The sequence below is a fragment of the Rhizobium sp. O111 genome (assembly GCF_055616315.1).
Genome location: NZ_JBSHXL010000001.1, coordinates 2682501 through 2739903, shown reverse-complemented (window position 1 = coordinate 2739903; position 57403 = coordinate 2682501). Strand labels below are relative to the sequence as shown.

Here is a 57403-nt window from a genome sequence, read left to right as displayed (position 1 = left end):
CCGGGTATCGCCGAAGCGCTGCTCGCAACCGCGATCGGTCTTGTCGCCGCTATCCCGGCGGTTATCGCCTACAACAAGTTCTCCGCCGATGCGGGCAAGCTCTCGGCACGCATGGAAGGCTTCGCGGATGAATTCTCCGCCATTCTTTCGCGCCAAATCGACGAGAAGCTGCAGCCGCGTCAGGCCGCGCAGTAATCCGACGGAAACGGAGAGAACGACATGGGTATGGGTGCTCCAAGCGGTGGCGGAGGCGGTGGAAACCGTCGGCGTCGTCGTGGTGGCCACAGAGGTGGCGCCATTTCCGAAATCAACGTGACGCCGCTGGTCGACGTCATGCTCGTGCTTTTGATCATCTTCATGGTCGCCGCTCCGATGATGACGGTCGGAGTGCCGATCGACCTGCCGGAAACGCAGGCCAAGGCGCTGAATTCCGAAACGCAGCCGATCACGATCTCCGTCAAGAACGACGGTACCGCGTTCCTGCAGGAAACGCCGATCCCGGTCGAGGAAATCGCCGCCAAGCTCGAGGCGATCGCCACCACCGGCTACAATGAGCGCATCTTCGTTCGTGGCGACTCGGCCGCGCCTTACGGCGTGATCGCCGATGTCATGGCACGCATCCAGGGTGCGGGCTTCAAGAACATCGGTCTCGTCACCCAAGAGAAGAAGGGCCCGTAGTAGAGCTATGAAGGCCAGTATTGTCTCATCTGCTGTACTGCACTGTGCTCTGCTCGCCTGGGCGCTGATTTCGATCGGCTCCCCGTCGGAGTTCAAGGTCGAGGATTTCGAGGCCATGCCCGTCAACCTCGTGCCTGTCGAGGACCTGACGCAGTTGCAGCAGGGAGACAAGACGGCCAAGCCGAGCGACAAGCCGGCGCCGAAGCCGACCTCCAAGCCGACCAATGTGGCCAACGCCGAGAACATGGGCGAGAACAAGGTCGACCTGAAGACGCCGCCGATCCCGAACGCCAAGCCAAACAACAACGAGTCGGCCGCAGCACCGAAGGCCTCCGAAAAGCCGCTTCCGGAAAATGATCCCGTGCCCAACGAGGTGAAGGACATCATGAAGGAAGATACGGCGGTGGAGCCGAGCCAGGTCGCGTCGATCACGCCGCCGAAGCCGGAAATCGCGCCGACGCCTCCGAAGGCTGAAGAGAAGCCGCAGGACATGCCCGAGCCGCCGAAGCCGGATGCGGAAGCATTGCCGGACAAGGTGCCGACACCCGTAATCAAGCCGCAGCCGAAGCCGCCGGAACAGAAGCCGGCTGAAAAGCCCGCGGAAAAGAAGACGGAAGACAAGGCGCAGACCGACGAGAAGCCGTCTGACAAGAAGAAGTCCGACAAGAAGCAGGAAAAGGCCAAGGCCTCTTCCGCGCAGAAGAGCGACTTCAACGCCGATGACATCGCCGCACTCTTGAACAAGCAGGATCCGTCGAACGGCGGCGCCAAGAGCTCGACCGAAGTTGCCTCGCTCGGCGCCAAGAAGGCGACCGGCGGCTCCAAGCTGTCGATGAGCGAAATGGATGCGCTGCGCAGCGCGATCGCCGGCAACTGGTCGGTCATTCCCGGCATGGAAGGCGCCAGCGAAGTCCGCATCAGGGTCCACATGAAGCTCGACCCTGACGGCAACATCATTGGCGCGCCCGAAGTTGAAGCCATCGGCGGCACCAACGAATCGACCCGTATGGCGCTCGCCAGCGGTGCCAAGCGCGCCGTCATGAAGTCGTCGCCGTTCACCAATCTGCCGAAAGACAAATACGACGCCTGGGGCGAAGTCATCGTCAATTTCGACCCCAGCGATCTAGCCCTTTAAAATGCTGAAAGGCTTGTCCTCTATGTCCAAGTGTTCCCTTTTCCGCGCCCTGATGGTCGCCGTCGGCATGATGACCACCGCGGTCATCGCCACGCCGGCGCATGCGCTTGTCGAAATCAACATCAACAAGGGCAATGTCGAGCCCCTGCCGATCGCGATTACCGACTTCCTGCAGGGCGACATGGGCGCCCAGGTCTCGCAGGTTATCGCCGCGGATCTGCAGCGCTCGGGCCTGTTCAAGCCGATCGCCAAGAATGCCTTCATCGAGAAGATCTCCAACCCGGATGCCGCTCCGCGCTTCGAGGACTGGAAGGTCATCAACGCGCAGGCGCTGGTCACCGGCCGCGTCACGCAGGAGGCCGACGGCCGTCTTCGCGCCGAGTTCCGCCTCTGGGACACGTTCGCCGGCAGCCAGATGACCGGCCAGCAGTTTTACACGCAGCCTGAGAACTGGCGCCGCGTGGCCCACATTATCGCCGACGCGATCTACAAGCAGATCACCGGTGAAGAAGGCTACTTCGATACCCGCGTCGTCTTCGTGTCGGAATCCGGCAGCAAACAGGAGCGCAAGCGCCAGCTCGCCATCATGGACCAGGACGGCTTCAACGTGCGCATGCTCACCAATGGCAGCGACCTCGTTCTGACCCCGCGCTTCTCGCCGAACCGGCAGGAAGTCACCTACATGTCCTTCGCCAACCAGCAGCCGCGCGTCTACCTGCTACAGCTGGAAACCGGACAGCGCGAAGTGGTCGGCAACTTCCCAGGCATGACCTTCTCCCCGCGCTTCTCGCCTGATGGCCAGAAGGTGGTGATGAGCCTGCAGCAGGAAGGCAACGCCAACATCTACACGATGGATCTGCGTTCGCGCACCACGACGCGCCTGACGTCCACGGCCGCGATCGATACCTCGCCGTCCTATTCGCCCGACGGCAGCCAGATCGTGTTCGAAAGCGACCGCGGCGGCCGCCAGCAGCTCTACAAGATGAGCGCCGATGGTTCCGGCCAGACGCGTATCTCCTTCGGCGATGGTTCCTACTCCACGCCGGTCTGGTCTCCTCGCGGCGATCTGATCGCCTTTACCAAGCAGTCGGGCGGCAAGTTCTCGATCGGCGTGATGAAGCCTGATGGTTCGGGCGAGCGCATCCTGACCACGGGCTTCCACAATGAAGGCCCGACCTGGGCGCCGAACGGCCGCGTCATCATGTTCTTCCGCCAGGCGGCGGGTGCAGGTGGCCCGCAGCTCTATTCGATCGATCTGAGCGGTTACAACGAGCAGATGATCAAGACCCCCGCATACGCTTCCGACCCGGCCTGGTCGCCGCTTCTGGAGTAGGGAAGTCCGCATGCCTGCCTTCTTGTCGCCTCAAAAATCTACGAATGGGGCGACAGAGGGCCAAATCAACCATTCGTTAACCATAGTTCTTGAAAGCCGATTAACCGAGAACGGTTACAGTCCGGCAACCTTAATCAAGTCGCAAGGAGACCGGCCATGAGCCGAATTCATACCCCGGCAATGAGCCGCATGCAGAACTTCGCCCGCAACCCGGTCATGATCGCGCTCGTCGCCGGTCTGGCACTTGCCGGCTGCGCCAACAAGAAGAACATGGCCAACAGCGCCGGTGATCTCGGCCTCGGTGCCGGCGCCGCAACGCCGGGTTCGGCCCAGGACTTCACCGTCAACGTTGGCGACCGCATCTTCTTCGACACCGACTCGACCTCGGTTCGCGCCGACGCTGCCCAGACGCTCGATCGTCAGGCTCAGTGGCTCGGCCGTTATCCGAAGTACGCAATCACGATCGAAGGCCATGCCGACGAACGCGGCACGCGCGAATACAACCTCGCTCTCGGCGCTCGCCGTGCGGCTGCCACCAAGGACTACCTCGCTTCGCGCGGCGTTCCGGCTCAGCGCATGAAGACGATCTCCTACGGCAAGGAACGCCCGGTCGCCGTTTGCGACGACATCTCCTGCTGGTCGCAGAACCGCCGCGCCGTTACCGTTCTCGGCGGCGCTGGCATGTAATTGCTGATCCGGCGATAAAATGCCGGGTTTTATTACAAATTGGAAAGGCGGCTCCATCGCGGGCCGCCTTTTCTTTTTGAACACACTTTGGCCGAACTCCGTTGCTTTTTGAAAGCAATTGGAAAAATCTCCTGTTCGTGCCATCGAGGCGCGAAGAATCACTGGGACAGGACGAACCAAATGAAGAAATTTGTCGTGGCGGGCATGCTCTGCCTCGCAACGGTGGCCGGGGTTGGCCAGTCGGCGAACGCGTCGTCGCTATTCGGATTGCATTTCGGAAACAAGACGGCCAGCCAGGCACCGGCGCAGGCGCCCGTCGTGAATGTTCAGGCCGGCGGCGCGGAAGTGCGCATCCAGCAGCTCGAAGATCAGCTTCGCCAGCTGAATGGCCGCATCGAGGAAATGAGCTTCCAGCTGCTGCAGATGCAGGAAACCATCCGCAAGGCACAGGAAGACAATGAATTCCGCTTCCAGGAACTGGAAAAGAGCGGCGGCGGTGGCGGCAGCGCCGGTGGTGCATCCAAGCCGATGAAGAAGAGCGAAGCCGATATCCCGGCTTCCAACCAGACGGCGCAAGGTCAGGGAATGGGCCAGGGCCAGGGGATGGCACAGGGCGGTGGCGACGATGTCGCCCGCGCCATCCAGACCTCGAGGGCACCCGAAACGTCGCCCTCGACCGATGTCCCTGAGAACACCGGTCTCGGCCAGCCGCCGCAGCAGCTCGGCTCCATGCAGTTCGACCAGAACGGCAATCCGATCGGTGGCTCGGTCAATCCGGGCGCCGAAGTCGGCTCCAGCCCGCTGCCGCCGGTCGGTGCAGCCGGCTCGCAGACGGCGTCGCTCGGCAGCGAGGCCGATCAGTACAAGGCTGCTTACGGCCATGTGCTTTCCGGCGACTACTCCACGGCCGAGAAGGAATTCAACGCCTATATCGGCCAGTATCCGAACAGCGCGCGCGCGGCCGACGCCAATTTCTGGCTGGGCGAAGCGCTCTATTCGCAGGGCAAGTTCAACGAATCGGCCAAGACCTTCCTGAACGCGCACCAGAAGTACGGCACGTCGGAAAAGGCGCCGGAAATGCTTCTGAAGCTCGGCATGTCGCTCGCCGCGCTCGACAATACGGAAACCGCCTGCGCAACGCTGCGCGAAGTGCCGAAGCGTTATCCCAAGGCTTCCCGCGCCGTCATATCCAAGGTCGCGAGTGAGCAGAAGCGTCTCTCCTGCTAAGGCTTTCCGGTCTTGCGCCCGGACGGCATCCTATCCCCGGAGACGGCGACACGACGCTTTCTCTCCTCGCTTGACCAGCCCTCGCGCATTCTCGTCGCGATTTCGGGCGGCAGCGATTCCACCGGCCTGCTGATCGCGCTCTTCGATGCGCTGAAGGCCGAACCAAATCTCAGAATTTCACTCTGCGCCGCGACCGTCGACCACGCGCTGCGTCCGCAATCGGCTGATGAGGCGCGCGATGTCGCTGCTCTTTGCCGATCGCTTGATATTCCCCATGTCACCAAGGTCTGGCAGGGCGCCAAGCCGAAGGCCGGCATCATGGCGGCGGCGCGCGACGCCCGCTACGGGCTGCTCGCCGAGGCGGCGGTCGAACTCGGCGCTGACATTATTGTGACCGGCCACACGCTCGACGATCAGCGCGAGACATTTGCCATGCGCGGCCAACGCTCGGCCGCCACCATGACCGGGATCGCCGACGTCGTGCTGTTTGACCGCCGCATCTGGATCGCCCGACCGCTGCTGTCTTCGCTGCGGGCGGATATTCGCTCGATGCTTGAGCGCCGTGGTATCGGCTGGAGCGATGATCCGAGCAACGAGGACGTGAAATACGAGCGGGTGCGGACGCGCCAGGCGCTGGCGGGCGAGGGGATCTCGGTCCCCGAGATCGAGGCGATGACGGCTTCGCGGATGGCGCTCGACGCGGCTGCGGCCGGGTGGGTCGATGCGCATGTCGATGTGCATGAGGGAATGCTGGCCCGGGTTGGTGTTGCTGGTCTTGGTGTCGATCTGGCGGTGCCTGCGCATGGGCTTGCGCGGCTGGCGGCTGTTATCGGCGGGCAGGCGTTTGCGCTTGGGGCGGAGCAGATTGGCGCGGTGCTGGACTTTCTTGCAACGGGCCGGCCTGGTCGGATGACGGCGGGGCGGGTGGTGTTCGATCTGAGGCGCGACGGGCTGTATCTGGCGCGGGAGACGCGGGGGCTGGTGCCGCTTGCAATTGGCGCCGGCGAGCGTGGTGTTTGGGACGGGCGGTATGTGGTGGCGAATGGTTCCGGCGTTGAGGTGACGGTGATGGCTGCGAATGCCTCACACTCCCTCATTCCTGTGCTTGTCACAAGAATCCAGCAACGGCGCGTCGGCGCCGTAAGAGACTCTTTTGTGCCCAAGGACTTGGGCACGCTGGATTCCTGTGACAAGCACAGGAATGAGGGTGGAGAGGGGCGAGGCGCCGAGGCAGCGGGAGAGCAGGGGAGCGCCGGGTTACCCGACGAAGCTGGCTATAAGAAACGCGCTACTTTGCCGCTGGAAAACCTCCCCAAAAGCACGCTCGCCCGAGCCCGTGCGGCGCAACCGCGCATCCTCGCCGCCGGCCCGTCGCCCGATCTCGCCGAGCACATCGATCTCGTGCCATATTTCGCACCCTTCGACCGTTTTTTGACACGATTGGACGTCAAGTTCGCGACCAGCCTCGCGGCAGCCTTTGGAACACGCCCCTATCCAAAACCGCCTTTAGGTCTTATTGACGGAAAAACCATCTAACTGATGGGTTTGCCTTGGCAACCGCCTGACGCAATCCTATGTTAGAGACCGAATAAAGCGGTCGCCATGAGGCGGTCGTTCCAGTGCTGGGGAGTTCGATGAACCCTAACTTACGTAATTTCGCCTTGTGGGCAATCATAGCGCTTTTGCTGATTGCCCTCTTCAGTATGTTCCAGACGTCGCCGGCGCAGACCAGCTCCCGCGATATCCCTTATTCGCAGTTCCTGCGTGAAGTGGATGCGGGCCGCGTCAAGGAAGTCGTCGTCACGGGTAACCGCGTCTCCGGCAGCTATGTTGAAAATGGCACCACTTTCCAAACCTATACGCCTGTAGTCGACGACAATCTGCTCGATCGTCTGCAGACGAAGAATGTTCTCGTTTCGGCACGTCCCGAAACCGACGGTTCTTCCGGTTTCCTGAGCTATCTCGGCACCTTGCTGCCGATGCTTCTCATCCTCGGCGTCTGGCTGTTCTTCATGCGGCAGATGCAGGGTGGTTCGCGCGGCGCGATGGGCTTCGGCAAGTCGAAGGCAAAGCTGCTCACCGAAGCGCATGGCCGCGTCACGTTCGATGACGTCGCCGGCGTCGACGAAGCCAAGCAGGACCTCGAGGAAATCGTAGAATTCCTGCGCGATCCGCAGAAGTTCCAGCGTCTCGGCGGCAAGATTCCGCGCGGCGTGCTGCTGGTCGGCCCTCCCGGTACCGGTAAGACGCTGCTCGCACGCTCCGTCGCAGGCGAAGCAAACGTTCCGTTCTTCACGATCTCGGGTTCCGACTTCGTCGAAATGTTCGTCGGTGTCGGCGCAAGCCGCGTCCGCGACATGTTTGAGCAGGCCAAGAAGAACGCGCCTTGCATCATCTTCATCGACGAAATCGACGCCGTCGGCCGCCATCGTGGCGCCGGTCTCGGCGGCGGTAACGACGAACGCGAGCAGACGCTGAACCAGCTGCTGGTCGAGATGGACGGCTTCGAAGCAAACGAAGGCATCATCCTGATCGCGGCGACCAACCGTCCCGACGTTCTCGATCCGGCGCTGCTGCGTCCGGGCCGCTTCGACCGCCAGGTCGTCGTTCCGAACCCCGATATCGTCGGCCGCGAGCGTATCCTCAAGGTTCACGCCCGCAACGTGCCGCTGGCGCCGAATGTCGATCTCAAGGTTCTGGCTCGCGGTACGCCCGGCTTCTCCGGTGCCGATCTGATGAACCTCGTCAACGAAGCTGCCCTGATGGCTGCGCGTCGCAACAAGCGCGTCGTCACCATGCAGGAATTCGAAGACGCCAAGGACAAGATCATGATGGGCGCCGAACGCCGCTCGTCCGCCATGACCGAAGCCGAAAAGAAGCTGACCGCCTACCACGAAGCCGGCCACGCCATCACGGCGCTCAAGGTTCCGGTGGCCGATCCGCTGCACAAGGCGACGATCATTCCGCGCGGCCGTGCACTCGGCATGGTCATGCAGCTTCCCGAGGGCGACCGCTACTCGATGAGCTACAAGTGGATGGTCTCGCGCCTCGTCATCATGATGGGCGGCCGCGTTGCGGAAGAGCTCACCTTCGGCAAGGAGAACATCACATCGGGCGCATCGTCCGACATCGAGCAGGCCACCAAGCTTGCCCGTGCGATGGTCACCCAGTGGGGCTTCTCCGACAAGCTCGGCCAGGTTTCCTATGGTGAAAACCAGCAGGAAGTCTTCCTCGGCCACTCGGTTTCGCAGTCGAAGAACGTGTCCGAAGCGACGGCGATGACGATCGATTCGGAAGTTCGCAAGCTGATCGACGAAGCCTACGCCGAAGCGCGCCGCATCCTGACCGATGACCACGACGCGTTCGTGGCCATCGCCGAAGGGCTGCTCGAATACGAGACGCTGACCGGCGAAGAGATCAAGGCGTTGATTCGCGGTGAAAAGCCGTCGCGTGATCTCGGTGACGATACGCCTCCAAGCCGTGGCTCGGCCGTGCCGAAGACCGGCACGCGTCCTGCCAAGGGCGATGAGGCCGAAGGCGGCATGGAGCCGCAACCACACTGATTTTCTTTGGAAATCATGAGAGGGCCGGACACCCGAGATGGTGTCCGGCCTTTTTCGTTGGTAACGGGATATAATCGATTTTCTCGTTAATTGACGTGATGGTTGCCGCGTTTTGTGGCATTCCGCTGACATAAGGTGGCCTCAATGAAGGCCTCTCTGGCGAGGGAACACGCGCAGGCGTGCAATTTGCAGACACGACGATGCGCAGCGTAACGCGCGCTCAAGGCACAGGGGTGCATATGAAAAGACGCTATTTCGGCACTGATGGTATTCGCGGTCAGTCCAATGTGTTTCCGATGACGCCGGATCTCGCGATGCGGGTCGGTATCGCGGCAGGCACGATCTTCCGTCGCGGCAACCACCGCCACCGGGTCGTTATCGGCAAGGACACGCGCCTTTCCGGCTACATGCTCGAAAACGCCATGGTCGCGGGTTTCACCGCCGCCGGCCTCGACGCCTTCGTTCTCGGCCCGATTCCGACGCCTGCCGTTGCCATGCTGACGCGCTCGCTGCGCGCCGATATCGGCGTGATGATCTCCGCCTCGCACAACCCATATGAAGACAACGGCATCAAGCTCTTCGGCCCCGATGGCTACAAGCTGTCGGATGATCTGGAGATGCAGATCGAGGATCTGCTCGAGAAGGACATGAGCGCGCAGCTTGCCAAGTCCGACGATATCGGCCGCGCCAAGCGCGTCGATGGCGTCCATGACCGCTATATCGAGCATGCCAAGCGCACGCTGCCGCGCGACGTGACGCTGCAGGGGCTCAGGATCGCCATCGATTGCGCCAACGGCGCAGCCTACAAGGTGGCACCGGCCGTGCTCTGGGAACTGGGCGCCGACGTCGTTGTCATCGGCAACGAGCCGAATGGCACCAACATCAATCTCAACTGCGGCTCCACCAGCCCCGTGGCCTTGCAGAAGAAGGTAGACGAAGTGCGCGCCGATATCGGCATCGCGCTCGATGGCGACGCCGACCGTGTGATCATCGTCGATGAGAACGGCGCGATCGTCGACGGCGACCAGCTGATGGCCGTCATCGCCGAAAGCTATGCCGAGAGCCAGCAGCTGCGCGGCGATGGCATCGTCGCCACCGTCATGTCCAATCTCGGGCTGGAGCGCTTCCTGCAGGGCAAGGGTCTCGGTCTCGTGCGCACCGCTGTCGGCGACCGCTATGTGGTCGAGCACATGCGCAACAACAATTACAATGTCGGCGGCGAGCAGTCCGGCCATATCGTGCTGTCGGATTACGGCACGACCGGCGATGGTCTCGTGGCCGCGCTGCAGATCCTGGTCGCGGTCAAGCGCACCGGCAAGACGGTCAGCGAAATCTGCCGCCGTTTCGAGCCCGTGCCGCAGCTTCTGCGCAACGTGCGCTATTCCGGCGGCAAGCCGCTGGAGGATCTGCATGTGCAGCAGGCGATCGCCGATGCCGAAGCCGAGCTTGCCAAGAGCGGCCGTCTGGTCATCCGTCCGTCCGGCACCGAGCCTTTAATCCGCGTCATGGCCGAGGGCGACGATCGCAGCCAGATCGAGCGCATCGTCAACGACTTGATCGGCACGATCTCAAGCGTGCGCACGGCCGCCTGATTTTCGTCAGGCACCGTCCACAAGCTGCCAATGCCCAGCCTTTGGCTGGGCATTCTCATTTGTACATCGCGATTTTGTCAGATCACCTCTCGACGCATGAGGTCGAGAAGCGCTGGTGTCGTGATGGCACCGTCTTCGAAGAAGTCGAGCAGCCTCGATGCGGCTGCGCAGCCTTGCAGACTGTCGGCCCCGAATTTTTGCTCCCTGCACCAAAGCGACAAGGCATCAAAAACGGGCGATAGATCTTCTTCGAACGAAATAGCTCTATTGAGCTTCGACATGGGCGCACCTCCATAAAGGGGCGGAAGCGCTTAGTAACTCCCAAGCGGTCATTGCCTTAAAAGTGCTGACCGACAATGCACCCTACGCCCTATCTGCCAGAACCGCTATTAACTTTGTTAAGTCGGGCGCTTTTTATTAGCGTGGCAGCGACGCGATGAAGGGCGTGCGCCCGATCGTTTTGGATGCTCACCCCGGCAATAAAATCAGAACCAGATCAGCGGCTTGCTGACGCTTTTGAGTAAAAGGCGATGTTTGACAATTACAGTTAAGCAGCGCTTAACGTTTCCACTTCATTATCCTTACCGAAACGTATTCAACTGGCGGAGCTCGATCCTGCCAGGCGTCGAACCTTGGAGTGGGATCCATGAAGAGAAGCTTGTCTGGCGTCTTCGCCGCATTGCTCATTACCTCGAATGCTTATGCCGCGGACCTCATGCCCGCCGAACCGATCGCCGCTCCCGAGGTCACCGTGACCGAAGCGACCGGCTGGTATCTGCGCGGCGATGTCGGCTACGGCTTCAACGACCTGCGTGGCGCGAAATACTTCCAGGGCAGCAATGCCAGCGAAGTCGATTTCGACCGCTCCGATCTCGACGATGCCTGGACCATCGGCGGCGGTGTCGGTTACCAGATCAACAACTATCTCCGCACCGACGTGACGCTGGATTATCTCGGCAAGTCCGACTTCCATGGCTCGACCAGCGGCGGTGGCTCTGCCTTCGGCGCCTGCCAGGTTACCTGCTCCTCGACCGATCTTTCCTCGCTGACCGCATGGTCGCTGATGGCCAACGCCTATGTCGATCTCGGCACCTACGGCTACGTTACGCCTTACGTCGGCGCAGGCATCGGCGGCACCTACGTCAAGTGGAAGGACCTGAACAACACGTCTTGCGACACGAGCGGCAGCGGCAATGGTTGCGATGACACGGTCATTCACGGCGGCAAGGGCGGCTGGCGCTTCAGCTACGGCCTGATGGCCGGTGCATCGATCGACGTCACCTGCAACGTCAAGGCCGACGTCGGCTACCGCTTCCTGCACGTCAACGGCGGCGACATGTTCGGCTACAACGAAAACGGCGGCCCGGGCCGCGACAAGGGCTTCAACGTTCACGAAGCACGCGTCGGCGCCCGCTACCTGTTCGGCGGTTGCCAGACGGCGTCCTACGAGCCTGCTCCGGAAATTCCGCTGCAGCAGCCGGTCTACAAGTAAGGCCCTGTATTCAAACGAGACATTGTCTCCACATCTTGGAAAGCCGTCCCTTGGGGCGGCTTTTCTCGTTTCTCGTCGCGTCGCTCCTGCGTCAAAAAATCCTCAGGGCGCGACATTTGTAAGTTGACGATATCTGGCCACATCTGTATCTACGGCGGCGGGACACCTCTCCCCAACGAGAGGCTAATTACCTGGAAGGGTATACACATGGCCACTGCCACCGCGAAGCCGGACGTCCGTCCGAACAACACCCATTTTTCTTCTGGCCCTTGCTCGAAGCGCCCTGGTTGGTCGCTCGAAGCCCTTTCTGACGCGCCGCTCGGCCGTTCGCATCGCGCGAAGATCGGAAAGACGAAGCTCAAGCAAGCCATTGATCTCACACGCGAAGTTCTCGAAGTGCCTGCGGATTACCGCATCGGCATCGTGCCTGCTTCCGATACCGGCGCCGTCGAAATGGCGCTCTGGTCGCTGCTCGGCGAGCGCGGCGTCGACATGGTCGCCTGGGAAAGCTTTGGCGCCGGTTGGGTCACCGATGTCGTCAAGCAGCTGAAGCTGAAAGACGTTCGCAAGATCGAAGCCGGTTACGGCGAACTGCCCGATCTCTCGACCATCGATTTCGACCGCGACGTCGTCTTCACCTGGAACGGCACCACCTCGGGCGTTCGCGTCCCGAACGGCGATTTCATTCCCGCCGACCGCAAGGGTCTGACGATCTGCGACGCGACCTCTGCCGCCTTCGCGCAGAACCTCGATTTCGCCAAGCTCGATGTCGTCACCTTCTCCTGGCAGAAGGTTCTCGGCGGTGAGGGCGCTCATGGCGTCATCATCCTGTCGCCGCGCGCCGTCGAGCGTCTGACGACCTACGCACCGGCCTGGCCGCTGCCGAAGATTTTCCGCATGACCTCGGGCGGCAAGCTGATCGAGGGCATCTTCACCGGCGAAACCATCAACACGCCGTCGATGCTCTGCGTCGAGGACTATATCGATGCGCTGCTCTGGTCGAAGGATGTCGGCGGCCTGAAGAGCCTGATGGCTCGCGCCGACGCCAATGCCAAGGTCATCGCCGACTTCGTCGCTGCCAATGACTGGATCGCCAACCTTTCGGTCAAGGCCGAGACGGCTTCCAACACGTCCGTTTGCCTGAAGATCACCGACAAGGACGTTCTGGCGCTCGACGCCGACGGTCAGGCGAACTTCGCCAAGGGCATCGTCAGCCTGCTCGACAAGGAAGGTGTCGCCTACGACATCGGCCATTACCGCGACGCGCCGTCCGGCCTGCGCATCTGGGCCGGCGCCACGATCGAAACTGCAGACATGCAGAAGCTGATGCCGTGGCTTTCCTGGGCGTTTTCGACCCAGAAGGCAACGCTTTCCCAGGCTGCTGCCTGAGTTGATCGCATCCGGCTCCGCTGAAAAAGCGGAGCCTCGCAATCCCGATTACATTCCATCGTTGAACCTTTTGAAGGAAGCCCCCAATGGCACCTCGCGTTCTCGTATCCGACGAACTGTCGGAAACCGCCGTCCAGATCTTCCGTGATCGCGGCGTCGAAGTCGATTTCCAGCCGCAACTCGGCAAGGACAAGGACAAGCTCGCCGAAATCATCGGCAATTACGACGGTCTCGCCATCCGCTCCGCCACCAAGGCGACGGAAAAGCTGATCGCCGCTGCGACCAACCTCAAGGTCATCGGCCGCGCCGGCATCGGTGTCGACAACGTCGATATCCCGGCCGCCTCGCGCCGCGGTATCATCGTCATGAACACCCCGTTCGGCAACTCGATCACGACGGCTGAACACGCCATCGCTCTGATGTTCGCCGTTGCCCGCCAGCTGCCGCAGGCCGACGCCTCCACGCAGGCCGGCAAGTGGGAAAAGTCGAAGTTCATGGGTGTCGAAATCACCGGCAAGACGCTCGGCGTCATCGGCGCCGGCAATATCGGCGGCATCGTCTGCAAGAAGGCCATTGGCCTCGGCATGCATGTTCTCGCCTACGACCCCTTCCTCTCTGTCGAGCGCGCTCAGGAGATGGGCGTCACCAAGGTCGAGCTCGACGAGCTTCTCGCCAAGGCCGACTTCATCACGCTGCACGTGCCGATGACCGACAAGACCCGCGGCATTCTCGGCAAGGAAAACCTCGCGAAGACCAAGCCCGGCGTCCGCATCATCAACTGCGCCCGTGGCGGCCTGGTCGATGAAGCAGCGCTTGCCGAAGCCATCAAGTCCGGCCACGTCGCCGGCGCCGGCTTCGACGTCTTCGAAGTCGAGCCCGCCAAGGAAAGCCCGCTGTTCGGCCTGCCCAACGTCGTCTGCACGCCGCATCTCGGCGCATCGACCACGGAAGCGCAGGAAAACGTTGCCCTTCAGGTTGCCGAGCAGATGTCGGACTACCTCGTCAAGGGTGCCGTTTCCAACGCCATCAACATGCCCTCGATCACCGCTGAAGAAGCACCGATCCTGAAGCCGTTCATCAAGCTCGCCGACGTTCTCGGCGCCTTCGTCGGCCAGGTCTCGGAAGACCCGATCAAGGAAATCGAGATCCTGTTCGACGGCGCGACCGCGACGATGAACACCAAGGCTCTGACGTCTGCGTTGCTCGCCGGCCTCATCCGCAACCAGGTCGCCGACGTCAACATGGTTTCGGCACCGATCATGATCAAGGAAAAGGGCATCGTTCTTTCCGAGGTCAAGCGCGACAAGACCGGCGTTTACGACGGCTACATCAAGCTCACGGTCAAGACCGACAAGCAGACCCGCTCGGTCGCCGGCACTGTCTTCTCCGACGGCAAGCCGCGCTTCATCCAGATCAAGGGCATCAACCTCGACGGCGATGTCGGCGCGAACATGGTCTACATCTCCAACACCGACGTTCCCGGCATGATCGGCTTCATCGGTACGACGCTGGGTGCCGCCGGCGTCAACATCGCCAACTTCCAGCTCGGCCGTGGCGAGCAGGGCGGTGACGCGATCGCGCTGCTTTATGTCGATGGCCCTGTCAGCGACGACGTCCTTGGAAAATTGACCGCCAACCCAGCAATCCGACAGGCCAAGCCGCTCGTATTTGCTGTTGATTGAGGCTTTCCTCCCAGGGAAGATGTGAAGAGACCCGGCGCAGGCGACTGTGCCGGGTTTTCTGTTTTCAGGCTTTCGCGGCGGCGTTGATCGCAGGCCGGCGGGCGCTATCTACCTGATTGCGTGCCGCTCCGGCCGATCATTAGGGAGATTTTCATGACACGATTTGCCGCCGCCATCGCCATTGCGCTCACCTCGCTGCTGGCGCTGTCGTCCTGCGCCAACACCGCCAACGGCCTCGCCAAGGACGGCCGCCAGATGGGCAATGCCGTCGATGACAGCACGCACCGGGTGCTGAAGGCCGGCCAGAACTAAGCATCGGTCACGTATGCAAAAAAGCCCGCCTGGATTGGCGGGCTTTTCGTTATCTTCGATCGATCCGGCTTTTACTGCGGGTTCGCGGGAGCCGGTGCTGCGGGAGCAGGGGTCGCCGGTGCTGGCGTTGCCGGGGCCGGCGTCGCGGGCGCTGCGGCCGGTGGCGTTGCAGCCGGCGGAGTGGCCTGCGAGGCGGGCGGCGTTGCGGGTGCCGCGGGTTCGGTCACGGGTGCCGTTGCGCTCGGCGCGGTTGCCGTGGGAGCCGAAGCGCCCCTTGGCCAATAGGTTGCCGCCAGGGCGACGATGACGACCAGAAGTGCGATTGCAACCCACATGGTTTTCGACGAACTCTTCGCCGGTGGGGTGTTCGCGGCATTCGGACGATTGAAATCATTGGTCATGGTGCTTCTCCTCCTCGATCACAAACGCGCGAGGAAGAGATAGGTTCCAGAATGTGGCAGGCGCTGCCTTCCGGTTGCGGCGCACGAACCGCGAAAGCCGGCGCGGGAGGCTGCGCCGGGCTTTGTGATGTTGATCGCGGGCGTTCCGCGACACGCGCCGTCAAAACTGCTGGTAGAGAAGCGTGACGGCGTTGACGCGGCTTTCCTCGCTGCCGGCCTCGACGCCGAAGAGCGACAGGAACGGCGATGCCGCGCCGGTCGAACCGTTCGCGAACATCGACCGGAGCCGCTGGGATTCGCTCGTCTGCTGCGCCTGCTCGCGTACAAGATCAGTCAGGTCGATATCGTCGCGCTTGCTGACGGCGCTCGCCGATGTCGTCGATGCCTTCGAGGCAGAGGCGCCTGCGGCGTGCGTCGGAGCGGTCGGCAATGGTGTTGCAATGGGGGCCGTGCCGCTTGTCGCGCCGGTACTGGAAGCCGGCTGGCTTTCCGATGCCGGTTGTTCGGCTGGCTCGCTGGCCTCGCCTGACGTCACCGGATCGCTTGCCTGATGTGTTGGGGTTGCCTGTTGCGTATCATCGGCAGCCGGTGCCTGAGGTTCGGTTTGCGGCTCAGCGCTGTAGGTCTGATCGTCGGTTTCCTCCGGCGGATAGCTGGTGGGCTCTTCGCTTGCCGGGGAAGGGGAGGCCGATTGCTCGGGCGGTGCCGTTGTCTCCGATGCGCCTTGCGATGGGCTTGTGGTGGAGCTGGATCCACTTGATGGTTGATTGGGATAAAATATGCCGTCTAGGAACATATGCGAGCCTTGCAAATTGAATGACTCGCGCCGGATAGAGGCAACCTCTTGCGAAAATCTCTCAAACAGCCGTCGCTTTTTAAGAAATGTTTAATGATCTAATTTTGCATCTAGTTGAATAGATTGGAGAATACACGCCCTGGGGATCGTGGCGCGCTTCACCCCTCAAAATTCACGGGAAAATGCGCGCCACGCGTGCTGTTAACATAGTCTTAAGCCTTTGACGAAATCGGCCGTAGCAATCGCAATGCGTTGATCGTCACCAGCACCGTGGCGCCGGTGTCCGCGAGAATGGCGGGCCAGAGGCCGGTGATGCCGGCGATGGTCGTAACCAGGAAGACCGCCTTCAGGCCGAGCGCGATCGAGATGTTCTCGCCGATATTGCGCATGGTGCGCTTCGACAGCGCGATCATGGCGGCGACGTCGGAAACGCGGCCGTGCAGGATCGCGGCATCGGCCGTCTCCAGCGCGACATCCGTGCCGCCGCCCATGGCGATGCCGACATCGGCCGCAGCCAGCGCCGGCGCGTCGTTGATGCCGTCGCCGACCTTTGCGACCTTCAGGCCGCTCTTCTGCAACTCGCCGACAATGCGCTGCTTGTCCTCGGGCATCAGCTCGGCGCGAACCTCGATGCCGAGTTCCTTGCCGATGGCGTTGGCGGTGCGGGCGTTGTCGCCTGTCAGCATGACGATCCGGACACCGGCGTCGGTCAGCGCCTTCAAGCCCGATTTGGCGTCGTCACGCGGCTCGTCGCGCATGGCGATGGCGCCGGCCAGCTGGTTGCCGACGACAAGCACGGAGACGGTCTTGCCTTCGTCGTTCAGCCTGGTGATGCGCGCTTGCTCATCGTCCGAGAGTGCTGCTCGTTCGGCAGCCGCCTTGGGGGAGCCGAGGAAGACCTGAAGGCCGGCGACGGTCGCGGTCACGCCCTTGCCGCCCAGCGCCTTGGCGTCGGTTGCCTGCGGAATGGCGATGGCGTCGCGCGCGGCCCTGCCGAGGATGGCGAGCGCCAGCGGGTGACTGGAGCCGGTCTCGAGTGCGGCGGCATAGGTCAGCACCTCGGCTTCTGGCTTGCCGAAGCTCAATATGTCGGTGACGACAGGTTTGCCCTGCGTCAGCGTACCGGTCTTGTCGAGCGCCACGGCGTTGATCTTGCCCAGCGTCTCGAGAACCGCGCCGCCCTTGAGCAGCAGGCCGCGTCGCGCGCCTGAGGACAGCGAGGCGGCGATGGCGGCGGGCGTGGAGATGACAAGCGCGCAGGGGCAGCCGATCAAGAGGATCGCGAGGCCCTTGTAGATCCACTCGTCCCACGCGCCGCCTATAACCAGCGGCGGCAGGATGGCGACGAGGGCGGCAACGACGACGACACCCGGTGTGTAATAGCGTGAGAAGCGGTCGATGAAGCGCTCGGTCGGCGCCTTCTTCTCCTGCGCTTCCTCGACGAGGCGCACGACGCGGGCGATGGTGTTGTCGGCGGCAGCGGCCGTCACCTTGACGCGCAGGGCCGCGTCGCCATTGACCGTTCCCGCGAAGACGACGTCGCCTTCGCCCTTGCGCACCGGCGTGCTTTCGCCTGTCACCGGGGCCTCGTCGATCGCGCTCTCGCCGGACAAGATGATGCCGTCGGCGGAGATGCGGTCGCCGGGGCGCACGAGGATGGTCGAGCCGACGGCAAGCGTTTCGGCCGGCACCTCGCGGGTTGCGCCGCCCTCTTCTAGAAGGGCGCTTTTCGGCACCAGCGTCGTCAGCGACTGGATGCTGGCGCGCGCCTTGCCTGATGCCACACCTTCCAGCAGTTCACCGACCAGGAACAGGAAGACCACGGTTGCGGCTTCCTCGCCGGCATGGATGATGACGGCGCCGACGGCGGCGATGGTCATCAGCATCTCGATCGAGAAGGGCGTGCCCGACAGCGCGGCCATGATCGCGCGGCGGGCGATCGGGATGAGACCAACCAGCATCGCGGCGATAAAGGCATAGGGCGCGATCGAGGGGACGAGATGGCCGACGATATAGGCGATGACGAGGGCAGCGCCCGAGAGGATCGTCAGGCGGCCCTTGCGGCTCTGCCACCATGGGCCTGACATGGGCGTGTGGTCATGACCATGCAGGCCTTCGATTTCGGCGGGGACGCTTTGGCTGTCGTGAGCATGATCGTGTGCGTGGTCATGGTGGCCGTGATCATGATCATGATCATGATCGTGGTCGTCATGCGCATGGTCCCGCGTATGGCTGTGTCCGTGATCATGGCCGCAGTCCGGTCCGTGCACATGCTCGGCGCCGTGGCCGCTCGGGCGGGGTGCCTCGGTGGTCGCGAAGGGGCGCAGGCCGTAGCCGAGGCCGGTCACCTTCTTTTCGATCGCGGCAAGGTCGCTGCTGCCGTCGTGGCGCACGGTCATGGTGCCTGATGTTACCGACACCGAGACGTCCTCGACGCCGGAGACGCGGCGTACGGCGGTGTCGATCTTGGCCGCGCAGCTGGCGCAATCCATGCCGTCGACCCTGTAGCGCTTCTCGATCCTGTCGCTCATCATCGGCTTCCTTTTGGGCTTCCTTGTCATTGACGAGCATCCTTCCTACATCCTCTAGCGACTAGAGGTGCAAGGGGGAAATGATGAAAAAGATCACCATCGGCGAGGCATCGCGCCAAAGCGGCGTAAAGGTGCCGACGATCCGTTATTACGAGGGCATCGGGCTATTGAGCGCGCCAAGTCGCAGCGAGGGCAACCAGCGCTCCTACGAGCCCGCCGATATCAGCCGTCTCGTGTTCATCCGCCATGCCCGCGAACTTGGCTTCGAGGTCGATGCGATCCGCACGCTTCTCATCCTGCAGGACGATCCGAACCAATCCTGCGCCTCGGCCGATGCGATCGCCAAGGCGCGGCTTATTGATGTCGAGCAGCGCATCCGCAGCCTGATGGCGCTGAAGGTGGAACTGGAGGCCATGGTCGCCGGATGCGGCCACGGGCGGGTTGATCAGTGCCGGGTGATCGAGGTTCTGGCCGATCACGGGCAGTGCGCGCATAGTCATCATTGAGTTGGGCGATCTTTGTGCACACCTTTCCAGTGTGTGAAGAAAAGCCGCGAAACATCATAACAAGCGGTTAGCGCTGCACATGGCGAAGGCGGTTCGCCTAAAGTTTGTGCGAACTATGATTCTGATTTTATTTAGCTTTTTTCACTATAACTGGCAGGATCAGCCATCAAAATCATGTGATTGTGATATTGCCTATGACAGGTATTCAGAGAGCATTCGTTTCGACCGATACTCCCAATGATGATTTCCAGTCTCTCTTCGCAACCCATCCGTCGCCGATGTGGGTCTACGACCCCGATACGTTGCGTTTCCTGATCGTCAACAACGCCGCCGTCGATCTCTATGGTTATTCGCGGGAAGCCTATTCAGGCATGACCGTGCTCGACATTCGCCCCGTCCAGGAGCGCCAGCGAATGATCACCGCCGTGCACGCGCGCTCCGATATGGAACGGGCCGAGCGCTGGACGCATCTGAAGGCCGATGGCACCATGCTCGAGGTGATGACCTACGGGCGCGGCGTGCGTTTCAACGGCCGCGATGCGATCCTTGCCATCGTGCAGGACCGCACGGAGGTCAATGCCGCGCATCGCGAGGTGAGCGACACGCGCTCTCTGCTTGATAGCATCGTCGACAACCTGCCGGTCGGCGTGTTCGTCAAGGATATGGAAGCGGATGGTCTCTATATCCTCTTCAACGAAGCCTGCGGCGACATCATCGGCCGTCATTCTCTCGACGTGGTCGGCCGCAGCGACCATATCTTCTTCAACGACGAGCAGGCAGCGGCGTTTCGCGAGCAGGATGCCCGCGCCTTCGCGGCGCCCGCGGCGATCAGCTTCGAAGAGACGATGCAACGCAGCGACGGCCAGCAGCGGATTTTGAGAACCGTCAAGCGCGCCTTGCCGTCGCCCGATGGCAGCGCTCCGCGCTACCTGCTCGGCATCTCGCAGGATGTGACCGAGGAGCGCTCCGTCGAGGCGCGGCTGGCCTATATGGCCATGCACGACGTTCTGACCGGCCTGCCGAACCGCGCCTTCTTCGCCGAGCACATCAAGCGTGTCTCTTCGTGCGCTACCGCCGACAAGCCGGTGGCGCTGCTTTATCTCGACGTCGATCACTTCAAGCATATCAATGACAGCAAGGGCCATGCGGCGGGCGACGCGCTGCTCTGTCAGGTGGCCGCGCGGCTGACCGGTCTTGCCGACCACGGCGATCTGGTGGCGCGTCTTGGTGGCGACGAGTTCGCGCTGGTGGTGGGCTTCCGGGAGGCCGGCTGCATCGAGCGGTTCGCCGAGCAGCTGCTCGCATCGCTCTCTTCGCCCTTCGATCTAGATGGCGTCAACGAGCACGTGACCTGCAGCATCGGCATCGCGCTGGCGCCGGATCATGCCGAGGACGACGACGTGCTGATGCGGCATGCCGACCTTGCGCTCTACGCGGCCAAGGAGAGCGGCCGCTCGACCTATCGCTTCTACGAGCCCTCGATGCGGCTCGAGGCCGAGCGCCGGCACTTGCTGACGGTGGAGCTGCGCGAGGCGCTGCAGAAGAACCAGTTCGAGCTCTATTACCAGCCGATCGTGCAGCTGGAAAATGACGGTCTCGGCGGCTTCGAGGCCCTGATCCGCTGGAACCATCCGGAGCGCGGGCTGGTGCCGCCGATGGAGTTCATTCCCGTTGCGGAAGAGACCGGGCTGATTGTTGCGATCGGCGAGTGGGTGCTGCGCGAGGCCTGCGGGACCGCTGCACGCTGGCCCTCGAACCTGAAGGTGGCCGTCAATCTCTCGGTCAGCCAGTTCCGCCACAACAGCCTGCTTGCGAGCGTCGTCTCCGCGCTCGACGAGAGCGGCTTGCGGCCGGAGCGGCTGGAGATCGAGATCACGGAATCGGTCTTCCTCGCCGATGTCGGCCAGAGCCTGCCGCTCCTGAAGGCGCTGAAGGAACTCGGCATCCGCATCGCAATCGACGATTTCGGCACAGGCTATTCCTCCTTCAGCTACCTGCGCGCCTTTGCCTTCGACAAGATCAAGCTCGACCGCAGCTTCATCGCCGGCATCGACACCGATCCCGGCAATCTGGCGATTGTGCGCGCCGTTGTCGGCATCGGCTCCGGCTTCAACGCGACGACGCTGGCCGAGGGGATCGAGACCGACGCGCAGCTGCTGCGGTTGCGCCAGGAGGGGTTTCACGAGGTTCAGGGGTATCTGCTGGGCAAGCCGATGCCGCTTGCGGAAGCGGAGCGGTTGATTGCGGGCGGGGGCGTGGTGGCTTCGACGGCGGCTTGATGGGGGTGGGTGCGGTGCTTGTTTGGAGAGGGTGTGCCGTGGGATACCCCCCTCTGTCCTGCCGGACATCTCCCCCACAAGGGGAGAGATCGACCCGTGGTGATGCGGTCGCCAGGCAATTGAGGTTAGAGCGAGCGGCTGCCCCCAGCCAATCTCCCCACCTGTGGGGGAGATGCCCGGCAGGGCAGAGGGGGGTATCACACGGCATAACGGCCGTGAGACCAAGTGCCACACGCCAAAACGCCCACCCCACCCCAAAATCACCGCCCCTTGCACGCGCCCCCAATCCTTTCTATATCCACCGCTAGACAAGAACCGGCGGTCGATCCCGTTGGTCGCGATGCAAATCCGCCAAAATTCTGTAGGATAGGGCGGATAAAGATACCCTTTTGAACTGGCAGCACCCCCGTGAACACACTGGATTTTGACAAGAGGCCGGAAGATACGCGCGTTGTCGTGGCCATGTCTGGCGGCGTCGACAGCTCGGTCGTGGCCGGCATTTTGAAGCGGCAGGGCTATGATGTGCTCGGCATCACGCTGCAGCTCTACGATCACGGCGCGGCCGTGCACCGCGCCGGCTCGTGCTGCGCCGGCCAGGATATCGACGATGCGCGCCGGGTCTGCGAAACGCTCGGCATCCCGCATTATGTGCTGGATTACGAAAAGCGCTTCCGCGACACCGTCATCAATCCGTTCATGGAAAGCTATGTCGCCGGCGAGACGCCGATCCCCTGTGTGTCGTGCAACCAGACGGTCAAGTTCGCCGATCTGCTTGAGACCGCGCGCGAGCTCGGCGCCGATGCGCTGGCGACCGGTCATTATATCCGCTCCGGCGCCAACCCGGCCCCCGGCAATCCCGGCCGCCGCGCGCTCTATCGCCCGGCTGACGCCGATCGCGACCAGAGCTACTTCCTGTTCGCCACGACGCAGGAGCAGATCGACTATCTGCGCTTCCCGCTCGGCGGGCTGCCGAAGGCGGAAACCCGCAAGCTCGCCGAAGAGATGGGCCTTGTCGTCGCCAAGAAGGCCGACAGCCAGGACATCTGTTTCGTGCCGCAGGGCAAGTACACCGACATCATCAACAAGCTGAAGCCGAATGCGGCGCTGGCGGGCGAGATCGTTCATCTTGACGGCCGGGTGCTCGGCCAGCATGAGGGCATCCTGCACTACACGATCGGCCAGCGGCGCGGTATCGGCGTTGCCACCGGCGAACCGCTCTATGTCGTCTATCTCGACGCCCGCTCGCGGCGCGTCATCGTAGGCCCCAAGGAAGCGCTGGAGACGCACCGCGTCTATCTGCGCGACGTGAACTGGCTTGGAGACGAGGAGCTTGCGCAGGCGGCTGCGGGCGAGGGCTTTGCCTGCTTCGCCAAGGTGCGCTCGACGCGCATGCCGACGCCGGCCGTGCTGCATGCCGATAACACCGGCATCTATGTGGATCTCGCGGTGGGCGAGGCGGGTGTCGCGCCCGGTCAGGCCTGCGCGCTTTATTCGGCGCCGGGCGACAATGCACGCGTCTATGGCGGTGGTTTCATCGAGCGCTCGGAGCGCGAGCCGGCGGCGGAAGCATCGCTGAAGGCGCTTCTGGCGGGTGCCGTGGCGGCGTGACAAAAGCCCGGTGATTTTCTCGATCATGTGCTTGACATGACCGTGAAGGCCGCCTTATAAGCCGCTCATTCAACGAGCCGGGCGCATCGCAAACGGCATCGTTAGGTGGTTTGGCTGGGTAGCTCAGTTGGTGAGAGCGCAGGATTCATAACCCTGAGGTCGGCGGTTCAATTCCGCCCCCCGCTACCATTCTTCCGGCAATAACAACGTCTTAAGACAATGTGCCGGCCACCAGGAATACACCAGCCCAAAACAAAGCGGACATTTCCGCGGCGACCAGAAAGCCAAAAACGCTATCGTTCATGTTTTCCTCCTTCGGCAACCTCCATTGCCTAGGGGAAACGATAGGTCGGATCGCATTGTTCCGCCACCAAAAAAACACGTCTTCGCCTTTTCTCCTTCGTAAGCCGGCTATTGCGTGGCCACCATGCAACTTTCCGCACGGATTGGCAGGCCCATCACTCAAGACGAAGAAGAGCGAGCCGCGCCGAAGCGCGGCCCACCGTTTGGGTTTGCTTAGAAGGTGCGCTGGAAGCGCAGGAAGCCCTGGACCTGCTCGGGCGCGTTGTCAGGGTCGTAATACTGGACGCTGAGCTTGGTGAGCAGGTTCTTGGCGATCTTGTAGTCGACGGTCACGCCGGCGCGCCAGGCGTCACCGCCGGTGAATTCGCCGTTGGAATCCAGCGAGATCTTGCTGAAATACTGGTAGCCGGGGATGATCGTGAGCTTGTCGGTGGCCTTGTAGACGTATTGCGCGCCGAGCGCCCACTCGGATTCCTCGTAATAGTAGTTGGCGCCGCTGGCCCACAGGCCATAAAGGCCGAGCTGGCCCGGGCCGATGTCGGCAAAGAGGATGCCGCGCAGCGCCACTTCCTCGGTGTCGGTGTCGTAACCGGCAAGCAGGTAGCCGCTGACGGCGCCGGCCTTGCCGAAGAGCTGGCCGGTGACGCCGACATTGTTCGGGCCTTCGCCCGGCTTGGTGCGATAGCGTTCTTCCAGTTCGTCGACCGACACGCCGGCGCTGAAGTTCGGCGTCTCGTACATGTAGCGAACCGAGTTGTGGATCGTCTGGTTGCTCGAGATCACGTCGGTTTCACCGGTGCCGATGCTGCGGTCGTTATCCCACCAGGAATACTGCATGCCGACGCGGAAGCCGGCGAGGTCGATATAGCCTTCCTGCAGAAGGGCGGTCTGGTTGGTGGCGTTTTCGGCGTTGGTGCGCAGCGTGATGACGCCGGTCAGCGTGCCGTATTCGGTCTCGCTCTTGGAGCTCAGCGTGATCTGGCCACGGGTCCAGGAGTTCCAGTCGGACGTACCGGAGACGTTGCGGCCGAAGCGTTCTTCGACGCGGACATAGCCGCCGACCGAAAGACAGGTTTCGGTGCCGGGGATGTAGAAGTAGCCGGTGCCGTAAGCGTCGCAGACGCGGACGTATTCGACAGCTTCAGGTTCGGCCGCGACGATGGCGTCGGCGGCCTGCGCTGTCGACATGATGCTCATGGCGGCGGCCGTGCCTAGGAGGATGGTGCGGATAGTCATAGGGGGCGTTCCTATCGTGGTTGATAGGAATTTGCCTACTGGATGGCCAATGACAGTCCGATGACAACATTGCGGCGGTGAGGCCGCTCATGCTGCATTGCAAAACGTGTATCTCATTCGCCACATATTGAATTGTACCAGCGAGGCGAGAGATTCCAGCGTCGGTTGTGAAGGCCGAAATGCACGGCCTTCAATGGTCGCCTTCAATGGTCGATCGCGCCGATAAAACCCTTTCAGCCCTTGATGAACTGGCTGGCGCGAGGCCCTGCCAGGGTCACCTGCCAATTGGCCTTGCTGTTGAAGTTCTGGCTGGCGAGGAAGGTGTAGCCCGTTCGCTGCCATGGCTTGACGTTGTAGGCGAGATTGTCGAGCACGTAATCGCCGGACTTCAGACGGGCGATCAGCACGAGATGGTTTTCGCCGCTGCGATCGAGGACCACCGAAAGCGCCAGCTTGCTGGTCGGAAAGCCGATGTCCAGCAGGGTCTTCATTTTCAGGAGCGCGTAGTCCTCGCAGTCGCCCTTGTTGTTGACGGGCAGCGTCCAATTGTCCGAACGACGGCCCTTCGCGATGCGGTCCTCGGTGGGCTTCACCTTCGAGTTTACGAAGCGGTTGACCTCCTGAAGCGCTCGCAGTGCTTCCTTGTCGCCAATGTCGACGCCGCCCTTTCCATGGCATACCCATCCATATTTGGCACAGGCTGCACCGAAGCCTACAGGTGGAGAGATAGAACGGCTGGCGGGAATTTCAGATCCTGCAAAACTCTGACTAGAAATTAAAGGAATACTCATAACAAAACTTAGAATGGCCGCAATTCTCCGCATATAAAGCTCCTTGTGTTACTCGGTGGTTCCGCGATTATCTACTATTAGATGATGCTTTTATACTAAATAATGCAATTGCAGCCGAAATGAGTACGCTCCTCATTTTTATTTGTCCTTTCTAATTTATAGCTCACTCATATAAAAATTCCCTGTTAACGCCACGTTAACGATGGGAGTGAGCGAAATGAACAGAACACTATTGAAGCTCTCTGTCAGTGTAGGATTTCTGCTGGCAGGAACGAGCCTAGGGAGCGCCCAGGCGCTCAATCTCGATTGCAGAAGCGTGCAGCCGGGATCGATTGAGGAGCGACTGTGCTTCCCGGTGCAGTCGATTTTTGACGTAAACCCCTTCACGGATTCCAACCATGACCGTGGCCGGAACGGGAACAACGGGTCTTCCAGCAACGGTGGTGGCGGCGGTGGTAGCAGTAGCGCAAGCGCCGACCCGATCACCGTAATCAGTGATCCTGGCGGCGAGGATGACGGCAACGGTCGTGGCCGTCATCGTGGCCGCCATCATGGCGGCAACAACAATGGCGGTGGTTGGAACGACCCCGGCAATGGTAATGGCCATGGACATGGCCACGGCAATGGCGGTGGCGGCGGTGGTAGCGGCGGCAATGCCGGCAACGGCGGCAATGGCGGCGACAACTACGGCGGCAACGGCGGCAATGGCGGCAATGGCGGCGGCGGCGGAAACGGCGGCAACTACCATGGCGGCAAGGGCGGCAACGGCGGCAATGCCGGAAACGGCGGCAACGGCGGCAACAACCGAGGCGGCGACGGCGGCAACGGTGGTAACGGCGGCGGCGGCGGCAACGCCGGCAGCTGGTGGGGCGGTGACGGCGGTAACGGCGGTAAAGCCGGTAACGGCGGTCGCGGCGGCAACAACCGAGGCGGCGATGGCGGCAATGGCGGCAACGGCGGCGGCGGCGGCACTGGCGGCAGCTGGTGGGGCGGCGACGGCGGTAACGGTGGTGCTGCCGGCAACGGCGGCAACGGCGGCAACAACCGCGGTGGCAAAGGCGGCAAGGGCGGCAACGGCGGCAAAGGCGGCAATGGCGGCGACAACCACGGTGGCAACGGTGGTAACGGCGGCAAGGCCGGCAATGGCGGCAATGGCGGCAGCAACAACGGTGGCTTCGGCGGAAGCGGTGGCAACGGTGGTTCTGGCGGCAATGGCGGCAGCAACGGCGGCGGCAGCGGTGGTAACGGCGGTGCTGCAGGCAACGGCGGCAACGGCGGCAGCAACAACGGCGGTAACGGCGGTGCTGCTGGCAACGGTGGCAACGGCGGCAATGGCGGCAGCGGTAGTGGCGCTGGCGGCGGCGGCGGCGGTGGCTCCGGCGGCAACGGCGGTGCTGGCGGCAACAACGGCGGCGGTAACGGCGGTGCTGGCGGTAGCGGCGGCAACGGCGGCAACGGCTCCAGCAATGGCAGCAGCGGCGGCGGCGGCGGTAACGGCGGCAGCGGCGGCGGCGGCGGTAGCGGTCCCGGCGGCGGCAACGGCGGTGCTGGCGGCAACGGCGGCAACGGCGGCAGCGGCGGCGGCGGTTCCGGTGGCTCTGGCGGCCAGGGTGGCGCCGGCGGCAGCAGCGGCAACTAAGCGCTGCTCGCACATGCCTCGATGGGGAAATGGCGGGCTACAAGAGCCGCGCCATTTCACCGTCGCAAACATCAAGCCCGGGCGAGGTGCCCGGGCTTTTGGGGTTTAGGCATTCTGGCTTCGGCGCTCGGCAAAAAGCGCGGTTAGCGGCAACGTTTGGGCCGAAGGCTCTCAGGTGCCGGAGAACTGGGCCGCGCGCGGTCCGGCTAGCGTCACCTGCCATGCGCTCTTGTTGTTGAAGTTCTGGCTGGCGAGGAAGGTGTATCCGGTGCTCGACCAGGGCTTTACGCTGCCTGCGAGATTGTCGAGCACATAATCGCCCGACTTCAGGCGGGCAAGGAGCACGACGTGGTTGCCGCCATTGCGGTCGATGACCACTGAGATGGCGAGCTTGTTTGCGGGAAAGCCGGCATCGAGCAGGGATTTCATCTTCAGAAGCGCGTAATCTTCGCAATCGCCCTTGTTGTTGATCGGCAGCGACCAGTATTCGGCCTTACCCGTCGTGGCATAGTCCGTTGCCGGCCGGACGCTCGAATTGGCATCGCGGTTGATCTTCTTCAGAAGCGGCATCGCCTTTTCGTCGCTGATCTCGCCGCTGCTGGTGTTGTGGCAGAGCCAGGCATAGCGGGTGCAGGCCGAGGGGAAGCCGATGGGCGCGCCGATCGAGCGGGATGCGCGCAGCGTGGAGCCGGCCGTGCTGGTATTGGGGAAGGCCATCAGCATTGTCGCCAACACTGAAATCATGAATGATATCCGCATGATCACACCTTTCGGCTCGCCGCGTGGGTGCGCGGCGGCAGTCTATGCTGCTGAATTTGATTGAGATTTTATGCGTTAGAGGTTGAAGACGTACTAACGGTTCGGCCTGTCACGCGGCCGTCTATTAGCGTGTTCTTACCTTCTGATGGTGAGTCGGACAAGGAAATCGCGGGCGCTGTCAGGCAAATCCCACAGATCTTTGCGTTCGACGCCGGCCCGCTTATCCGACCGTCATCCGCCGCAGCCTGTCGCTCTTCCAATAGAACTGGTGGGCGAGCGCGCCGAGCACGTGCAGGCCGATCAAGGCCCACAGGATGACCTTCAATATTTCGGCATGAATGGAGCCCGCCGCGCTTGCTCCGAAGTAATAGGCGGCTATTCCGCTCAGCGGCATGGCGAGCAGCAGAAGATAGAGCAGGCCATGTGCGATGCTCGCTGCCGTGCGCAGCAGCGGTGGTTCCTCCGCCGAAGCTGCCGGCACGCCCTGCGTTGCCCGCAGAAGGAGGCGAAGCGCAACGGCAACAAGGATCGCGATGCCGGCCCAGGCGTGGATGTTGGCGCTGGCGATCTGGTCTGCCGTCGCAGTGCCGCTCACGCGCATGCTGCGGTTCCAGGCATTCATGCCGTCGGGGAGCAGGAGATTGAAGAAGACGAGCAGCGCGGTCAGCCAATGCAGGATGCGTTGCGCAAGCGAATAGGATCGCGGGGAGGAAGATGTCGCGGTGTGCGTTTCAAGCGGCATGCGGATCGCTTTCGGTTGTCAGCCCAGCCGCCGCATAGCGGTCGCAACTGACGCAAGCCTGAAACGCGCCCGGCGCGCCGCATGCTCCCGATACGAAAAAGCCCGGCGCAGGACCGGGCTCTTTCGACAGGCGGCTTGCCGCCTTTATGCATGCGAGGTCAGAACTTGAAGCCGACGCCGACGGTCACGACGTTCTGGTTGAAGTCGGTATCGACGCCCAGAAGATCCTTGCTGCCGTAATCGTTGTAGCGATATTCGAGGCGGCCGAAGATGTTGTCGGTGAAGGCGTAGTCGACACCGGCGCCGACTGTCCAGCCGGAGAAGGTGGCGCTGTCGCTGCCGAGAGGTGTGTCGACATGGCCGCGGGCACCGGTCCAGCCGGCCGCGCCGTAGAGCAGGGCGTGGTCAAGCGCGTAACCGACACGGGCGCGAACCGATCCCGTCGTGTCGAACTTGTAGCTGTTGACGCCGACGTCTTCGGAGTTCCAGTTGTAGGAAACGTCGCCTTCGACACCCAGCACGATGCTGTTGTCCAGCTGCCAGTTATAGCCGGCGAAACCGGTGATCAGGCCGCCATTCATGTTGGACGAGCCGATGCCGGAGAAATCACCATTGCCCCAGGCGCCGCCGCCCTGAAGACCAGTGTAGAAGCCCGTCCAGGTGAAGACAGGTGCTGCCTGCTCGACGGGTGCGGGTGGTGGTTCGGAGACAAGGTCGGCCGCCGAGGCTGACCCGGCAAGCATGAGTATCGCTGCTGACGCAGTAAGGATGCGAACATTCATGATAAGATCCCTCTCCTATGAATAAGGGTACACTCTTCACTTCAATCGGGAACCGCGGTGCCCAACCGTGGATCGCTGCGTTTCGCACGCCAACGGCATGCCGCAGACAATGGCGCCTATGCGACCCGACGTACCAACGTCGCCACATCTCGAATGGTTCCATCACAAATGGCTAATTTTGCGGCGAACGGCCGGAAGCGTGCCTATTCGGCCGCCAAAGTCGCGTTTCTTTGGCTCAGGAATGCGCTTATATCGGCGGCGGGCATCGGCCGGCCGAAGAAGTAGCCCTGGCCGATATCGCAGCCGAGCTCAAGCAGGTGGTTCAGCTGACGCGGCTCCTCGATGCCTTCGGCGGTGGTCTTGATATTCAGGCTGACGCCGAGCGCCAGCATTGCGCGCACGATCTTTTCCTGGCGCTCGTCGTCGCGATAGGTGGCGATGAAGCTCTTGTCGATCTTGATCTTGTCGAAGCGGTAGCTGGCGAGCTGCGACAGGCTGGAATAGCCGGTGCCGAAATCGTCGAGCGCGATCTGCACGCCGGCATCGTGGAGCTCATCGAGGACGGCCGCGGCGCTCGCCGGGTCCTGGATCAGGGCGTTTTCGGTGATCTCGATCTCGAGACGGTGGGCAGGAAGATCGTTGACCGTTAGCGCCTTGAAGATGCGCGCCGTCAACAGGCGGTCTTCCATCTGCACCGGCGACACGTTGAAGGAGAGCGTGATGTGATCGTCCCAGGCAAGCGCATCGTTGCAGGCCTGGCTCAGCAGATCCTCGAAGAGCACGGTGATCAGCCCGGTTTCCTCGGCGATGCCGATGAAGACTGCGGGCGGAACGCTGTTGCCTTCGTCGTCGGTCCAGCGGGCCAGCGCCTCGAAGCCGCAGACCTCGTCGGTCTTCAGATCGATCAGCGGCTGGTAGAACGGGCGGATCGCCTTGTTCTTGATCGCGACCCGCAGCTTTGCTTCGAGCGAGGCGCGCAGCGCCACCTTGTCGCGCATCGAGGCTTCGAAGGCGAGATAGTTGTTCGGCCCGCGCGACTTGGCCTCGTACATGGCGAGGTCGGCGCGGTGGGCGGTGTCTTCCAGCCTTTCGCCCTGCTGCCAGCGGTCATAGCCGACGCTGGCGCCGACTTCGACGGCAAAGCCGTTGATGTGGATCGGGCGCGTGACGGCCTGGATCAAAAGCCGCGACAGGCGCTCCTCATGCTGCGACGACAGTCCGGTCGCGACGATGATGAATTCGTCGCCGCCGAAGCGATAGACGGAATCGGCGCTGCCGATGGCGCAGATCCGCTTCGATACCTCGACCAGCAGCGCATCGCCGCCATTGTGGCCGATCAGGTCGTTGACCTTCTTGAAGCCGTCGAGATCGACGCAGAAAATGCTGACGTTGCGCTCCCATTCCTCGCTGTATGCATCGATCTGCGCGCGCCGATGCAGGAGAACGGCGCGCTCGAAGGCGTAGCGGTTGGGAAGCTTGGTCAGGTGGTCGTGCGTCGCGGTCCAGTCGGCCTTGGCTTCCGCCTTGGCGCGCAGGTCCATCTCCTTACGGAGATCGGTGATGCGCAGGACGGAATAGACGAAGCTCATCGTGCCGGCGACGGCGAGTGCGAGCACCAACTTGTCGGCGCCGTAGCTATCGAATTGCTGGACGAACAAGGCGAGCAGATCGCCGAATTGCAACACCGCGCCGACGACCCACAAGGCCGCGCCAAGCGCCATGAGGGACAGCCACTGCCGTCCGGCTCTGCTCCGGAAAAATACCGGCATGCTCCCCACTCCATCTCCACCTTGGCGGGATATAGCACGGAAGTCTAAAGTATCCGTTGAAACTAGGGGGTGACTTCTAGTTATCTCCGCCTACTCATAGGCGTATCTAGATTTGTTAAAATATAAAAAGGAAACGGGCGAACATCGTCGTTCGCCCGCTATTCGCATGCTAGAGGTGCATCAGCATGGATACGGTAACGGCCAGGCACAGAAAGATCGCGCCGCCCGTAAACCGCATGAGACGCGTGCGTTTCAGCCGCGCCCCGTTCCAGTCGTAAGACATGGTCAGGCCTCCTTTTACGAAGGATTATCACCTGGAAATGCCAGGCGATTTAGCTTTTGCGCAATTGGCTTGCGCAAGGCTTATCTAAATTTCTGGATGTGAAACTATAGAAATTACACGCGGTCGAAGCGCAGCGACCAGCGTGTGCCGTTGCTGGTCATCCTGACCGCTGAGAGCGGCTCGACATCGATATGCCAGAAGGACGACAACGGCGCCCCAAGCGCGATCAAGACCGCCAGGCGGATAGTGGGGGCATGGCTGATGGCGATGGCGTGGCCGCCGAGCGCGGACTGTGCCTGCATCCAGGGCGCGACGCGGTCGTGAAGGGCGCGGATGCTTTCGCCGCCGTGCGGGGCGGCGTCGGTGTCGGTCAGCCAGGCGGAGAGGGCGTCCGGTTCGCTCTGCTGCAGCGCCATGATCGACTGGCCGGCCCATCGGCCGTAATCGCAATCGGCCAGGGTGGGCACGACCTCGGCGCCAAGCCCGAGGGCATCGGCCGTCTGGCGGGCGCGCAGTGCCGGGCTGGTCATGATGCGGTCGGCGCGCGGGATGGCCGGCGCCAGCGCCCGGGCGTCAATCATCGCCTTGTCCTCCAGCGCCTCGTCGAGCGGGAAGCGGGCCTGCCTGATGGCGGCGGTGGCGCCGTGGCAGATGAAGGTGAGACGCGTCATCACGCTGGCTTTTTCCTTGTCACGCGAGAGATGCCCTTCTGTAGCAGTGCCCTTGTGTGACAGCGCGTTGACAGGTCGAGGGCGGCAGCTATAACGTTGATCTCGTAGGTTTGGAAGCCGGTGAAATTCCGGTGCGGTCGCGCCACTGTGATCAGGATGAGGATACCTCAAACTGGAAGTCAGACCCTACCCACGAACATTCTCGACTGAACGCGTTTTTCCAGGAGGAATTCATGTCTCATACCACGCTTGCGCCCACCTCGGTGGCTGCTCCCATTCCCGTCGGCGATATCCTGCCATGGGCCATTTTCGGCGGCCTGCTGATGCTGATCGCCATCTATTTCGTCGGCACCGAAGAAGGCGCGATGGCGCTGTTCAACGGCATGTATGTGCACGAGTTCGTGCATGACGGCCGACACCTGCTCGGCTTTCCCTGCCACTAAATCGTGGCGCGATCCTTCGGATTCGCTTTTCACGATTTAAGTCTTTGTTTTATCGAATGTCGTTGCCGCAAAACCGCTACGCGCTTTTGCGCGGCATGCTCTTGGGGAGTTTGAGACATGGTTGGAAAACTTTTGCTTCGCGGCATGCTGGCGGGCCTGATCGCTGGCGTCCTGGTGTTTGCCTTTGCGCATACGTTCGGCGAGCCGCTCGTCGATCAGGCGATCGGTTTCGAAGAGGCGGCCGCGCAGGCAGCCGGTGAAGCGGCCGAGCCGGAGCTGGTGAGCCGCGCCACACAGGCGGGCATCGGCCTGTTCACGGGCGTGATGGCCTATGCGATTGCCGTCGGCGGCATTTTCGCGCTGATCTTCGCCTTCGTGCAGGGCCGCGTCAGCAGCCTCAGCGCGCGGGGGACGTCGGCCGTCATCGCGGCCGCCGCCTTCGTTGCTGTCGTCATCGTGCCGAACATCAAGTATCCCGCCAATCCGCCCGCGGTCGGCAATCCGGATACGATCGGGGTCAGAACCGAGATGTTCTTCCTGATGATCGTGGTATCGATCGCCGCGCTGATTGCCGCGATCTCGCTGGCTCGGCGGCTGGCGCCGCGCTTCGGCGCTTGGAACGGCGCGATCATGGCCGGATTTGCCTATGTGCTCTTCATCGGCGTCGTGCAGTATCTGCTGCCTGTCATCAACGAGGTGCCGGAAAATTATTCGGCGATGGTACTCTGGCGGTTCCGCACCACCTCGATCGGCATGCATGCGATCCTGTGGACCGTGATCGGTCTCGCGTTCGGGGCGCTTGCCGAGCGCAAGCTGGCGGTTGCCTCGGCTGTTCGCCGGCCGACCGCGCCGGTTCTTCACTGACGAAAAGGAAAGCCCCGGTCCGGCCGGGGCTTTTGTCCGACATGATCGCCCGATCCGTCCGTCTTTTATTGTGCCTCATCCTGCCGCTGCTTGCCGCCGGCGGGGAAGCTGCCGCGCATCAGCGCAGCACCGACGGGCCGCACACCGGCCTTGCCATTCCCGAGATTTCGCATGGAGAGATGATCGTGATGGCCGAGCATCGGGCCGCCATCATCGACCTTGCGTCGCGCGCCACCGATACCGACGAGCCGTTCCGTCGCGTGCTGAACTACGCCGCGATCCAGTATGCCTATTGCTTCTGGGGCAAGATGCCCGGCGGCGTGACGGATGAGGCGAGCCCTTTCAACGAATGCTCGCACGCCTATCTGGCGGCCACCAAGGCGGTGCTGCTCAAGCTGCGCGACATGCCGCGCGAGACCAGGGCTGCTGACGCGATCGTCTCCGAGATCGACGTCGCCATGACCATGCGCGGGCTGTCGCTGATCACCTGCGCCTTCAGCGGCGAGGCCTTCAACACGGCCGATGTGATCCGTCCGCATTGGGCCGACATTCCCACCCATCTCGCCAGCATGGCATCGCTGACCGGCCTTGCGGCTCTCTGCTTCCTGATGGTGATTGCGTGCCGACGACTGCTTGGTGCCAAGGCGCCGGACCAGATCTAGTTCCGGTCGGTCTCGCGGTGCAGGTGCATGGCCACCAGCATGGCGGTGAGGTGCACCGTGTTCTTGGCGCCGTATCGCTCCTTCATCCGCTCCAGCCTGTGCTCGACCGTGCGATGCGAGATGCCGAGTTCGGTGGCGATCTGCTTGGCGGTCGCGCCCTCGGTCAAAAGCTGGACCACGGCCTCGTCGGTGCCGTCGAGCTTTGCCTGCCGCTCCGGTGCGTTGAACATGAAGCGGCCGTTGGTGACGGTCAGCAGCCAGGCCGGCTTGGCCTCGGTCGTCCGTTGCGGCAGAACCATGCGTTCATAGGCGATGTTGACGCCGAGCAGCTCGGTCTTGACCATTTCCATCGACGGTTTCTGCGAGGCGATCACTTCGCGATAGCGCGGAATGACTGCGGTCTCCATATAGCTCCGGTCCTTGAAATCGCCAATGCGCTGGTTTGCGAAGAGCTTGTTGATATTGAGGATGCGCGACGCAAAGCCGGAGGAGCGGACCACCTGCAACCGCCAGTCCAACGGATCCTCGCCATCGAGCACGACAACCGTCAGTCGCATCTTGATCGTCAAAAGGTCGACCGCATCACGATAGACAGCCTCGGGCGGCCCCGGCTGATGCGGAGATGTGCTCAGCCAGGCGTCGAGAAGCTTCTGCGTGACGGTGTGAAACGTGGTGTCCTTGGTCATCAACTCAGGCGTGAAATGTGCGACAGGTTAATCGAACAACCCAGGATGGGTTCATGCGGTGCACCATTCTGCGGTCAACTTACACCAAAGGATTCGTTTGAACAGAATATTCAATGTAGAGGCGAGTAAATCTTCGCGTCGAACGCGAAGGAATGCGCGTTAAACGCGTCTGGCCTCGGCAGGCCTGCGTGGGGTCGTGAACGCCGGCGATCAATCGTCGGCGTAGCGCTGTTCGCGCCAGGGATCGCCATACATGCTGTAGCCGTTGCGCTCCCAGAAACCGGCTGCATCCGCGGGCATGAGATCGATGCGGCGCAGCCACTTGGCGCTCTTCCACAGATAGAGATGCGGCACGATCAGCCGCATCGGCCCGCCATGCTCGCGGGTCAGCGGCAGGTCTTCCCAGGCAGTGGCGAGAATGGCGTCTTCGGCGGCGAAATCGGCAAGCGGCAGGTTGGTCGTGTAGCCGTCATAGCTGGTCAGCATGACGTGGCTCGCCTGCTGTTTCGGCATGGCGAGGTCGAGCAGATCGCGCGTTGCGACACCCCTCCACTTGTTGTCGTAGCGCGACCATGTCGTGACGCAGTGGATATCCGACACGCGCGTGCTCTGCTCCAGCGCCTGAAAGGCGGTCCAGCTGAGATCAAGCGGGGTCTCGACCAGCCCGCCGACTTCCAGTCGCCATGTGTCGGTGGACACGGCAGGCTGTTCGCCGAGATCGAGCACCGGCCAGTTCTTGACGAGATGCTGGCCGGGCGGCAGCCGGTCGGTCTCCGGCCTGCTCGTGCGGCCGGTCAGGAATTTGCCTTCGTCGGCCCAGCGGCGTTTCGAATTGGTGAGCTTGCTATCGGCGGGGATCTGGTCGTCGCTCATTATGCGGCCTTTCGCGTTGCGGGGATTACGTCACCCAAGCCCGGTTGCTGTCAAGCGCCGGTATTGCGCCGCAAATTCTCCGCCCGTTCACAAGTCCGAGAGATGGCCGACAACGGCGCCGCAAGACGCAATGCTGCAGTCGCGAAAGGTTGAATTCGCCGCCCGTTTGCCTGATAAACAAGGTCTATCACGGGCGCTGCTCCGGCGCCCGATCGCGTTTACAGGATCCTCAATCGCATGCCCATTTCCGCCGAGATCGAAGCCGATCTGCCGTTCCTCACCGCGCTGCGCCGCGATCTGCACGCGCATCCGGAACTCGGATTCGAGGAAGTGCGGACCAGCGACATCGTCGCCAAGCTCTTGGACGAGGCGGGCATCAAGGTTCATCGCGGGCTCGGCGGCACCGGCGTCGTCGGCACGCTGCAGCTGGGCAACGGCACACGGACGATCGGGCTTCGCGCCGACATGGATGCGCTTGCGATGCCCGAGATCGCCGATCGGCCCTACAAGTCGACAGTGCCAGGCAAGATGCATGCCTGCGGCCATGACGGGCATACGACGATGCTGTTAGGCGCTGCCCGGCATCTCGCGGCCACGCGCGGCTTTTCCGGCACCGTGCATTTCATCTTCCAGCCGGCCGAAGAGGGACGCGGCGGGGCGAAGCGGATGGTGGAAGAAGGGTTGTTCGAGCTCTTCCCCTGCGATTCCGTCTACGGGCTGCATAACATGCCGGGCCTTGCCGTCGATGAGATGGCTGTCGTCGCCGGTCCGCAGCTTGCCTCCTCCGACAGCTGGCGCGTCACCTTCCGGGGCACCGGTACACACGGCGCCAAGCCGCATCTCGGCCGCGATCCGATCACCGCCGCCGGCACATTCCTCTCATCGCTGCAGACCATCGTCGGCCGCGTCGTCGATCCGCTGCAGCCGGCCGTCGTCAGCGCCTGCTCGCTTCAGGCGGGCGACCCCAAGGCGCTCAACGTCATCCCCGATATCGTCGAGATCGGCGGCACAGCGCGCGCCTATTCCCCTGAGGTCCGCGACCAGCTGGAACACGAGATCGGCCGGTTGGCGGAGGGCACCGCATCGATGTTCGGGATTGCCGCCGACTACGGCTTCGAACGGCGCATTCCGCCCGTCGTCAACGATGCGGATGCGACGGAACGGGCATTGGCTGCGGCTTCCGACGTGTTCGGCGAAAAGGTCGTGACCCACTTCCCGCCCTCGACGGCCGGCGACGACTTTGCCTTCTTCGGGCAGCTGGCGCCGGGGTGCTACGTCTGGCTCGGCAACGGCCCGGCGGTGGATGGCGCGCTGCACCACAATACGGCTTACGATTTCAACGATGCGGCGATCGGGCCGGGCGTGGCGTTCTGGACGCGGCTGGTGGAGCGTGAGTTGGCTCCGGGGTGAGGGCGTTGTTTCTGGCGGGCGGGCAAGATTTGATGCCGCGCACGACAAATATCGCTTGGTAATCAGCGGCTTGGCCTAAATCGTCATTCTCATTCATCCCCGCCACCCGGTGCCGCTCCACAATGGCCATGTCATCGGACAGGGAGCCGGGTTCGCGAACCGGTAACGCCACGTTTGGTATCCGGCGTTCGGTGATGGTCGCCACCGGTGGATCAAGGGCTGTCAGGGCCTGATATCCATCCGGCAAGGAAAGGCCGAGAGACGCTCCTGTCGGCCCGGACGAACCGGAAACCTCGAAGTGACCGGGCAGGTGGAACGCCTGATACTCATACCACTTTATACGATGCCGCCTGCCCATTCCCGTTTTTCAGCCGACCGTCGCCGGGCTTTGCTCGGGCGCGGGGTTTTGTGGTGTGCGGGTAGTGCCAAGTGTCCACTCACGTCGAGTAAATGGGACCGTGCTTAGATCCTCGGGACGAGCCCGAGGATGACGATGGAGTGAGTGGCGGCCGCCAGTAACCTATTGAAGTAATGAGGCAATCGACAATCTCGGCGTCATCCTCGGGCTCGTCCCGAGGATCTAAGCACGTCGCCGCGATTGCAACGGTCATGGCCAAAAATTACGCGTCACACCAACCCCTACAAAACCTCAATCACCGGCGTCTCGATCACCCGCCCCGTCAGCACATCGGCAATCCCGCGATCCGTCTGGTGCGGGCCGAGGTTGCAGGCGAGGGTGGCGCCGAAGCAGGCTTTGAAGACGAGGTAGGGTGGGCGCCAGTCGACGACGTCTTCCATGGCGCGGCGGATGGCGCGGAAGGTTTCCGCCGTTTCTTCCAGCGGTGCCTCGCTGACGAGGCCGGAGAGCGGGAGCGGCAGGAGCACCTTGATCTCGCCGTCCTGCACGACAGCCATGCCGCCGCCGGCCGCGATCACGGCGTTGGCGGCGATGGTCATGTCGGTGACATTGCCGCCGAAGACGGTGAGGTTGTGGCTGTCATGCGAAACCGTGGTGCAGAAGGCGCCGCGCCATGTGCCCCAGCCGGTGAGGAAGCCGATGCGCGGGCGGGCGTCGACCTTGCCGTGGCGGTGGACGACGGAGATCATCGCGCTGCCCTCGGGCGGGACGACGTAGCCGTCCTCCACTGTGGTTTCGGCTTCGGCCCACTGGGTGAAGCGCGGGCGGTCGATGGTGGCGACGCGGACGCGGCTGCCCTTGGAAGGGATGCGGAAGTCGTTTTCGCTCAGCGCCGGGAGCTTGACGGAGTGCTGCAGCGGCGCGCTGTCGACGGCCGGCAGGTCGATCGACATCTGGCCGTCGCGCGAGACGAGGCGGCCATTGGCGAAGACGGCTGTTGTTTCGAACTCGGTGAAATCCTTGAACAGCACGATATCGGCGCGGCGGCCGGCGGCGATGAGACCGAGGTCGGGGCGGCGCAGGCGCTGGGCGGCGTTGAAGGTCGCGGCGCGCAGCGCCCATTCCGGCTTCATGCCGTAGCTGACCAGACGGCGCACGACGTCGTCGAGGCCGCCGCAGTAATGGAGCTCGTCGGGGAAGACGTCGTCGGTGCAGAGCGTCACGGTGGACGGCAGGTGGCCGATGCCGTTCAACGCCGCCACGAATTCGCGCAGCAGGTGATCGTGCGAGCCGCGCAGCTCGATCGTCAGGCCGGCCGCGAGCTTCAGCAAGAGATCGTCGGCCGAGGTCAGCTCGTGATCGGAGGTGACGCCCGCCGCCATGAAGGCGTTGAGGTCGCTGCCCTCCAGCCCGCGCGCGTGGCCGCAGACCAGCTTTCCGGATGCAAGGCCGGCATTGACGATCCCGGTCATGCGGGGATCGCCGTCGATGACCCCGCGCATGTTCATGACTTCGGCGACGCCGCCGATCTCGGGCCGACGCAGCAGTTCGGATATGACGGAGGCGTCGAAATCGGCACCCGCGACCTCGAGGCCCGGAGCCGAGGGGACGCAGGAGGGGGCAAGCAGGATGGTGCGGAGATGAAGGCCGCGCGTTGCCTCGATCGACCAGCGCACGCCATCGATGCCGTGGACATTGCCGAATTCGTGCGGGTCCCAGACCACAGTCGTGACGCCGCGCGGCAAAACGGCTGCGGCATAGGCCGATGGGGTGACCATCGAGCTTTCGATGTGCATATGGGTGTCGATCAGGCCGGGGGCGATGATGCTGCCGCGGGCGTCGATCGTCTCTTCGGCGTCCTTGCGGCTTTGCGGCGCGTGGACGCTTGCGATCAGCGGGCCGACGAGGCCGATATCGGCGTCGCGGATCAGGCCGGTGACGACGTCGAGCAGCTGGCCGCCCGTGATCAGCACATCGAAGGGCGCATCGCCGCGCGCGGCGGCGACAGCGCGGGCGCGGAGTTTGGGATCGCTGAGGTCCATGGGTTCCAACTGGCTCATCGGCCGGCCTCCTGCTGGAGCGAGCCGAGGATGATGGCGCGGGCGGCCTCGCTGTCGATCTCGACGGCGTAGTCGGCATTCGGCTTGGCGTGGGTGGCGCGGGTTTCGACCACGGTGCGGCCGCGCGTGAGTTTGCCCTGCAGTTCGACGTCGATGCGCGCCGCCCGGAAGGTGACGATCTCGGGGTGAGCGAAAGCGACTGCAGCGCAGGGGTCGTAGATCGCCATGCCGGCACGGCCACGGCTGGTGCCGATGCCGATATAGCCGTCGAGGAAATCGGCGAGCATCTCGGCATTGGCGCCGCCGGCATTGCGGATCGGGCCGACGTCATCGGGGACAGCGATGACCTTGCGGCAGAGGTCGAGATCGACCATGCGCAGCGGCAGGCCGGAGGCGATGACGATCGCCAGCGCTTCGGGATCGGCTAGCGCGTTGAACTCGGCGGATGCCGTGTGGTTGCCAGACGTGACGCCACCGCCCATCCAGGTGAGCTCGGTGATGCGGGCGGCGAGATCGGGGCGGGCGAGCGCAAGTGCTGCGATGTTCGTCAGCGGGCCGAGCGCCAGGATGCGGTGCGGGCCGTCCTGCTTGAGCCAGTCGCATAAGGCGGTGAAGGCGTCGCTGTCGGGAAGAGCAGCGGCGGCGGGCAGCGTCTTGCCTGATGTCGGGATGCCCGTTTCGCCGAGGATGGCCTGGGCGGTCTCGATCTCTCCAAGCACGGCTGAGGCGCGGCCGGAGTGGATCGGGAAGGTCCAGCCGAAGGCCTTCGAGGCGCCGGCTGCGTTCAAGCGCACCTGCGGCAGCGGCGTGTTGCCGAAGACCAGCGAGATGCCTGCAATGTCGAGCTTGGCATGCGCCACGACCAGAATGGCGGCGATGTCGTCGAAGCCCATGTCGGTGTCGATCCAGACGCCCATGATATTACCTGTAGCGAGAGAGTGGGGCTGCGGCGCCAAGCGGCAGATCGAAGGCAAGCGTGGAGCCGATCGTGTGGCTCGGCTCGCCGGCATCGACCTCGGCCTTGATGGGGCCGAGCGGCGTGTCGAGCAGATATTCTCTGACGTTGCCGGCAAACGAGGTGCCGCGCACGGTGCCTTGGAAAGGACCTGAACCAAGGATCACCATGCGCGGACGCCAGGCCAGGCCTTTGGCGGCCTGTGGCACTGGAGCGGAAAGCTCGACGAGTGAGTTGGATGTCGCGAGCTTGCCGTTTTCCAGCGCAAAGACGTTTTCGAAGCCGACGAAATCGGCGACGAAGGCCGAGACGGGCTTGTTGTAGATTTCTTCCGGCGTGCCGATCTGCTCGATGCCTCCATCAAGCATCACCACGATCCGGTCGGCAAGCGCCAGCGCCTCGATCTGGTCGTGGGTGACGAAGATCATGGTAACGCCGGTTTCCTTCTGGACGCGCTGCAGCTCGGCGCGCATTTCCAGGCGCAGGCGGGCGTCGAGATTGGAGAGCGGCTCGTCGAGGAGCAACACCTTGGGCTCCATCACCATGGAGCGGGCAAGCGCCACGCGCTGCTGCTGGCCGCCGGAAAGTTCGCCCGGCTTGCGGGCTGCGAAACTGGCGAGGCCGACGGACTTGATGCCTGCGGTTACTCTTGCGTCGAGATCCTGGCCGCTGATGCCCTTGAGGCGCAGGCCGAAGGCGACGTTTTCATAGACGGTCAGATGCGGGAACAGCGCGTAGGACTGGAAGACCAGACCGACATTGCGCTTGTTGGCGGAGACGCGGGTGATATCGGCGCCATCCAGCGTGATGCGGCCGGAGGCGGGGTTGAGCAGGCCGGCGATGGAGCGCATCGTCGTGGTCTTGCCGCAGCCGGAGGGGCCCAGCAAAGCGACGAGCTCGCCCTTCTTGATCGAGAGATCGAGATCCTTCACCGCGACCGTATCGCCGTAGGCAAGCGTCAGCTTGTCGAGTTGCAGATAGGTATCAGACATAGCGAGAGAACCCCAGGAAGCGTTCGGCAAGGAAGACGATGCCGATGGACAGAAAGGCGAGCAGCGCCGAGAGAGCGGCGATCGACGGGTCGTAGGTGGTTTCCATGTAGCCCAGCATGTCGATCGGCAGCGTGCGGACACCGGGACCTGACAGGAAGAGCGAGACGGGCACCTGGTTGAAGCTGGTGACGAAGCCGAGGATGAAGGCGGCGAGAATGCCGCCGCGGATGTTCGGCATCACCACGCGGAAGAAGGCGCCTGATCGCGACGAGCCGAGCAGGACGGCCGCTTCCTCGATATCGGAGCGCAGGTTGTTGAGGCTGGCGGATACGACGCGCACGGCATACGGCAGCACGAGTGCGGTGTGCGCGAAGAACAGCGCCAGCGTGATGTTGAAGCCGAAGGGCACGACCAGATAGCGCAGCAGCGCCAGGCCGACGATGATCCCCGGGACGATGATCGGCAGCGAGACGATGGTGCGGATGGTTTCCGCGCCCGGCAGCTTGTAGCGCGACAGCGCGTAGGCGGCGGGGATGCCGAGGACAAGGGCCGCCAGCGTGCCGCCGACGGCGAGCAGCATCGACATGGCGAAGCTGTCGCGGAAGCTGTCGATGGTGAAGACCTTGAAGACCCAGCGCAGCGACAGGCCCTGCGGTGGGAAGGCCAGCGTGTCGCCTGCCGACAGCGAGGCGGCGATGATGATGAAGAAGGGGCCGATCAGGAAGATCAGGAGCAGGCCGAGCACCAGCGGCGAGAGGATGCGTGATGTCATCGCTTGTTCCTCGCTGTAGCCAGACGCTTGAGCAGGATGTTGGCGGCGAAGCTCATGACGATCAGCATGAAGGCGATGACGCTGGCGGCGACGAAGTCGTTGGCGACCGAAACCTGCTGGTAGAGCAGGGTTTCCAGCATCAGCACCTTGGAGCCGCCGAGCACTGCGGGGGTGATGTAGGCGGTGAGCGAGCCGGTGAAGACGAGCGTGCCGCCGACGACGAGGCCTTCGCGGGTGAGAGGGAGGATCACCTTCCAGAAGACCTGGAACCAGTTGGCGCCAAGCACGCGGGCGGCCGGAATGGCGTCCTTCGGCATGTTTTCGAGCGCGCTGATCAGGGAGAGGATCATCAGCGGCAGGAAGAGCTGCAGCAGGCCGATGAAGACGGCGGTCTCGGTGAAGAGCAGGCGCAGCGGGCTGTCGCTGAGGCCGAGGCCCTGGATCGCCTGGTTGACGATCCCCGTGCGGCCGAGGATGACGATCCAGGCATAGGTGCGGGCAACCGGCGAGATCATCAGCGGTAGCGTCACGAGGCCGATCATCCGGCCCTTGCCCTTCGGCGGCAGGTTGACGATGGCAAAGGCCGCCGCATAGCCGATGACGGCCGAGACGGCGGTCACTTCGAGGCCGAGCTTGAAGGTGCGCAGGAAGACCGTGCGGTTCAGCGATTGCGAGAAGAAGCCGGTATAGGCGCTGAGCGTCCAGCTGCCGTCGATGTGGAAGCCTTCGGAGAGAAGGATGACGACGGGCAGCAGGAAGACCAGCGCGGCGAACAGGGCCGCGGGCAAGGCAAGCGCCAGGGCTTCCGTGCGGTTTTGAAACATGAGGCGTCTTTCAGAGCAATCGCATAAGGCGGCTCCAGCCGGAGCCGGAGCCGTTTCGGTGTCTCTCGGCCGTTACTGGCCGACCGTGTCGTTCCAATCCTTCAGCCAGCCGGCGCGGTTATCGAGGGCGGCGGCCGAGGGGATGAGCTTCAGGTTCTTCACCGTATCCTCGCCGTAGGTCAGGTTGTTGGCGGCTTCGTCGGAGACCTTGACTTCCTTGTTGGTCGGGCTGTCGACCAGCTTTTCGGCGAGCTTGGTCTGGATCTCGGTGGAGAGCCAGAAATCCATGAACTGCAGCGCAAGATCCTGGTTCTTCGAGCCCTTGGTCATGACCATGACGTTCATGCCGCCGGTCTGGCCTTCCTTGGGCGTTGCCCAGGAGACGGGGACATCGAGCTTGGTGAAGCCCGCCCAGGAGAAGCGGCCGATCGGGGCGGCCCAGATTTCTTCCTGCTGCATCAGCTGCACCAGCTGCGAGGACTTCTCGTAGAAGGTGACGATGTCGTCCTTCTTTTCACCGACGGCCGCGATCGGCACCTTCAGGTCGGGGCTGTCCTTGCCGAGCGCCAGGCCGAGCATGTAGAGCGCCGGCGGGCCCTGGTTGGTGGTGACATTCGGGAAGGCGACGTGGCCGACATATTCAGGCTTCAGCAGATCGGCCCAGCTCTCGATCTTCATCTTGTCGGAGCGGTAGGCGATCGAGGTGGCGTAGAAAGTGTAGCCGACGCTCATGCCGTCGCCGTTCGGGTCCTTGGCGAGGTCGTAGAGCTTGCCGAAATTGGTGAGCTTTGCGGTGTCGATCTTGTCGATCAGGCCCTTGCGGGTGGCCGACAGCGCATCGGCCATGGAGACGACGGCCATGTCGATGACGGGGTTGGCCTTGTTGGCCTCCATCTTCGCCAGGCGCTCGACGCTGTTGCCGGTCTCGACCACCAGCTTGCAGCCGCACTTGGCTTCGAAGGGGTCGTAGACGATCGATTTGAAGTCGTCCTGCGCGAAGGCATAGACGGAGATGGTGAGCGTCTTCTCCTGAGCGCTGGCGGCGACGGGCGTGAGGGCAAGAAGGGCCGCCGAGGCGATGAGGGCATGCTTCATGTCAGGAGTTCTCCGTCTGAGAGGCTAGGTCCAGTTTGGTCGGGTCGATCCTGGCTGGATCGGCGGGACCCGATGATTGGCGAACGATCAGCTGCATCGGCACCCGATCGGTGTCGGCGCTGACCAGCACGCCTTCGCGGCTGCCGCTTGCCTGTATGGTTTTCAGGAGCGACGAGATGGCGACATCGGCGATCGTCGCCATGTCCATCGCCACCGTCGTCAGGCTTGGCGTGATCACGGGGGAGAAGATCAGGTCGTCGAAGCCGGTGACGCTTGCCATGTCGGGAACGACGATGCCGTCGCGCTGCAGTTCGGTGAGCGCCCTCAGCGCCTGCAGGTCGGACAGCGCGGCAAAGGCGGTGTAGCCTTCGCGGACCTTTTCGGCGAGGCCGAGCGTGCAGCCCATGCCGTTTTCGCGTTCCAGGCGCTCGACCCAGAGAGTGGAGGACTGCATGTCGGGGCGCAATCCGGAGCGGATGCCGCCGACGCGATCGTTCTGGACGTTGGATTCGGGATTGTTGCCGATCACAAGGATGCGCTTGTGGCCGAGTTCGGCCAGATGGTCGGCTATATCGCGACCGCCCTGCCAGTGATCGGCGGCGACCGTGTTTCCGGGTGTCGAGGCGGTGTCGATGACGGCGACGGGACAGCTCGCGGCCGAGATGCGGGTCGCGCGGCGCGGTACGATCACAAGGCCCTCGACCCCGCGCTCGACCAGCCGGTTGATGGCCTCGGTCTGTGCGGTGATGTTGCCGCGGGAGTCGGCGATGAGGACGCCGTATCCTGCCGAGGTGGCGGCGAATTCGATGGCCTGCGCGAGCTTGGGAAAGAGCGGATTGGCGATGTCAGGCAGGACCAGGCCGATGACGCCGCTGCGGCCGGTGCGCAGCGCGCGCGCCGCCTGGCTCGGGACATAGCCCATTTCGGCCGCGTGTTCGCGGATCCGCTCGGCGAGCTGTTCGGACACACGGCCCTTGCCCGAAAGCGCGTTCGACACCGTCGCAACGGAGACGCCAAGCGACGTTGCGATCCTGCTCAGATTTGGTCCTGATCGGGCTGGAGGCATGATTTTCGACGGATTGGATTAATCGTTTAACCAATGCGTACATGACGACGTCGGCGTTGTCGAATCCAATCTTGCGCCGCTTTGCGATTTTCCGCAATCACGGGGGACTCCAGAAACAAAAAAGCCCCGGCGAACCGGGGCTTTTCTCAATTGCTGTCGTCTCAGCCTGCCTTTGCAGTGCTTGCCTTTGCGGCGACCGGCTTGGCCGGGGCGTTGTTGCCGCCCGGGTTGTAGCCGCCGCCGATGGCGACGTTGAGCGCGACGTAGTCGGTTGCCATCTGCTGGACGGCTGCGGCCAGGCTTGCCTGGGCGAGCGAGACCTGACGCTGGGCGTCGAGGACGTCGAGCAGCGAGGAGGCGCCGTCCTTGTAGCTGGCGGTCGACAGATCGAGCGTTTCCTGGGTCGTCTTGACCTGGGCGCGGAGCGCGGCCACCGTCTGCGCATCGCGGCGAACCGCCGACAGCGCGTTTTCCACTTCCTCGACCGCCTGCAGAACCGCCTGCTTCCAGGCGAGATACTGGGTCTTGGCGTCGGACTTGGCGATATCGACATTGGCGCGCAGGCGGCCGCCGTCGAAGATCGGGAGCGTCAGCGTCGGGCCGAAGGACCAGCTGGTCAGGCCGCCATTGGCGCCAACCGGGCGCACATAGGTCGGCGAGATCGAGCCGGAGAGCGAGATCGTCGGATAGAGCTGGCTGATGGCGATGCCGATATTGGCGGTGGCGGCGGCCAGATTGCGCTCGGCGACACGAATGTCGGGACGATTGCGGATCAGGTCGGCCGGAACGCCGGAGACGATACCGGCACGGAAGACCGGCTGCGAGCCGCCGCGCTGCAGTTCAGCGACCATCGAGCCGGCCGGCTTGCCGAGCAGGGTGGCGATGTGGTGGGCGGCAACGCGGAAGTTGGTTTCCAGACCCGGGATTTCAGCCTGGGTCGACTGCACCAGACCTTCGGCCTGCACGACGTCGAGACGCGAGGCTGCACCGGCATCGAGCTGGAACTTGGTCAGCTCGTAGGTTTCCTGACGCGATTTCAGGTTGGCCTTGGAGAGCGCGATGCGCTCCTGATAATAGCGGGCGTTGATGTAGGAGTTCACCAGATCCTGGAGATAGGTGAGCTTGGCGACGTCGGCGGTCGAGTAGGCGGCGTCGAGCGAGGCCTGGGCGCTTTCCTTCGAGCGGCGATACTGGCCGAAGAGGTCGAGCAGCCAGCCGACATTGGCGTTGGCGCCGGTCGTGTTGGTGGCGGCGCGGCTGTCGGCCAGCGAGCCGAGCGAACCGCTCGTGGTGTGCGAAGCGCCAACCACCAGGCTCGGCAGGGCGCCGGCGCCAGCGACCGTGACATTGCCGGCAGCGGCGTTGATGCGCTCCAGCGACTGCTGGATCGACAGGTTCTCATTGAGACCTTCGACCACCAGTCCGTTCAGGCGGGTGTCGCGGTAGGCGGTCCACCAGGCGACCGTCGAGACGTCGCCATCGGCCTTGGCCGAGCCTTCATTGAACTTGGCCGGGAGGGGCATCTCCGGGGGAACATGATCCGGGCCACTCACACAGCCCGCGAGCAATAACAACAATGCCGGAGAGGCAAAACGAAAAGACGCCATTAACTATCTTCCTGTAACTCGACCAAAAAATTATTCATGTCAGAAGCGATCATGCTTCACTATCGGTCGCGCTTCGCTCAAACGAGAAACGCCATCCCGAAGCAGTCCGCGGCAATGTACCAATGAGTCTCACTTTATCACAGTGCAGATATGTCACACTCATACCTCATTTTTTTGACGTCGCGAGAAGACGCGGCGGATAACCACAAAGAATGATGGCACGAAGAAAATGCCGAGCGCGGTCGCAAACAGCATGCCGCCGAGCACGCCGATACCGATGGCGTTCTGCGCGGCCGAGCCCGCACCGGTGGCAATCGCCAGCGGAACGACGCCGAGGATGAACGCCAGCGAGGTCATGATGATCGGCCGCAGACGCAGCCTTGCGGCCTCCAGCGTCGCATCGATGATGCCCATGCCGGTCTCCATTCGGTCCTTGGCGAACTCCACGATGAGAATCGCGTTCTTCGCCGCCAGACCGATGGTCGTGAGCAGGCCGACCTTGAAGTAGACGTCGTTTGCCTGGCCGAAGACGGTTGCCGCGACCAGCGCGCCGAGCACGCCGACCGGAACGGCCATGATGACCGAGAACGGGATCGACCAGCTTTCATAGAGCGCTGCAAGGCAAAGGAAGACGACCAGAACCGAGATGGCGTAGAGCATCGGCGCCTGCGAACCCGACAGGCGCTCCTGATAGGAAATGCCCTGCCACGCGACGGTGTAGCCGCCGCCGAGCTGCGCGGTCATTTCTTCCATCGCGTTCATCGCGTCGCCGGAGCTGACACCCGGTGCCGACGCGCCGTCGAGCGGGATGGCGCTCACCGCATTGAAGCGGGCGAGCGTCGGGGCGCCCTTCACCCATTCGGTGCGGGTGAAGGCCGAGAAGGGGACCATCTCGCCGTTGGTATTGCGGGCATACCAGTGGTCGAGGTCGTCGGGCTGCATGCGGAAGGGTGCATCGCCCTGGACGTAGACCGGCTTGATCTCGCCGTTCAGCGTGAAGTCGTTGACGTCACGGCCGGTGAAGATGACCGAGAGCATCGCATTGACCGCCGAGATGTCGACACCCATGGCGCCGATCTTCTCCTGGTCGATGATGATCTTCATCTGCGGCTCGACTTCCTTGTTGTTGCTGCGGAGCGCAACAACCTTGCCGCTCGTGTTGGCCATGCTGATCAGGCGCTTGGAGGCCGCATCCAACGCCTCTGTGCCGTGACCGCCGGTGTCGACGAGATACATGGAGAAGCCGCTGGAGACGCCGAGACCCTGAATTGCCGGCGGCAGCAGCGCGAAGACCTGGGCTTCACGGATCTGCGAGAAGGCGCCCAGCGCGCGGGTGGCGACAGCCTGCGCATGCAGCTTGTCATCCGTGCGCTCGGCGAAGTCTTTTAGCTTGGTGAAGACGATCGCGCTGTTCTGGCCGGAGCCGTTGAAGCCGAAGCCAAGGGCGCCGAACACCGACTGCACGGCGTCCTTTTCGTTTTCGCGATAGTAGGTCTCGACCTTCTCGACGACGGCCTGGGTCTGCTGCGTGGTCGATCCCGGAGGCGTGGTCACGATGGTCAGCAGCACGCCCTGGTCTTCCTGCGGCAGGAACGAGGTCGGAAGGCGGGTGAAGAAATAGGCGCAGCCGAGGCCGACCAGCAGGAAGACAACCATGACGCGCCACGGACGCTTCAGGAGATAGCCGATCGAGCGGACATAGCCGTTGGTGGAGCGGGTGAAGTTGCGGTTGAACCACTCGCTGGCACGGTTCTTCTTGTGGTCATGCACCGGCTTCAGCATCGTAGCGCAGAGCGCCGGCGTCAGCACGATTGCGACCAGCGCCGAGAGCAACATCGCCGAAACGATGGTGACGGAGAACTGGCGGTAGATGATGCCGGTCGAGCCGCCGAAGAAGGCCATTGGAATGAAGACGGCCGTCAGGACGAGCGCGATGCCGACGATGGCGCCGGTGATTTCGCCCATCGATTTCTCGGTGGCCTCCATCGGCGACAGCTTCTCCTCGGTCATGATGCGCTCGACGTTCTCGACGACGACGATGGCGTCGTCGACGAGCAGACCAATCGCGAGCACCATGGCGAACATGGTCAGCGTGTTGATCGAATAGCCCGTCGCCGCAAGGATGCCGAAGGTTCCGAGCAGAACCACGGGGACCGCGATGGTCGGAATGAGCGTCGCCCGGAAGTTCTGCAGGAAGACCAGGAGAACGACGAAGACGAGCACGATCGCCTCGATCAGCGTGTGCACGACCTTTTCGATCGACAGCTCGACGAAGGGCGTCGTGTCGTAGGGATAGGTGATCTCCACGCCCTCGGGCAGGCCCTTGGAAATGGAATCGAGCGCGGTTCGAACACGGCCGGCGGTATCGATGGCGTTGGCGCCGATCGCGAGGTTGACGGCGAAGCCGCTCGATGGCTGGGCGTTGTAGCGCGAGGAGCCGCCATAGCTTTCCTGGCCGATCTCGATGCGCGCGACGTCGCTCAAGCGAACCGTGGAGCCGTCCTTCTCGACCTTCAAGATGATGTGCTCGAAGTCGGAAACGGTGGTCAGCTGGCTCTGCGCGGTGATCGTGACGTTCATCTGCTGGCCTTCGACGGAAGGCTGGGCGCCGAGCGAACCCACGGATACCTGTGTGTTCTGCGCCTCGATCGCCGAGGTCACGTCGCCCGTCGTCAGCTGGTACTTGACCAGCTTGTAGGGGTCGAGCCAGACGCGCATGGCGTAGCCGGAGCCGAAGATGTTGACGCTGCCGACGCCTTCCAGGCGCTGCACCTGTTTTTCGATCGAGTTGGACAGGATGTTGCCGAGATCGACGGAGTTGCGCTTGCCGTCTGTGGAGACCAGCGCGCCGACGAGAAGGATACTCGAGGTCGAGCGGGTAACGCTGATGCCGGCGTCGATGACGTCGCTCGGCAGCTGAGACTGCACCAGCTGCAGCTTGTTCTGCACCTGCACCTGGGCGATATCGGGATCGGCCGCCGTGCCGAAGGTCAGCGAGATGCTGGCCGAGCCGGTGGACGAGGTCGAGGTCATGTAGGTGAGGTCGTCGAGGCCGGTCATGCCGTCCTCGATGAGAGTCGTCACCGATTTCTCGACCGTTTCAGCGCTGGCGCCGCGATAGGTGGCGTTGATGCGCACCGTGGTCGGCGCGATATCCGGGTACTGCGAGATCGACAGCGTGAAGATCGCCAGCACGCCCGCGAGCATGATCGTGATCGCTATGACCCACGCAAAGATCGGACGTCGGATGAAAAACTTGGCCATTGGCTAATTCCTGTACGGCTCGGATCAATGATCGACGCGTTACTTCGCGGCGGGCTTCTGCGCGTCGCCGGCGGCGGCTGGAGGCGCCACGGGCACGACGATACCCTTGTCATTGATCTTCATCTCGGTCGGCTTGACCGGCATGCCCGCGGTGATCGACTGCAGGCCGGAAACGATCAGCTGATCGCCGTCGTTGACGCCTTCGGTCACCAGCCATGCATTGTTTGATGGCGATGCGTTTTCGAAGATGCGGTTTTCGACCTTGCCATCCGCGGACACAAACTGCGCCGAAAGCTCACCATTGGCATTGCGGCTGGTTGCGAGCTGGGGCAGAGCGAAGCCGTTTTCGGAGCCGAGTTCCAGCGTCGCGCGGACATACATGCCCGGCAGGATGATGCGCTCGGGATTGGGGAAGCGCACGCGGATGGTGAAGGTGCCCGTCGTTTCGCTGACGACCGACTTCGACATGTCGAGCGTGCCCTTCTCACCGTATTCCTTGCCGTTTTCGAGGATCAGGCGGAAAGCGTCGTTGCCGCGCGTGCCCTTGATCTCGCCATCGGCGATCGCGCTGCGCAGACGCAGCAGGTTGGTGCTCGATTCCGTCAGAAGGATATAGGCCGGGTCGAGCTGACGCACGGTGGTCAGCGCCGTGGTCTGGTTGGCGGAGACGACGTTGCCGACGTTATAGGCCGTCTGGTCGATGACGCCGTCGAAGGGCGCGACGATCTTGGTGTGGTCGAGATCGATCTCGGCTGCCGAAAGGGCGGCCTTCGCCGATTCGACCTCGGCCTGCGCCTGCAGGAGGTTGGTTCTTGCTGTCTCAAGCTCGATTTGTGTCGCGCCCGAGCCGACGAGGCGCTGGTAGCGGTCGAAATTGCTCTGTGCGCTTGGCACGCTGGCCTCGGCCTTGGCGATGGCGGCGCGCGCCTGGGCGACGGCCGCGACATAGGGAGCGTCTTCGATCTGATAGAGAACGTCGCCCTTCTTCACCTCGCCGCCTTCGCGGAAGGTGATGTCGCGGATGAGGCCGCTGACCTGCGGACGGATGTCGGCGGTCTGGAACGCCTCGGCGCGGCCGGGAAGAATCGTCGTGACCGGGAAATCGCCCTTCTTCAGCGTGATCACGCCGACGGCGGCCGCCTGCTGAGCCGCCCCGGCACCGCCGGCGCCCGCGGCCGGTGTCTTGCCGCTGTCGCTGCAGGCGGCGAGAACGCCACCGATGGCAAGAGCTGAGGAAACGAGGAGAAAGCGACGTATCATGTTCAATTCCCTATGCGCTGGCTCGCGGATCTAAGCCTGCCGGGGATGCCACACGACAAACGATCCGGAGTCAAATGCCTCTGATCCGAATTAACAAAGCCTTTAGAAAGTGACGTAAGTTATGAATCGTCACTTAGCAAGCGCTATTTTGCAGCGCGGCATCGGCGAAATCGACGATATTGCGGGCTTTCTCGACAAGGGTCTCCCGGTCGTCCTTGACGATCAGAACCGGGTGCAGCACGCCTGCCAGCACATCGGCGACGGTCCTTGCGGCAAGCGCCGGGTCGGCGCAGTGATAGCGGCCTTCCGCGACACCTTCGCGAATGATGACCTCCAGTTTCTGGATCACTTTTTCGCGATATCGCTTGCCTGCCTCGATCTTGGCCTCGATGCTGACGAGGACCATTTCGAAGATGTAGGGGTTTTTCTGGATGTCCTCGAGATGGCTGTCGAGGAGCCGGAGCACGAAGCGGAGCAATTGTTCGCGCGGCGGCAGGTCATCGGCGACGAAGCGGTCGGCGACATCGCTCAAATGCCTTTCGGCGATCGCGTCGACCAGGGCGGTCTTCGAATGAAAGTGCTTGAAGACGTTTGCCGGCGACATGTCGAGTGCTGCGGCGATATCGGCTATCGAGACGGCGACGAAGCCGCGTTGGCGAAACAGCTGCTCGGCCATCGTCAGAATGTCTTCGCGGGTCTCTTCGGCCTTGCGCCTTGGCCTTCGTGCCATGAATTCTCCAGCCGGATCCGCCCGGCTTCGGTGTTTTTCAAAATCTAACGCGACATTGAAAGGGCCTGCAAGCTAAAGTCGCAGGCCTTCACGCGAACGAACGCTTACGGGAAGTAGCGCGAGAGGTTCTTGCGCACGCGCTCCACCGGGGTCGCGCCGGTGTCATCCGGCACGAAGGTCTGCGCGGTGATCGCTTCGTATGCCTTTATATAGACGGCCGAGGTCTGCTCGATGAGGTCGGTCGGGATCTCGGGGATCTCGTCCTTATAGGGGTCGCAGCGTTCGGCCACCCAGGCGCGGACGAAATCCTTGTCGAAGCTTGCCGGGCGCGTGCCGGCCTCGAAGCTTGCCTGGTAGCTGTCGGCGAGCCAGTAGCGGCTGCTGTCGGGGGTGTGGATCTCGTCGGCGAGGATGATCGTGCCATTCTCATCGGTGCCGAACTCGTATTTGGTGTCGACGAGGATGAGGCCGCGCTTGGCCGCCATTTCCTGGCCGCGGGCAAACAGCGCCAGCGCGTATTTGGACAGCGTATCCCACTGCGCCTGCGTCAGCAGACCGCCTTCGACGATCTGATCAGGCGTCAGCGGCTCGTCATGGCCACCATCGAATTCCTTGCTTGTCGGCGTGATCACCGGCTCGGGAAGCTTCTGGTTGTCGCGCATGCCATCCGGCAGGCGCATGCCATACATCTCGCGCTCGCCCTTCTTGTAAAGAGTGAGGATCGAGGTGCCGGTGGTGCCGGCGAGATAGCCGCGCACGACGATTTCGACCGGCAGGATGTCGAGGCGCTTGCCGACGACGACGTTCGGGTCAGGATAGGCGATGACGTGGTTGGGGCAGATGTCCTTCGTTGCCTCGAACCAGTAGCGCGCCGTCTGGGTGAGGACCTGGCCCTTGTAGGGGATGCAAGTCAGGATCCGGTCAAACGCGCTCAGCCTGTCGGTGCTGATGATGATGCGGCTGCCATCGGCAAGGTCGTAGTTTTCTCGCACCTTGCCGCGGTAGTAATTCGGCAGTTCCGGGAAATGGGCTTCTGAGAGAATACGCACGGGCTTGACCGTCCTTTTGGGTTACGGGGTCGGTTTGATCGGGGCTTTCCCCTGCTCTAGTTCCATCGCCGGGGATGTCAAGCAATCGGGGCTCAAACCCAGAAGACATATAGAAGCAGCAGGCTCAAAAAGTAGCTCAGCACCGTCACCGGCAGGCCGGCTCGGATGAAATCGGAAAAGCGGTAGCTGCCGATGCCCATGGCGAGCGTGTTGTTGTGGTGGCCGAAGGGTGTGAGGAAATCGAGCGAGGCGCCGAGGGCGACTGCGAGCAGATAGGCTTGCGGCTGGTGGTGGCCGGCTGCCGCGAACTCGATCGCGATGGGGCTCAGCACGATGGCGACGGTGGCGTTGTTGACGAAGGGCGTCAACGCGATCGCCAGCAACAGCACCACGGCGATGCCCGCGAGCGGCTGCGATACGGGCAGGACGGCGCCGAGCGCCGAGGCGATCACTTCGGCGGTCCCCGAGGTGCCAACGGCAGAGCCGATCGGGATCATCGCGGCGAGCATGATGATGACGGGCCAGTTGAGATCGGCCATCGCCTGGCGGATGTTCAGGTAGTTGAGGAGCGCCAGCACCAGGACGACGCCGGCGAGCGCGATATCGGGCCGTACGACCGTGGTTGCGGCGATGCCGCAGGCAAAGATCGCGAAGGGCTGCCAGCTCAGCGAGAATGAGGGCGAAACGGGCGGCGAGGCGAGCGGCAGACATTCGCATTCCTCGAGTGCTTCAGAGATCGCGGCGCGGTCGCCCTCCAGCACCAGGACATCACCGATCGAGAGCTGCAGATCGTCGAAGCGTCCCTCGATGCGAGGGGAGCGCATGGATAGGGCGCTGATCGCGATGCCGCGCGTAGTGAAGACCTCGAGCGAGCGCAGGCGCGAGCCGACCAGCGTGCTCTCCGGCATGACGACAGCCTCGACGCGGCTTGCCTCTGCCTGCCCATGATCCGTCTGCAGCGCGCCTGATGCCGCGAGGTCGATAAAGACCGTATCGTCGGCTTCCGCCAGGAGGAGATCGCCGGCCTCGACGACGGAGCGCTCGGCGGATCCGAAGACGAAGGCGTCGTTGCGCAGCAGCGCGTGCGGCTTGAGCGCGAAGCGGGCGGGGAGCTCGGCGAGGCTTGCGCCGATCAGCGGCGAGCCCAAGGGCACGCGCCGTTCGGCCACCATGCGGCGTCGCGGCGTTTCGGGTGCTGCCGCATCGTCCTCGCCATCCGCAGGGAAGAGGAGCGGCGCCAACACTGACGTCATCAGGATGTCGGCTGCGGCGACCGGCAGGCCGACATAGGCGAAATCGAAGAGGCGAAAACTCTCGCCGGTCGCGGCCGCAAGCGCGTTGCTGACCAGCAGGTTGGCGGGGGTACCGATCAGCGATACGAGGCCGCCGAGCAAAGCGGCGAACGAGATCGGGATGATCAGCTGCCGCTTGGGGATGGCGCTGACGGCGCTGATGCGCAGCGCCACCGGCAGCGAGATCGAGAAGGCGCCGATATTGTTCATGAAGATCGAGACGAAGCCGGTCACGCCGGAGAGGATGGCGATGACGCCGGTGCCTCGCATGCCGCGACTGGCAAGCGCTGTTGACACCCTGTCGAAGAAGCGGGTGCGGGCCAGCACCTGGACCACCAGCAGGATCTCGACGACGGTGATGACCACGGGGCTGGCAAAGCCCGCGAAGACCGCATCGGTCGGATAAAGCCCGAGCGCATAGCCGGCAAGAAGGCCGGCGATCGCCACCACCTCGACCCTGAAACGGTCGATCAGAAACAGAACCAGCATCGCGATCAGCAGGATCAGCAGACATGCTTGTTCTGGGGTCATCAGGTCTTCCGGATTGATGCGCTTGCTTTACGTGTTGACGGAGACTGTAGCGGTTCGCGGCGCGCTGTATAGAGGGGCGGGCCCAGAGCGCAGTCTATAATCGAGCGCACTCTACATTAGGAGCGACGGCTCAGATCCCGGGCGCGCGCCAGGCACCTTGTTCGGTGCGCTCCAGCATCGGGGTCGCGAAGACGGCGACCGTCCGCTCCAGCCATTGCGGGCCGGCCTGGTCAAGAGTCGTGCGCCAGCGCTCAGATTGCAGCATGGCGGCGCCGATCGCGACCGGCTCGATGGAGCAGGCCGACAGCAGCTTGAGGCCGGAGACGATCGAGGTGCCGCTCGAGATGACATCGTCGATCAGCGCGACGCGCCTGCCTTCGAGCAGCGGCAGCATGCGCGGATCGATATAGAGGCGCTTCTGCTGGGTGGGGGTGGTGATCGACGACAGCGGCACGGACAGTTCGTCGCGATACCAGAACTTCCTGGAGGTGCCGAGCGGGACATATCGCTTGTGCCCGAGTTTCTGTGCCACGGATGAGGCGAGCGTCAGCCCGAGCGTCGGCAGTCCGGCGACGACGTCGATATCGAGGGCTCTCAGCCTGTCCGCCAGCTGTCCGGCCAGCGCGTCCAGCACTTCGAAGCTCGCCTGGTTGATGATGAGCGAGGCCAGCGCATGCTCGCCATCGGCAAGCGGGCGAAGCGGCAGGCGGAGTTGGCGACCATCGGTCAGCGTCGCGACATAGAAGGATGTGAAGTCACCCCCGATCGAAAAGGTGCCGGGTGCGTCCAGCTCCTGCCAGAAATCGTGCGGGGCGAGGGCGGCGCTGTCTGTCATGATGTCATCTGGTCCGTTTGGTCGTTTCCATGCCGGCGCGGCGACGTAGCGCCTTGAGCTCGGCCTCGGTCAAAGCGCGTACCGCGCCTTTCGGGAGGTCGCCGAGTTGGAGATCACCGATCGCCACGCGCACCAGCCGCAGGCATTCGGTGCCGAGCGCTTCCAGCATGCGGCGGATCTGGCGGTTGCGGCCCTCGTCGAGCTCGACTTCGATCCAGGAGTTGCGCTCGCCCTGTCTTAGAAGCGTGGCCGCCGTCGCCTTCAAGAGTTCGCCGTCGTGGCGAACGCCATAGGCCATCTCGGCCAGCATCTCGGGCTCCATGACGCGATCGACCTGGACATGATAGGTCTTGGTGACATGGGTGACCGGGTCGAGCAGCGCCTGGGCGAAGACCGTGTCGTTGGTGAAGAGCAGCAGGCCCTCGCTCGCCTTGTCCAGCCTGCCGACCGGCGAAAGATGCGGGGTGTCGACATCCTTGAGGCAATCGAACACCGTCGGGCGGCCTTCGGGATCGTGGCGTGTCGTCACCAGCCCGCGCGGCTTGTTCAGCATCAGATAGGTCATCGGCTCGGCGGCGACATCGCTGCCGTCGACCTTGATCTTCGCCGATGAGAGGTCGATCCAGGCGGCGCTGTCGAGCACGGTGCGGCCGTTGACGGTGACGCGACCGTCGGCGATCAGCTTTTCGGCCTGGGTTCGCGAACAGTAGCCGAGCTTGGACAATGCGCGCGGCAGGGTCACCCGCTTGCTCTCGACGGCTTCAGGCCTGTTGCGGCCGTTCTGCCTTTGCGGTGCGCGCCGCTCTCTCAATCGCCTGTTCCTCTGCTCTTTGTTATCGGCGTTCTGTTATCGGCGTTTTTGGCATGAACGGTGAGGGGATGCCAGACGCGGGGTCGCAAAACGCGGGGATAAGAAGGATCGGACAAGAGGGGAGGGGGCTCTGCCGCTGCGTCAAAAAGAAGAGGCGGCGCCGGTGGCGCCGCCTGTCTTGGCCGCATTTATATATAGAGAGCGGATCGCGGTTGCGACCGCTCTCAGTGACGCGCCACGAAGCCTGCAAGCTGCTCGCGGTTCATGGTAACACCGGCTGCCGCCTTGGCGGGATCCGGATGGGTATAAGAGACGCTGGGCATTTCAGGAAGTTCGAGAGCCTGTCGCATGTTCATAATACCGACCGCTAGGCGGCCCTGCGCTCCGTCAACCGTGACTTCGACGATGCAGTTCGATCCTTTGGCAATCATCAGCAGTCCTCCCTCGTTCTTTATAGTCTCCATTATTGGCCTGAAAAACGGGTTTTTCTAAGACCTAAGTAGTACGGGCCGGATGATACTTCGGATCATCCGGCTCGTAAACAAATTAGATATGTCTAATTTTAACGAATGCTATCGCCACCACTGCTGGCGCTGCGGGGCGGCCTGGGCGCCGCTTAAGAGATAGCCGGCGAGAAAGCCGAGCGCACCGGCAAGCGCCAGCGCCGTGGTGGTGGCTGCCGGGTGCTCGCGCGCGGCATCGGCCGCGGCGACACCTTCGGCCTTGATCTGGGCAACGGCGGTCTTGGCGCGGGGCGCCATATCCTCATACGCCTTGC

Annotated in this window: 51 protein-coding genes and 1 tRNA gene (2 of these 52 only partly in view); 22 read left to right on the top strand and 30 right to left on the bottom strand. The window is 63.1% G+C overall.

Going from position 1 to position 57403, the window contains the following annotated elements:
- The 9 genes from tolQ to glmM form a co-directional block, all read left to right on the top strand.
- Positions 1 to 195, top strand: partial view of a protein TolQ gene (gene tolQ / locus ACVTFQ_RS13810; protein ID WP_026283222.1) — the 3' portion only. 525 nt of this gene lie to the left of the window's left edge; only the last 195 of its 720 coding nucleotides appear in the window; its start codon lies off the left edge, out of view; its stop codon occupies positions 193 to 195.
- Between the two features lie 24 nt (positions 196 to 219).
- Positions 220 to 678 carry a protein TolR gene (tolR, locus tag ACVTFQ_RS13805; protein WP_026283221.1) on the top strand — a complete coding sequence of 153 codons (459 nt, stop codon included), beginning with the start codon at positions 220 to 222 and terminating at the stop codon, positions 676 to 678.
- A gap of 7 nt (positions 679 to 685) precedes the next feature.
- Positions 686 to 1813, top strand: coding sequence for a cell envelope integrity TolA family protein (locus tag ACVTFQ_RS13800; protein ID WP_047509331.1), 1128 nt, complete (start codon positions 686 to 688; stop codon positions 1811 to 1813).
- Positions 1814 to 1835: 22 nt separating this feature from the next.
- Complete coding sequence (gene tolB, locus ACVTFQ_RS13795) at positions 1836 to 3146, top strand: Tol-Pal system beta propeller repeat protein TolB (RefSeq protein ID WP_018899620.1); 1311 nt, start codon at positions 1836 to 1838, stop codon at positions 3144 to 3146.
- Between the two features lie 156 nt (positions 3147 to 3302).
- A complete protein-coding gene (pal, locus tag ACVTFQ_RS13790) occupies positions 3303 to 3833 on the top strand; it encodes a peptidoglycan-associated lipoprotein Pal (protein WP_026283220.1) in 531 nt (176 codons plus the stop codon).
- Positions 3834 to 4013: 180 nt separating this feature from the next.
- Positions 4014 to 5060 (top strand): tol-pal system protein YbgF, encoded by a 1047-nt coding sequence (ybgF, locus tag ACVTFQ_RS13785; protein ID WP_112435319.1) that lies wholly within the window; start codon positions 4014 to 4016, stop codon positions 5058 to 5060.
- Positions 5061 to 5072: 12 nt separating this feature from the next.
- On the top strand, positions 5073 to 6596 hold the full coding sequence (tilS, locus tag ACVTFQ_RS13780) for a tRNA lysidine(34) synthetase TilS (protein WP_111563292.1): 1524 nt from the start codon (positions 5073 to 5075) through the stop codon (positions 6594 to 6596).
- 98 nt (positions 6597 to 6694) lie between these two features.
- Positions 6695 to 8623, top strand: a complete 1929-nt coding sequence (gene ftsH / locus ACVTFQ_RS13775) for an ATP-dependent zinc metalloprotease FtsH (protein WP_026283219.1) — start codon at positions 6695 to 6697, stop codon at positions 8621 to 8623.
- Between the two features lie 239 nt (positions 8624 to 8862).
- The gene (gene glmM, locus ACVTFQ_RS13770; protein WP_111563291.1) at positions 8863 to 10215 is read left to right on the top strand and encodes a phosphoglucosamine mutase; all 1353 of its coding nucleotides are present in this window, start codon (positions 8863 to 8865) and stop codon (positions 10213 to 10215) included.
- 77 nt (positions 10216 to 10292) lie between these two features.
- Here glmM and ACVTFQ_RS13765 read toward each other — a convergent pair whose 3' ends face one another.
- Entirely contained in the window at positions 10293 to 10496 is a 204-nt protein-coding gene (locus tag ACVTFQ_RS13765) for a hypothetical protein (protein WP_111563290.1), read from the bottom strand.
- A 365-nt stretch (positions 10497 to 10861) separates the two neighbouring features.
- On the opposite strand from ACVTFQ_RS13765, the gene ACVTFQ_RS13760 reads away from it, so the two are divergent.
- The 4 genes from ACVTFQ_RS13760 to ACVTFQ_RS13745 all read left to right on the top strand — a co-directional run bounded on the left by ACVTFQ_RS13760 (position 10862) and on the right by ACVTFQ_RS13745 (position 15090).
- Entirely contained in the window at positions 10862 to 11707 is an 846-nt protein-coding gene (locus tag ACVTFQ_RS13760; RefSeq protein WP_047509320.1) for an outer membrane protein, read from the top strand.
- Between the two features lie 207 nt (positions 11708 to 11914).
- The gene (locus tag ACVTFQ_RS13755) at positions 11915 to 13096 is read left to right on the top strand and encodes a phosphoserine transaminase (RefSeq protein WP_111563289.1); all 1182 of its coding nucleotides are present in this window, start codon (positions 11915 to 11917) and stop codon (positions 13094 to 13096) included.
- A gap of 86 nt (positions 13097 to 13182) precedes the next feature.
- The gene (gene serA / locus ACVTFQ_RS13750) at positions 13183 to 14778 is read left to right on the top strand and encodes a phosphoglycerate dehydrogenase (protein ID WP_111563288.1); all 1596 of its coding nucleotides are present in this window, start codon (positions 13183 to 13185) and stop codon (positions 14776 to 14778) included.
- 153 nt (positions 14779 to 14931) lie between these two features.
- On the top strand, positions 14932 to 15090 hold the full coding sequence (locus ACVTFQ_RS13745) for an entericidin (RefSeq protein WP_111563287.1): 159 nt from the start codon (positions 14932 to 14934) through the stop codon (positions 15088 to 15090).
- A 71-nt stretch (positions 15091 to 15161) separates the two neighbouring features.
- Here the strand turns inward: ACVTFQ_RS13745 and ACVTFQ_RS13740 are convergent, their stop codons facing one another.
- The 3 genes from ACVTFQ_RS13740 to ACVTFQ_RS13730 form a co-directional block, all read right to left on the bottom strand.
- Positions 15162 to 15491 carry a hypothetical protein gene (locus ACVTFQ_RS13740; protein ID WP_111563286.1) on the bottom strand — a complete coding sequence of 110 codons (330 nt, stop codon included), beginning with the start codon at positions 15489 to 15491 and terminating at the stop codon, positions 15162 to 15164.
- A gap of 160 nt (positions 15492 to 15651) precedes the next feature.
- Positions 15652 to 16026, bottom strand: coding sequence for a hypothetical protein (locus ACVTFQ_RS13735; RefSeq protein ID WP_146618500.1), 375 nt, complete (start codon positions 16024 to 16026; stop codon positions 15652 to 15654).
- Positions 16027 to 16499: 473 nt separating this feature from the next.
- Positions 16500 to 18818 carry a heavy metal translocating P-type ATPase gene (locus tag ACVTFQ_RS13730; RefSeq protein ID WP_111563284.1) on the bottom strand — a complete coding sequence of 773 codons (2319 nt, stop codon included), beginning with the start codon at positions 18816 to 18818 and terminating at the stop codon, positions 16500 to 16502.
- A gap of 83 nt (positions 18819 to 18901) precedes the next feature.
- Between ACVTFQ_RS13730 and ACVTFQ_RS13725 the strand changes: the two genes are divergently transcribed.
- From ACVTFQ_RS13725 to ACVTFQ_RS13710, 4 genes are all read left to right on the top strand, one after another.
- On the top strand, positions 18902 to 19324 hold the full coding sequence (locus tag ACVTFQ_RS13725) for a MerR family transcriptional regulator (RefSeq protein ID WP_111563283.1): 423 nt from the start codon (positions 18902 to 18904) through the stop codon (positions 19322 to 19324).
- 194 nt (positions 19325 to 19518) lie between these two features.
- Positions 19519 to 21603: a putative bifunctional diguanylate cyclase/phosphodiesterase gene (locus tag ACVTFQ_RS13720; protein ID WP_112950294.1), complete on the top strand. Its 2085-nt coding sequence runs from the start codon at positions 19519 to 19521 to the stop codon at positions 21601 to 21603.
- 408 nt (positions 21604 to 22011) lie between these two features.
- Positions 22012 to 23211: a tRNA 2-thiouridine(34) synthase MnmA gene (mnmA, locus tag ACVTFQ_RS13715; protein WP_111563282.1), complete on the top strand. Its 1200-nt coding sequence runs from the start codon at positions 22012 to 22014 to the stop codon at positions 23209 to 23211.
- Between the two features lie 112 nt (positions 23212 to 23323).
- Positions 23324 to 23400 (top strand) — tRNA-Met (locus tag ACVTFQ_RS13710).
- A 327-nt stretch (positions 23401 to 23727) separates the two neighbouring features.
- On the opposite strand, the gene ACVTFQ_RS13705 is transcribed toward ACVTFQ_RS13710, so the two are convergent.
- Both ACVTFQ_RS13705 and ACVTFQ_RS13700 read right to left on the bottom strand, forming a co-directional pair.
- Positions 23728 to 24750, bottom strand: coding sequence for a porin (locus ACVTFQ_RS13705; RefSeq protein ID WP_111563281.1), 1023 nt, complete (start codon positions 24748 to 24750; stop codon positions 23728 to 23730).
- A gap of 233 nt (positions 24751 to 24983) precedes the next feature.
- A complete protein-coding gene (locus ACVTFQ_RS13700) occupies positions 24984 to 25574 on the bottom strand; it encodes a transglutaminase-like cysteine peptidase (protein WP_111563280.1) in 591 nt (196 codons plus the stop codon).
- Between the two features lie 184 nt (positions 25575 to 25758).
- Between ACVTFQ_RS13700 and ACVTFQ_RS13695 the strand changes: the two genes are divergently transcribed.
- Entirely contained in the window at positions 25759 to 27180 is a 1422-nt protein-coding gene (locus ACVTFQ_RS13695; protein ID WP_181459278.1) for a hypothetical protein, read from the top strand.
- 171 nt (positions 27181 to 27351) lie between these two features.
- On the opposite strand, the gene ACVTFQ_RS13690 is transcribed toward ACVTFQ_RS13695, so the two are convergent.
- The 5 genes from ACVTFQ_RS13690 to ACVTFQ_RS13670 all read right to left on the bottom strand — a co-directional run bounded on the left by ACVTFQ_RS13690 (position 27352) and on the right by ACVTFQ_RS13670 (position 32189).
- On the bottom strand, positions 27352 to 27924 hold the full coding sequence (locus tag ACVTFQ_RS13690) for a transglutaminase-like cysteine peptidase (protein ID WP_289727140.1): 573 nt from the start codon (positions 27922 to 27924) through the stop codon (positions 27352 to 27354).
- 235 nt (positions 27925 to 28159) lie between these two features.
- Entirely contained in the window at positions 28160 to 28681 is a 522-nt protein-coding gene (locus tag ACVTFQ_RS13685; RefSeq protein WP_111563278.1) for a cytochrome b, read from the bottom strand.
- 158 nt (positions 28682 to 28839) lie between these two features.
- Complete coding sequence (locus tag ACVTFQ_RS13680) at positions 28840 to 29463, bottom strand: outer membrane protein (protein ID WP_047509289.1); 624 nt, start codon at positions 29461 to 29463, stop codon at positions 28840 to 28842.
- Between the two features lie 203 nt (positions 29464 to 29666).
- Positions 29667 to 31232, bottom strand: coding sequence for a putative bifunctional diguanylate cyclase/phosphodiesterase (locus tag ACVTFQ_RS13675; protein ID WP_111563277.1), 1566 nt, complete (start codon positions 31230 to 31232; stop codon positions 29667 to 29669).
- 396 nt (positions 31233 to 31628) lie between these two features.
- Positions 31629 to 32189 carry a histidine phosphatase family protein gene (locus ACVTFQ_RS13670; RefSeq protein ID WP_111563276.1) on the bottom strand — a complete coding sequence of 187 codons (561 nt, stop codon included), beginning with the start codon at positions 32187 to 32189 and terminating at the stop codon, positions 31629 to 31631.
- Between the two features lie 230 nt (positions 32190 to 32419).
- Here ACVTFQ_RS13670 and ACVTFQ_RS13665 point away from each other — a divergent pair, with 230 nt between their 5' ends.
- The 3 genes from ACVTFQ_RS13665 to ACVTFQ_RS13655 all read left to right on the top strand — a co-directional run bounded on the left by ACVTFQ_RS13665 (position 32420) and on the right by ACVTFQ_RS13655 (position 34155).
- The gene (locus ACVTFQ_RS13665; RefSeq protein ID WP_018902549.1) at positions 32420 to 32629 is read left to right on the top strand and encodes a CbtB domain-containing protein; all 210 of its coding nucleotides are present in this window, start codon (positions 32420 to 32422) and stop codon (positions 32627 to 32629) included.
- 117 nt (positions 32630 to 32746) lie between these two features.
- Positions 32747 to 33493 carry a CbtA family protein gene (locus tag ACVTFQ_RS13660; RefSeq protein WP_111563275.1) on the top strand — a complete coding sequence of 249 codons (747 nt, stop codon included), beginning with the start codon at positions 32747 to 32749 and terminating at the stop codon, positions 33491 to 33493.
- Between the two features lie 41 nt (positions 33494 to 33534).
- Positions 33535 to 34155: a hypothetical protein gene (locus tag ACVTFQ_RS13655; protein WP_111563274.1), complete on the top strand. Its 621-nt coding sequence runs from the start codon at positions 33535 to 33537 to the stop codon at positions 34153 to 34155.
- On the opposite strand, the gene ACVTFQ_RS13650 is transcribed toward ACVTFQ_RS13655, so the two are convergent.
- Both ACVTFQ_RS13650 and ACVTFQ_RS13645 read right to left on the bottom strand, forming a co-directional pair.
- Positions 34152 to 34841 carry a response regulator transcription factor gene (locus tag ACVTFQ_RS13650; RefSeq protein WP_111563273.1) on the bottom strand — a complete coding sequence of 230 codons (690 nt, stop codon included), beginning with the start codon at positions 34839 to 34841 and terminating at the stop codon, positions 34152 to 34154. The two genes, ACVTFQ_RS13655 and ACVTFQ_RS13650, sit on opposite strands and share 4 nt — an antisense overlap.
- Before the next feature lie 210 nt (positions 34842 to 35051).
- On the bottom strand, positions 35052 to 35714 hold the full coding sequence (locus ACVTFQ_RS13645; RefSeq protein ID WP_111563272.1) for a sulfite oxidase-like oxidoreductase: 663 nt from the start codon (positions 35712 to 35714) through the stop codon (positions 35052 to 35054).
- 237 nt (positions 35715 to 35951) lie between these two features.
- On the opposite strand from ACVTFQ_RS13645, the gene ACVTFQ_RS13640 reads away from it, so the two are divergent.
- On the top strand, positions 35952 to 37124 hold the full coding sequence (locus ACVTFQ_RS13640) for a M20 aminoacylase family protein (RefSeq protein WP_111563271.1): 1173 nt from the start codon (positions 35952 to 35954) through the stop codon (positions 37122 to 37124).
- Between the two features lie 639 nt (positions 37125 to 37763).
- Here ACVTFQ_RS13640 and ACVTFQ_RS13635 read toward each other — a convergent pair.
- The 17 genes from ACVTFQ_RS13635 to ACVTFQ_RS13555 all read right to left on the bottom strand — a co-directional run.
- Positions 37764 to 39542 carry an adenine deaminase gene (locus ACVTFQ_RS13635; protein ID WP_111563270.1) on the bottom strand — a complete coding sequence of 593 codons (1779 nt, stop codon included), beginning with the start codon at positions 39540 to 39542 and terminating at the stop codon, positions 37764 to 37766.
- Complete coding sequence (locus ACVTFQ_RS13630; RefSeq protein WP_111563269.1) at positions 39539 to 40459, bottom strand: nucleoside hydrolase; 921 nt, start codon at positions 40457 to 40459, stop codon at positions 39539 to 39541. The genes ACVTFQ_RS13635 and ACVTFQ_RS13630 overlap by 4 nt, the downstream gene beginning before the upstream one ends.
- Positions 40460 to 40463: 4 nt before the next feature.
- A complete protein-coding gene (locus ACVTFQ_RS13625; protein WP_111563268.1) occupies positions 40464 to 41489 on the bottom strand; it encodes an ABC transporter ATP-binding protein in 1026 nt (341 codons plus the stop codon).
- The gene (locus ACVTFQ_RS13620) at positions 41482 to 42261 is read right to left on the bottom strand and encodes an ABC transporter permease (protein ID WP_018902538.1); all 780 of its coding nucleotides are present in this window, start codon (positions 42259 to 42261) and stop codon (positions 41482 to 41484) included. The genes ACVTFQ_RS13625 and ACVTFQ_RS13620 overlap by 8 nt, the downstream gene beginning before the upstream one ends.
- On the bottom strand, positions 42258 to 43085 hold the full coding sequence (locus ACVTFQ_RS13615; protein WP_018902537.1) for an ABC transporter permease: 828 nt from the start codon (positions 43083 to 43085) through the stop codon (positions 42258 to 42260). The genes ACVTFQ_RS13620 and ACVTFQ_RS13615 overlap by 4 nt, the downstream gene beginning before the upstream one ends.
- A 72-nt stretch (positions 43086 to 43157) precedes the next feature.
- Positions 43158 to 44180, bottom strand: coding sequence for an ABC transporter substrate-binding protein (locus ACVTFQ_RS13610; protein ID WP_111563267.1), 1023 nt, complete (start codon positions 44178 to 44180; stop codon positions 43158 to 43160).
- 1 nt (position 44181) lies between these two features.
- Positions 44182 to 45246, bottom strand: a complete 1065-nt coding sequence (locus ACVTFQ_RS13605) for a LacI family DNA-binding transcriptional regulator (protein ID WP_111563266.1) — start codon at positions 45244 to 45246, stop codon at positions 44182 to 44184.
- Positions 45247 to 45407: 161 nt separating this feature from the next.
- Positions 45408 to 46853: an efflux transporter outer membrane subunit gene (locus tag ACVTFQ_RS13600; protein WP_111565423.1), complete on the bottom strand. Its 1446-nt coding sequence runs from the start codon at positions 46851 to 46853 to the stop codon at positions 45408 to 45410.
- A gap of 159 nt (positions 46854 to 47012) precedes the next feature.
- On the bottom strand, positions 47013 to 50117 hold the full coding sequence (locus ACVTFQ_RS13595; protein ID WP_047515373.1) for an efflux RND transporter permease subunit: 3105 nt from the start codon (positions 50115 to 50117) through the stop codon (positions 47013 to 47015).
- Positions 50118 to 50156: 39 nt separating this feature from the next.
- Positions 50157 to 51377, bottom strand: coding sequence for an efflux RND transporter periplasmic adaptor subunit (locus ACVTFQ_RS13590; RefSeq protein WP_111565422.1), 1221 nt, complete (start codon positions 51375 to 51377; stop codon positions 50157 to 50159).
- A 133-nt stretch (positions 51378 to 51510) separates the two neighbouring features.
- Positions 51511 to 52107, bottom strand: a complete 597-nt coding sequence (locus ACVTFQ_RS13585) for a TetR family transcriptional regulator (protein ID WP_047515378.1) — start codon at positions 52105 to 52107, stop codon at positions 51511 to 51513.
- Between the two features lie 104 nt (positions 52108 to 52211).
- Positions 52212 to 53156, bottom strand: coding sequence for a phosphoribosylaminoimidazolesuccinocarboxamide synthase (locus ACVTFQ_RS13580; RefSeq protein WP_111565421.1), 945 nt, complete (start codon positions 53154 to 53156; stop codon positions 52212 to 52214).
- Positions 53157 to 53248: 92 nt separating this feature from the next.
- Complete coding sequence (locus tag ACVTFQ_RS13575; RefSeq protein WP_470423902.1) at positions 53249 to 54979, bottom strand: SLC13 family permease; 1731 nt, start codon at positions 54977 to 54979, stop codon at positions 53249 to 53251.
- Between the two features lie 130 nt (positions 54980 to 55109).
- Entirely contained in the window at positions 55110 to 55814 is a 705-nt protein-coding gene (locus ACVTFQ_RS13570) for a phosphoribosyltransferase (RefSeq protein WP_111565419.1), read from the bottom strand.
- A 4-nt stretch (positions 55815 to 55818) separates the two neighbouring features.
- Positions 55819 to 56625 carry a pseudouridine synthase gene (locus tag ACVTFQ_RS13565; RefSeq protein WP_047515389.1) on the bottom strand — a complete coding sequence of 269 codons (807 nt, stop codon included), beginning with the start codon at positions 56623 to 56625 and terminating at the stop codon, positions 55819 to 55821.
- A 224-nt stretch (positions 56626 to 56849) separates the two neighbouring features.
- A complete protein-coding gene (locus tag ACVTFQ_RS13560; protein ID WP_018902526.1) occupies positions 56850 to 57056 on the bottom strand; it encodes a hypothetical protein in 207 nt (68 codons plus the stop codon).
- A 141-nt stretch (positions 57057 to 57197) separates the two neighbouring features.
- Positions 57198 to 57403 carry the 3' portion of a hypothetical protein gene (locus ACVTFQ_RS13555; RefSeq protein WP_111565418.1) on the bottom strand. 136 nt of this gene lie beyond the right edge of the window, so the window shows 206 of its 342 coding nt (coding positions 137–342); the start codon falls outside the window, past its right edge — the gene reads right to left on this strand; it ends in the stop codon at positions 57198 to 57200.

Coding starts and splice junctions, on each gene's coding strand:
- tolR (WP_026283221.1), top strand. CDS start 220: ATGGGTATGGGTGCTCCAAGCGGTGGCGGAGGCGGTGGAAACCGTCGG.
- ACVTFQ_RS13800 (WP_047509331.1), top strand. CDS start 686: ATGAAGGCCAGTATTGTCTCATCTGCTGTACTGCACTGTGCTCTGCTC.
- tolB (WP_018899620.1), top strand. CDS start 1,836: ATGTCCAAGTGTTCCCTTTTCCGCGCCCTGATGGTCGCCGTCGGCATG.
- pal (WP_026283220.1), top strand. CDS start 3,303: ATGAGCCGAATTCATACCCCGGCAATGAGCCGCATGCAGAACTTCGCC.
- ybgF (WP_112435319.1), top strand. CDS start 4,014: ATGAAGAAATTTGTCGTGGCGGGCATGCTCTGCCTCGCAACGGTGGCC.
- ftsH (WP_026283219.1), top strand. CDS start 6,695: ATGAACCCTAACTTACGTAATTTCGCCTTGTGGGCAATCATAGCGCTT.
- glmM (WP_111563291.1), top strand. CDS start 8,863: ATGAAAAGACGCTATTTCGGCACTGATGGTATTCGCGGTCAGTCCAAT.
- ACVTFQ_RS13765 (WP_111563290.1), bottom strand. CDS start 10,496: ATGTCGAAGCTCAATAGAGCTATTTCGTTCGAAGAAGATCTATCGCCC.
- ACVTFQ_RS13760 (WP_047509320.1), top strand. CDS start 10,862: ATGAAGAGAAGCTTGTCTGGCGTCTTCGCCGCATTGCTCATTACCTCG.
- ACVTFQ_RS13755 (WP_111563289.1), top strand. CDS start 11,915: ATGGCCACTGCCACCGCGAAGCCGGACGTCCGTCCGAACAACACCCAT.
- serA (WP_111563288.1), top strand. CDS start 13,183: ATGGCACCTCGCGTTCTCGTATCCGACGAACTGTCGGAAACCGCCGTC.
- ACVTFQ_RS13745 (WP_111563287.1), top strand. CDS start 14,932: ATGACACGATTTGCCGCCGCCATCGCCATTGCGCTCACCTCGCTGCTG.
- ACVTFQ_RS13740 (WP_111563286.1), bottom strand. CDS start 15,491: ATGACCAATGATTTCAATCGTCCGAATGCCGCGAACACCCCACCGGCG.
- ACVTFQ_RS13730 (WP_111563284.1), bottom strand. CDS start 18,818: ATGAGCGACAGGATCGAGAAGCGCTACAGGGTCGACGGCATGGATTGC.
- ACVTFQ_RS13725 (WP_111563283.1), top strand. CDS start 18,902: ATGAAAAAGATCACCATCGGCGAGGCATCGCGCCAAAGCGGCGTAAAG.
- ACVTFQ_RS13720 (WP_112950294.1), top strand. CDS start 19,519: ATGACAGGTATTCAGAGAGCATTCGTTTCGACCGATACTCCCAATGAT.
- ACVTFQ_RS13705 (WP_111563281.1), bottom strand. CDS start 24,750: ATGACTATCCGCACCATCCTCCTAGGCACGGCCGCCGCCATGAGCATC.
- ACVTFQ_RS13700 (WP_111563280.1), bottom strand. CDS start 25,574: ATGCGGAGAATTGCGGCCATTCTAAGTTTTGTTATGAGTATTCCTTTA.
- ACVTFQ_RS13695 (WP_181459278.1), top strand. CDS start 25,759: ATGAACAGAACACTATTGAAGCTCTCTGTCAGTGTAGGATTTCTGCTG.
- ACVTFQ_RS13690 (WP_289727140.1), bottom strand. CDS start 27,924: ATGATTTCAGTGTTGGCGACAATGCTGATGGCCTTCCCCAATACCAGC.
- ACVTFQ_RS13685 (WP_111563278.1), bottom strand. CDS start 28,681: ATGCCGCTTGAAACGCACACCGCGACATCTTCCTCCCCGCGATCCTAT.
- ACVTFQ_RS13680 (WP_047509289.1), bottom strand. CDS start 29,463: ATGAATGTTCGCATCCTTACTGCGTCAGCAGCGATACTCATGCTTGCC.
- ACVTFQ_RS13675 (WP_111563277.1), bottom strand. CDS start 31,232: ATGCCGGTATTTTTCCGGAGCAGAGCCGGACGGCAGTGGCTGTCCCTC.
- ACVTFQ_RS13665 (WP_018902549.1), top strand. CDS start 32,420: ATGTCTCATACCACGCTTGCGCCCACCTCGGTGGCTGCTCCCATTCCC.
- ACVTFQ_RS13660 (WP_111563275.1), top strand. CDS start 32,747: ATGGTTGGAAAACTTTTGCTTCGCGGCATGCTGGCGGGCCTGATCGCT.
- ACVTFQ_RS13655 (WP_111563274.1), top strand. CDS start 33,535: ATGATCGCCCGATCCGTCCGTCTTTTATTGTGCCTCATCCTGCCGCTG.
- ACVTFQ_RS13650 (WP_111563273.1), bottom strand. CDS start 34,841: ATGACCAAGGACACCACGTTTCACACCGTCACGCAGAAGCTTCTCGAC.
- ACVTFQ_RS13645 (WP_111563272.1), bottom strand. CDS start 35,714: ATGAGCGACGACCAGATCCCCGCCGATAGCAAGCTCACCAATTCGAAA.
- ACVTFQ_RS13640 (WP_111563271.1), top strand. CDS start 35,952: ATGCCCATTTCCGCCGAGATCGAAGCCGATCTGCCGTTCCTCACCGCG.
- ACVTFQ_RS13635 (WP_111563270.1), bottom strand. CDS start 39,542: ATGAGCCAGTTGGAACCCATGGACCTCAGCGATCCCAAACTCCGCGCC.
- ACVTFQ_RS13630 (WP_111563269.1), bottom strand. CDS start 40,459: ATGGGCGTCTGGATCGACACCGACATGGGCTTCGACGACATCGCCGCC.
- ACVTFQ_RS13625 (WP_111563268.1), bottom strand. CDS start 41,489: ATGTCTGATACCTATCTGCAACTCGACAAGCTGACGCTTGCCTACGGC.
- ACVTFQ_RS13620 (WP_018902538.1), bottom strand. CDS start 42,261: ATGACATCACGCATCCTCTCGCCGCTGGTGCTCGGCCTGCTCCTGATC.
- ACVTFQ_RS13615 (WP_018902537.1), bottom strand. CDS start 43,085: ATGTTTCAAAACCGCACGGAAGCCCTGGCGCTTGCCTTGCCCGCGGCC.
- ACVTFQ_RS13610 (WP_111563267.1), bottom strand. CDS start 44,180: ATGAAGCATGCCCTCATCGCCTCGGCGGCCCTTCTTGCCCTCACGCCC.
- ACVTFQ_RS13605 (WP_111563266.1), bottom strand. CDS start 45,246: ATGCCTCCAGCCCGATCAGGACCAAATCTGAGCAGGATCGCAACGTCG.
- ACVTFQ_RS13600 (WP_111565423.1), bottom strand. CDS start 46,853: ATGGCGTCTTTTCGTTTTGCCTCTCCGGCATTGTTGTTATTGCTCGCG.
- ACVTFQ_RS13595 (WP_047515373.1), bottom strand. CDS start 50,117: ATGGCCAAGTTTTTCATCCGACGTCCGATCTTTGCGTGGGTCATAGCG.
- ACVTFQ_RS13590 (WP_111565422.1), bottom strand. CDS start 51,377: ATGATACGTCGCTTTCTCCTCGTTTCCTCAGCTCTTGCCATCGGTGGC.
- ACVTFQ_RS13585 (WP_047515378.1), bottom strand. CDS start 52,107: ATGGCACGAAGGCCAAGGCGCAAGGCCGAAGAGACCCGCGAAGACATT.
- ACVTFQ_RS13575 (WP_470423902.1), bottom strand. CDS start 54,979: ATGACCCCAGAACAAGCATGTCTGCTGATCCTGCTGATCGCGATGCTG.
- ACVTFQ_RS13570 (WP_111565419.1), bottom strand. CDS start 55,814: ATGACAGACAGCGCCGCCCTCGCCCCGCACGATTTCTGGCAGGAGCTG.
- ACVTFQ_RS13560 (WP_018902526.1), bottom strand. CDS start 57,056: ATGATTGCCAAAGGATCGAACTGCATCGTCGAAGTCACGGTTGACGGA.